Annotated in this window: 56 protein-coding genes and 1 tRNA gene (1 of these 57 running past the window's edge); 31 read left to right on the top strand and 26 right to left on the bottom strand. The window is 37.8% G+C overall.

What is annotated here, in order from left to right:
• Positions 1–748, bottom strand: the start of a protein-coding gene (gene baeS, locus RMA95_RS05700) for a sensor histidine kinase efflux regulator BaeS (RefSeq protein WP_311069852.1). The gene continues 914 nt to the left of window position 1, outside the view; the window shows 748 of its 1,662 coding nt (coding positions 1–748); it begins with the start codon at positions 746–748; its stop codon lies beyond the left edge, outside the window.
• 131 nt (positions 749–879) lie between these two features.
• Between baeS and RMA95_RS05695 the strand changes: the two genes are divergently transcribed.
• From RMA95_RS05695 to RMA95_RS05680, 4 genes are all read left to right on the top strand, one after another.
• Positions 880–1,257 (top strand): hypothetical protein, encoded by a 378-nt coding sequence (locus RMA95_RS05695; protein ID WP_263614566.1) that lies wholly within the window; start codon positions 880–882, stop codon positions 1,255–1,257.
• Positions 1,258–1,548: 291 nt separating this feature from the next.
• Complete coding sequence (locus RMA95_RS05690) at positions 1,549–3,351, top strand: acyl-CoA dehydrogenase C-terminal domain-containing protein (RefSeq protein WP_019457492.1); 1,803 nt, start codon at positions 1,549–1,551, stop codon at positions 3,349–3,351.
• A gap of 167 nt (positions 3,352–3,518) precedes the next feature.
• Positions 3,519–5,300 carry an acyl-CoA dehydrogenase C-terminal domain-containing protein gene (locus tag RMA95_RS05685; protein WP_263614567.1) on the top strand — a complete coding sequence of 594 codons (1,782 nt, stop codon included), beginning with the start codon at positions 3,519–3,521 and terminating at the stop codon, positions 5,298–5,300.
• A gap of 120 nt (positions 5,301–5,420) precedes the next feature.
• Positions 5,421–5,903: a phosphate-starvation-inducible PsiE family protein gene (locus RMA95_RS05680; RefSeq protein WP_311069851.1), complete on the top strand. Its 483-nt coding sequence runs from the start codon at positions 5,421–5,423 to the stop codon at positions 5,901–5,903.
• 45 nt (positions 5,904–5,948) lie between these two features.
• On the opposite strand, the gene RMA95_RS05675 is transcribed toward RMA95_RS05680, so the two are convergent.
• On the bottom strand, positions 5,949–6,323 hold the full coding sequence (locus tag RMA95_RS05675) for an RcnB family protein (RefSeq protein ID WP_311069850.1): 375 nt from the start codon (positions 6,321–6,323) through the stop codon (positions 5,949–5,951).
• A gap of 163 nt (positions 6,324–6,486) precedes the next feature.
• Between RMA95_RS05675 and RMA95_RS05670 the strand changes: the two genes are divergently transcribed.
• Positions 6,487–6,933, top strand: coding sequence for a hypothetical protein (locus RMA95_RS05670; protein WP_004705683.1), 447 nt, complete (start codon positions 6,487–6,489; stop codon positions 6,931–6,933).
• 253 nt (positions 6,934–7,186) lie between these two features.
• Here the strand turns inward: RMA95_RS05670 and RMA95_RS05665 are convergent, their stop codons facing one another.
• Positions 7,187–8,650: a phospholipase D family protein gene (locus RMA95_RS05665; RefSeq protein ID WP_311069849.1), complete on the bottom strand. Its 1,464-nt coding sequence runs from the start codon at positions 8,648–8,650 to the stop codon at positions 7,187–7,189.
• 74 nt (positions 8,651–8,724) lie between these two features.
• Positions 8,725–10,734, bottom strand: coding sequence for a zinc piracy TonB-dependent receptor ZnuD (znuD, locus tag RMA95_RS05660; protein WP_311069848.1), 2,010 nt, complete (start codon positions 10,732–10,734; stop codon positions 8,725–8,727).
• A 124-nt stretch (positions 10,735–10,858) separates the two neighbouring features.
• Between znuD and RMA95_RS05655 the strand changes: the two genes are divergently transcribed.
• Together RMA95_RS05655 and aspS are read left to right on the top strand one after the other, a co-directional pair.
• Positions 10,859–11,623, top strand: coding sequence for a DUF4184 family protein (locus tag RMA95_RS05655; protein WP_311069847.1), 765 nt, complete (start codon positions 10,859–10,861; stop codon positions 11,621–11,623).
• A gap of 169 nt (positions 11,624–11,792) precedes the next feature.
• On the top strand, positions 11,793–13,577 hold the full coding sequence (gene aspS, locus RMA95_RS05650) for an aspartate--tRNA ligase (protein WP_263614574.1): 1,785 nt from the start codon (positions 11,793–11,795) through the stop codon (positions 13,575–13,577).
• 58 nt (positions 13,578–13,635) lie between these two features.
• On the opposite strand, the gene RMA95_RS05645 is transcribed toward aspS, so the two are convergent.
• Complete coding sequence (locus tag RMA95_RS05645) at positions 13,636–14,664, bottom strand: stealth conserved region 3 domain-containing protein (protein ID WP_311069846.1); 1,029 nt, start codon at positions 14,662–14,664, stop codon at positions 13,636–13,638.
• Between the two features lie 202 nt (positions 14,665–14,866).
• Here RMA95_RS05645 and RMA95_RS05640 point away from each other — a divergent pair, with 202 nt between their 5' ends.
• A complete protein-coding gene (locus tag RMA95_RS05640) occupies positions 14,867–15,085 on the top strand; it encodes a hypothetical protein (RefSeq protein WP_311069845.1) in 219 nt (72 codons plus the stop codon).
• A gap of 36 nt (positions 15,086–15,121) precedes the next feature.
• Here the strand turns inward: RMA95_RS05640 and RMA95_RS05635 are convergent, their stop codons facing one another.
• The gene (locus tag RMA95_RS05635) at positions 15,122–16,051 is read right to left on the bottom strand and encodes a lipooligosaccharide outer core biosynthesis glycosyltransferase GtrOC6 (protein WP_311069844.1); all 930 of its coding nucleotides are present in this window, start codon (positions 16,049–16,051) and stop codon (positions 15,122–15,124) included.
• Positions 16,052–16,080: 29 nt separating this feature from the next.
• Complete coding sequence (locus RMA95_RS05630) at positions 16,081–16,836, bottom strand: glycosyltransferase family 25 protein (RefSeq protein ID WP_263614578.1); 756 nt, start codon at positions 16,834–16,836, stop codon at positions 16,081–16,083.
• 68 nt (positions 16,837–16,904) lie between these two features.
• Here RMA95_RS05630 and ghy point away from each other — a divergent pair, with 68 nt between their 5' ends.
• A complete protein-coding gene (gene ghy, locus RMA95_RS05625; RefSeq protein WP_311069843.1) occupies positions 16,905–17,795 on the top strand; it encodes a glycosyl hydrolase Ghy in 891 nt (296 codons plus the stop codon).
• On the opposite strand, the gene RMA95_RS05620 is transcribed toward ghy, so the two are convergent.
• From RMA95_RS05620 to RMA95_RS05605, 4 genes are read right to left on the bottom strand one after another with little or no spacing between them, the layout of a single operon-like run.
• Positions 17,792–18,826 (bottom strand): glycosyltransferase, encoded by a 1,035-nt coding sequence (locus RMA95_RS05620; RefSeq protein WP_311069842.1) that lies wholly within the window; start codon positions 18,824–18,826, stop codon positions 17,792–17,794. The genes ghy and RMA95_RS05620 overlap by 4 nt on opposite strands.
• A gap of 11 nt (positions 18,827–18,837) precedes the next feature.
• The gene (locus RMA95_RS05615; protein ID WP_311069841.1) at positions 18,838–19,602 is read right to left on the bottom strand and encodes a glycosyltransferase family 2 protein; all 765 of its coding nucleotides are present in this window, start codon (positions 19,600–19,602) and stop codon (positions 18,838–18,840) included.
• Complete coding sequence (locus tag RMA95_RS05610) at positions 19,599–20,354, bottom strand: polysaccharide deacetylase family protein (RefSeq protein WP_311069840.1); 756 nt, start codon at positions 20,352–20,354, stop codon at positions 19,599–19,601. Before RMA95_RS05610 ends, RMA95_RS05615 begins: the two co-directional genes overlap by 4 nt.
• Positions 20,351–21,379 carry a glycosyltransferase gene (locus RMA95_RS05605; RefSeq protein ID WP_311069839.1) on the bottom strand — a complete coding sequence of 343 codons (1,029 nt, stop codon included), beginning with the start codon at positions 21,377–21,379 and terminating at the stop codon, positions 20,351–20,353. The genes RMA95_RS05610 and RMA95_RS05605 overlap by 4 nt, the downstream gene beginning before the upstream one ends.
• Positions 21,380–21,504: 125 nt before the next feature.
• Between RMA95_RS05605 and RMA95_RS05600 the strand changes: the two genes are divergently transcribed.
• Complete coding sequence (locus tag RMA95_RS05600) at positions 21,505–23,079, top strand: phosphoethanolamine transferase (protein WP_311069838.1); 1,575 nt, start codon at positions 21,505–21,507, stop codon at positions 23,077–23,079.
• Here RMA95_RS05600 and RMA95_RS05595 read toward each other — a convergent pair.
• From RMA95_RS05595 to RMA95_RS05580, 4 genes are all read right to left on the bottom strand, one after another.
• A complete protein-coding gene (locus RMA95_RS05595; protein WP_311069837.1) occupies positions 23,064–23,948 on the bottom strand; it encodes an ELM1/GtrOC1 family putative glycosyltransferase in 885 nt (294 codons plus the stop codon). The two genes, RMA95_RS05600 and RMA95_RS05595, sit on opposite strands and share 16 nt — an antisense overlap.
• Positions 23,949–24,015: 67 nt before the next feature.
• On the bottom strand, positions 24,016–24,942 hold the full coding sequence (locus RMA95_RS05590) for a branched-chain amino acid transaminase (protein WP_004705670.1): 927 nt from the start codon (positions 24,940–24,942) through the stop codon (positions 24,016–24,018).
• A gap of 24 nt (positions 24,943–24,966) precedes the next feature.
• Complete coding sequence (glnE, locus tag RMA95_RS05585; protein WP_311069836.1) at positions 24,967–27,717, bottom strand: bifunctional [glutamate--ammonia ligase]-adenylyl-L-tyrosine phosphorylase/[glutamate--ammonia-ligase] adenylyltransferase; 2,751 nt, start codon at positions 27,715–27,717, stop codon at positions 24,967–24,969.
• A 68-nt stretch (positions 27,718–27,785) separates the two neighbouring features.
• The gene (locus RMA95_RS05580; RefSeq protein WP_311069835.1) at positions 27,786–29,054 is read right to left on the bottom strand and encodes a HAMP domain-containing sensor histidine kinase; all 1,269 of its coding nucleotides are present in this window, start codon (positions 29,052–29,054) and stop codon (positions 27,786–27,788) included.
• A gap of 400 nt (positions 29,055–29,454) precedes the next feature.
• Here RMA95_RS05580 and RMA95_RS05575 point away from each other — a divergent pair, with 400 nt between their 5' ends.
• Positions 29,455–29,778: a DUF2511 domain-containing protein gene (locus tag RMA95_RS05575; RefSeq protein WP_311069834.1), complete on the top strand. Its 324-nt coding sequence runs from the start codon at positions 29,455–29,457 to the stop codon at positions 29,776–29,778.
• Positions 29,779–29,809: 31 nt separating this feature from the next.
• On the opposite strand, the gene RMA95_RS05570 is transcribed toward RMA95_RS05575, so the two are convergent.
• The 3 genes from RMA95_RS05570 to RMA95_RS05560 form a co-directional block, all read right to left on the bottom strand.
• The gene (locus RMA95_RS05570; RefSeq protein ID WP_311069833.1) at positions 29,810–31,222 is read right to left on the bottom strand and encodes a hypothetical protein; all 1,413 of its coding nucleotides are present in this window, start codon (positions 31,220–31,222) and stop codon (positions 29,810–29,812) included.
• A 131-nt stretch (positions 31,223–31,353) separates the two neighbouring features.
• Complete coding sequence (locus RMA95_RS05565; RefSeq protein WP_311069832.1) at positions 31,354–32,400, bottom strand: hypothetical protein; 1,047 nt, start codon at positions 32,398–32,400, stop codon at positions 31,354–31,356.
• Positions 32,401–32,503: 103 nt separating this feature from the next.
• Positions 32,504–32,866 carry a hypothetical protein gene (locus RMA95_RS05560; RefSeq protein ID WP_311069831.1) on the bottom strand — a complete coding sequence of 121 codons (363 nt, stop codon included), beginning with the start codon at positions 32,864–32,866 and terminating at the stop codon, positions 32,504–32,506.
• 105 nt (positions 32,867–32,971) lie between these two features.
• On the opposite strand from RMA95_RS05560, the gene RMA95_RS05555 reads away from it, so the two are divergent.
• Entirely contained in the window at positions 32,972–33,349 is a 378-nt protein-coding gene (locus tag RMA95_RS05555) for a ProQ/FINO family protein (protein WP_311069830.1), read from the top strand.
• A 163-nt stretch (positions 33,350–33,512) separates the two neighbouring features.
• Here RMA95_RS05555 and RMA95_RS05550 read toward each other — a convergent pair.
• Positions 33,513–33,599, bottom strand: a tRNA-Leu gene (locus RMA95_RS05550).
• A 181-nt stretch (positions 33,600–33,780) separates the two neighbouring features.
• On the opposite strand from RMA95_RS05550, the gene queA reads away from it, so the two are divergent.
• The 8 genes from queA to secF all read left to right on the top strand — a co-directional run bounded on the left by queA (position 33,781) and on the right by secF (position 42,415).
• The gene (queA, locus tag RMA95_RS05545) at positions 33,781–34,818 is read left to right on the top strand and encodes a tRNA preQ1(34) S-adenosylmethionine ribosyltransferase-isomerase QueA (RefSeq protein ID WP_311069829.1); all 1,038 of its coding nucleotides are present in this window, start codon (positions 33,781–33,783) and stop codon (positions 34,816–34,818) included.
• Between the two features lie 84 nt (positions 34,819–34,902).
• A complete protein-coding gene (locus RMA95_RS05540; RefSeq protein WP_311069828.1) occupies positions 34,903–35,904 on the top strand; it encodes a hypothetical protein in 1,002 nt (333 codons plus the stop codon).
• Positions 35,905–36,000: 96 nt separating this feature from the next.
• Positions 36,001–37,029 carry a hypothetical protein gene (locus RMA95_RS05535; RefSeq protein ID WP_311069827.1) on the top strand — a complete coding sequence of 343 codons (1,029 nt, stop codon included), beginning with the start codon at positions 36,001–36,003 and terminating at the stop codon, positions 37,027–37,029.
• Positions 37,030–37,113: 84 nt separating this feature from the next.
• Entirely contained in the window at positions 37,114–37,683 is a 570-nt protein-coding gene (locus RMA95_RS05530; RefSeq protein WP_086497531.1) for a LemA family protein, read from the top strand.
• Positions 37,684–37,926: 243 nt separating this feature from the next.
• Entirely contained in the window at positions 37,927–39,060 is a 1,134-nt protein-coding gene (gene tgt / locus RMA95_RS05525) for a tRNA guanosine(34) transglycosylase Tgt (protein WP_002157357.1), read from the top strand.
• A 98-nt stretch (positions 39,061–39,158) separates the two neighbouring features.
• On the top strand, positions 39,159–39,488 hold the full coding sequence (yajC, locus tag RMA95_RS05520) for a preprotein translocase subunit YajC (protein ID WP_000051669.1): 330 nt from the start codon (positions 39,159–39,161) through the stop codon (positions 39,486–39,488).
• Between the two features lie 51 nt (positions 39,489–39,539).
• The gene (secD, locus tag RMA95_RS05515) at positions 39,540–41,441 is read left to right on the top strand and encodes a protein translocase subunit SecD (RefSeq protein WP_151760907.1); all 1,902 of its coding nucleotides are present in this window, start codon (positions 39,540–39,542) and stop codon (positions 41,439–41,441) included.
• An 8-nt stretch (positions 41,442–41,449) separates the two neighbouring features.
• Positions 41,450–42,415 (top strand): protein translocase subunit SecF, encoded by a 966-nt coding sequence (gene secF / locus RMA95_RS05510; protein ID WP_019457463.1) that lies wholly within the window; start codon positions 41,450–41,452, stop codon positions 42,413–42,415.
• A 64-nt stretch (positions 42,416–42,479) separates the two neighbouring features.
• Here secF and coaBC read toward each other — a convergent pair whose 3' ends face one another.
• Positions 42,480–43,733 carry a bifunctional phosphopantothenoylcysteine decarboxylase/phosphopantothenate--cysteine ligase CoaBC gene (gene coaBC, locus RMA95_RS05505; protein ID WP_311069826.1) on the bottom strand — a complete coding sequence of 418 codons (1,254 nt, stop codon included), beginning with the start codon at positions 43,731–43,733 and terminating at the stop codon, positions 42,480–42,482.
• A 100-nt stretch (positions 43,734–43,833) separates the two neighbouring features.
• On the opposite strand from coaBC, the gene radC reads away from it, so the two are divergent.
• Together radC and RMA95_RS05495 are read left to right on the top strand one after the other, a co-directional pair.
• Positions 43,834–44,553, top strand: a complete 720-nt coding sequence (gene radC / locus RMA95_RS05500) for a RadC family protein (protein ID WP_311069825.1) — start codon at positions 43,834–43,836, stop codon at positions 44,551–44,553.
• Positions 44,554–44,615: 62 nt separating this feature from the next.
• On the top strand, positions 44,616–45,527 hold the full coding sequence (locus tag RMA95_RS05495) for a bestrophin family protein (protein ID WP_004711921.1): 912 nt from the start codon (positions 44,616–44,618) through the stop codon (positions 45,525–45,527).
• Between the two features lie 7 nt (positions 45,528–45,534).
• On the opposite strand, the gene RMA95_RS05490 is transcribed toward RMA95_RS05495, so the two are convergent.
• A complete protein-coding gene (locus tag RMA95_RS05490) occupies positions 45,535–46,386 on the bottom strand; it encodes a PHP domain-containing protein (RefSeq protein WP_311069824.1) in 852 nt (283 codons plus the stop codon).
• 44 nt (positions 46,387–46,430) lie between these two features.
• On the opposite strand from RMA95_RS05490, the gene RMA95_RS05485 reads away from it, so the two are divergent.
• The 4 genes from RMA95_RS05485 to mnmC are packed head-to-tail and all read left to right on the top strand — an operon-like array spanning position 46,431 to position 49,758.
• Positions 46,431–47,045: a septation protein IspZ gene (locus RMA95_RS05485; RefSeq protein ID WP_304401442.1), complete on the top strand. Its 615-nt coding sequence runs from the start codon at positions 46,431–46,433 to the stop codon at positions 47,043–47,045.
• A gap of 31 nt (positions 47,046–47,076) precedes the next feature.
• Positions 47,077–47,379 carry a YciI family protein gene (locus tag RMA95_RS05480; RefSeq protein ID WP_002051453.1) on the top strand — a complete coding sequence of 101 codons (303 nt, stop codon included), beginning with the start codon at positions 47,077–47,079 and terminating at the stop codon, positions 47,377–47,379.
• 4 nt (positions 47,380–47,383) lie between these two features.
• Positions 47,384–47,863 carry a hypothetical protein gene (locus tag RMA95_RS05475; RefSeq protein ID WP_311069823.1) on the top strand — a complete coding sequence of 160 codons (480 nt, stop codon included), beginning with the start codon at positions 47,384–47,386 and terminating at the stop codon, positions 47,861–47,863.
• Positions 47,864–47,886: 23 nt separating this feature from the next.
• Entirely contained in the window at positions 47,887–49,758 is a 1,872-nt protein-coding gene (mnmC, locus tag RMA95_RS05470) for an FAD-dependent 5-carboxymethylaminomethyl-2-thiouridine(34) oxidoreductase MnmC (RefSeq protein ID WP_311069822.1), read from the top strand.
• Between the two features lie 51 nt (positions 49,759–49,809).
• Here mnmC and RMA95_RS05465 read toward each other — a convergent pair whose 3' ends face one another.
• Positions 49,810–50,124, bottom strand: a complete 315-nt coding sequence (locus RMA95_RS05465; protein WP_002051246.1) for a rhodanese-like domain-containing protein — start codon at positions 50,122–50,124, stop codon at positions 49,810–49,812.
• Positions 50,125–50,215: 91 nt separating this feature from the next.
• On the opposite strand from RMA95_RS05465, the gene RMA95_RS05460 reads away from it, so the two are divergent.
• The 3 genes from RMA95_RS05460 to RMA95_RS05450 all read left to right on the top strand — a co-directional run bounded on the left by RMA95_RS05460 (position 50,216) and on the right by RMA95_RS05450 (position 51,817).
• Positions 50,216–50,704 carry a YajQ family cyclic di-GMP-binding protein gene (locus RMA95_RS05460; protein WP_002051423.1) on the top strand — a complete coding sequence of 163 codons (489 nt, stop codon included), beginning with the start codon at positions 50,216–50,218 and terminating at the stop codon, positions 50,702–50,704.
• A gap of 35 nt (positions 50,705–50,739) precedes the next feature.
• On the top strand, positions 50,740–51,234 hold the full coding sequence (locus tag RMA95_RS05455) for a DUF4442 domain-containing protein (RefSeq protein WP_311069821.1): 495 nt from the start codon (positions 50,740–50,742) through the stop codon (positions 51,232–51,234).
• 76 nt (positions 51,235–51,310) lie between these two features.
• Positions 51,311–51,817 carry an ester cyclase gene (locus RMA95_RS05450; RefSeq protein ID WP_311069820.1) on the top strand — a complete coding sequence of 169 codons (507 nt, stop codon included), beginning with the start codon at positions 51,311–51,313 and terminating at the stop codon, positions 51,815–51,817.
• A 46-nt stretch (positions 51,818–51,863) separates the two neighbouring features.
• Here RMA95_RS05450 and RMA95_RS05445 read toward each other — a convergent pair whose 3' ends face one another.
• The 3 genes from RMA95_RS05445 to RMA95_RS05435 are packed head-to-tail and all read right to left on the bottom strand — an operon-like array spanning position 51,864 to position 53,616.
• The gene (locus RMA95_RS05445) at positions 51,864–52,280 is read right to left on the bottom strand and encodes an acyl-CoA thioesterase (RefSeq protein WP_002051216.1); all 417 of its coding nucleotides are present in this window, start codon (positions 52,278–52,280) and stop codon (positions 51,864–51,866) included.
• A 1-nt stretch (position 52,281) separates the two neighbouring features.
• Positions 52,282–52,719 carry a thioredoxin TrxC gene (gene trxC, locus RMA95_RS05440; RefSeq protein ID WP_002051446.1) on the bottom strand — a complete coding sequence of 146 codons (438 nt, stop codon included), beginning with the start codon at positions 52,717–52,719 and terminating at the stop codon, positions 52,282–52,284.
• Positions 52,720–53,616: an alpha/beta hydrolase gene (locus tag RMA95_RS05435; RefSeq protein WP_311069819.1), complete on the bottom strand. Its 897-nt coding sequence runs from the start codon at positions 53,614–53,616 to the stop codon at positions 52,720–52,722. It lies immediately after the preceding gene.
• A 192-nt stretch (positions 53,617–53,808) separates the two neighbouring features.
• Between RMA95_RS05435 and RMA95_RS05430 the strand changes: the two genes are divergently transcribed.
• A complete protein-coding gene (locus RMA95_RS05430; protein WP_049063451.1) occupies positions 53,809–54,144 on the top strand; it encodes a TIGR01244 family sulfur transferase in 336 nt (111 codons plus the stop codon).
• Between the two features lie 291 nt (positions 54,145–54,435).
• Here RMA95_RS05430 and RMA95_RS05425 read toward each other — a convergent pair whose 3' ends face one another.
• Positions 54,436–55,917, bottom strand: a complete 1,482-nt coding sequence (locus tag RMA95_RS05425; RefSeq protein WP_311069818.1) for an Ig-like domain-containing protein — start codon at positions 55,915–55,917, stop codon at positions 54,436–54,438.
• Positions 55,918–56,064: 147 nt separating this feature from the next.
• Here RMA95_RS05425 and RMA95_RS05420 point away from each other — a divergent pair, with 147 nt between their 5' ends.
• A complete protein-coding gene (locus RMA95_RS05420; RefSeq protein ID WP_311069817.1) occupies positions 56,065–57,438 on the top strand; it encodes a dihydrolipoyl dehydrogenase in 1,374 nt (457 codons plus the stop codon).
• Positions 57,439–57,671: the final 233 nt, after the last annotated feature.

Genomic DNA, 57,671 nt, shown 5'->3' with positions numbered 1-57,671 from the left:
TACTTAAAGCATCTTCTTTATCTAGAACTGGTTTTAGACCTAAATAACCGACCACCTGATTGTTAACGATAATGGGACGATAAGACATCTGATCTGAAGACGGTGGTTCGCCGACTACAAATTGGTGTTTGGCATCATATAAAGATAAACGAGAACTTAAGCCCAAACGGTCTGGCAAAGCAATAAAGCGCTTCTTACCATTTTGAGTCTCAATATCTTTGAGACTTCCTCTTTTTGACTTGTTTTTACTGTCATCACGTGGACGGAACTGGTTGGCACTTAATGGGAATTTCAAACCTTCAAATGGTTGATATTCAGAAGGTAAATTCTTTTCCAGTGTGCGTAGCTCTTCATCACTAAAAATAGAGTTTTTATTTGCAGTCGCACCATCTGGAGAAACATTAATGAGAGTGTGCTCATCAAACGAATGCTGCTGAATGGCAATATCATATTGGCGTCTTAACCACCACTGCGAAAGACGATCATAATCATCTGGAGCTGCCGTTCCTTCAATTTGTAAGATTTGCGCCTGAATCGCATTTCCCCAATCATGATAAACGGTATAGACATTCCCAAGATTCGTCATGAGCCGATCTAGCTTTTGCATTTCAACATCGGCCACATATTTGGCAAAGTTCTTTTGCATCGTCCAGTGCAGAACACTCAAACTTGCGGTTGCAATTAACAGCGTAGTAAGCAAGACCGTTAAAAATAGCCGCAATGCAATGGGAACACGTAGTACGTTCAAAAGCACTCTCTCATTTTTACCTTATATTTGGCATTGTAACTAACAACGAAAAGAAAAACTCTCCATTGTTTCTTCATCTTTATTATCTAATCTTTAAGCCATCTGAAAACAAACATTAAAGAGCTTTAAACATGAAAATGACGGCAAAAATCGCATTATTCAGTGCAGCAATTGTAACTATGGGCAGTTTGGCTGCGTGTCAATCAAACCCGCAAACGCCTAATTCAGAACATCACATGATGCAAGATGGTCCACGAGATGGCCACCACCGTATGAAACACCGTGAATTTACCCCTGAGCAAAAAGCAGCGTGGGAACAGCATCGTGCAGAACGTCAAGCTCGTTTTGAACAGATTCAAAAAGCATGTGAAGGCAAAGCAAATGGTCAAGCTGTAAATGTTCAAGTTGGAGATAGAACACTTGAAGGTACATGTAATCTTCGTTTTGAGCCAAAGCGCCCTCAACCTCCAATAAATGCCCCGGCTCCAGTAGCACCTCAAGCAAAATAATTCTAAAAATATTCAAATAAAAGGCACTTATAGGTGCCTTTTTTGTGTACATAACTACTTACGATTTTGACTATTTGTCTCATCTAAACTTCACCAAAAGTGTTTACACTCAAAGCACTTACATAGTTCAAGTATTTTTTTCTTGACTTTGCAGTCACAAAGTAAAGGCCCTGAGGTGCTTGTACAGTTATGCAAGTTGTTGCACGATGTAATGGTTCAAGGTGCCTCTTATGGCACATTATCGTAGATTAGGATTATAACTCTGGTTTCACCAGTATTGAGGAACCCGATATGCCACAATACAAAGCGCCCTTACGTGATATGCAATTCGTTTTGCATGAATTATTAAATGCTGAAGAACACTATGCAAAATTACCTGATTTCCAAGGTAACGTAAGCCGTGAATTGGTTGATCAATATTTAGAAGCTGCGGCAGACTTCTGTGAAAATGAACTTTCTCCTTTAAACCAAGTTGGTGACCGCGAAGGTTGTACTTGGAATGATGGTGTTGTCACTACACCAACAGGCTTTAAAGAAGCTTATCAAAAATATATTGAACTTGGCTTCCCGTCTTTATCAGCAGAAGAACAATACGGCGGTCAAGGCTTACCTAACTCTTTAGGTATCGCAATTTCAGAAATGGTGGGTAGCTCTAACTGGGCATGGGGTATGTACCCTGGCTTGTCTCACGGAGCAGTACGTACATTAGAACATCATGGTTCTGATGAGCAAAAAAATACGTACTTACCAAACCTTGTTTCAGGTGTTTGGACAGGTACGATGTGCTTAACTGAATCTCATGCAGGTTCAGACTTAGGTATTATCCGTACTAAAGCAGAACCAAATGCAGATGGTAGCTATGCAATCTCTGGCGAGAAAATCTTTATCTCTGCTGGTGAACATGACATGGCTGAAAACATCATCCATATCGTTCTTGCTCGCCTTCCGGGTGCACCTAAAGGTACTAAAGGTATTTCGTTATTCATCGTTCCTAAATTCCATGTAAATGCAGATGGAACTGTGGGCGAGCGTAATGCGGTACGTTGTGGTTCTATCGAACACAAAATGGGTATCCATGGTAACGCGACTTGTGTCATCAACTTTGACCAAGCTAAAGGTTATTTAATTGGACCTGAAAACCGTGGTTTGAACTGTATGTTCACCTTCATGAACACAGCACGTATTGGTACTGCTGTTCAAGGTTTAGCAGCATCTGAGTCATCTTTCCAAGGTGCCTTAACTTACGCGAAAGAGCGTTTAGCAATGCGTTCACTTTCTGGCCCTAAAGCTCCAGAAAAAGAAGCAGATCCAATTATTGTTCACCCTGCTGTTCGTAACATGCTTTTAACTCAAAAAGCGTTTGCTGAAGGTGGTCGTGCACTTGTTTACTTACTTGCTCAATATGCAGATATCGTTGAAAAAGGCGAATCTGAAGAAGAGCGCAAGTTTGCTGACAACATCTTGTCTTTATTGACGCCTATTGCAAAAGCATTCTTAACTGAAACAGGTTCTGAGTCTGCTAAGCATGGTGTTCAAGTGTTCGGTGGTCATGGCTTTATTTCTGAGCATGGCATGGAGCAAATCGTACGTGATACACGTATTGCATGCTTGTATGAAGGTACAACTGAAATTCAAGCACTAGACTTGTTAGGCCGTAAAGTTTTACAAACTCAAGGTGCAATGCTTCGTGATTTCACTAAGATTGTTCATAAGTTTGTAGAAGCAAACAAAGACAATGCTGCCATGAAAGAATTTGTTGAGCCACTTGCTGCGCTAAACAAAGAATGGGGCGACCTCACTATGCAAATCGGTATGCGTGCAATGCAAAATCCGGATGAAGTGGGTGCAGCAGCTGTAGATTACCTCTACTTCGCGGGTTACGTGACTTTAGCTTATCTATGGGCTCGTATGGCACTTGTAGCACAAGAGAAATTGGCAGAAGGTACAACTGACGTTGATTTCTATAACGCGAAAGTTACAACTGCTCGCTTCTACTTCAAGAAAATCTTGCCACGCGTACGTTCTCATGTAGACGTGATTGCTGGTGGTCTAGACCCATTGATGTCATTAGATGCTGAACATTTCGCTTTCTAACCATAGTTAGTTGCGATATGCAATGTTAAAAACCAAAAAAGGACTGCTCAGTTTTGACGGTCCTTTTTTTATAAAATCAGTGATAAATTTAGACTTTAAATTCAATATCCATTTCGTTTTACAGGATATCTAGCACAGGTCGATGTGCATAAAAAAGGTGAACGATTATGCCAATTTACAATGCTCCTTTAGCTGATATGAAATTCATCTTAAATGATGTATTTAAAGCAGAACAATTTTGGCAGTCTAATGAGAAACTCGCTCATGTAGATGCTGCAACTGCTGAAGCAATTTTAGAAGAAATGGCTAAATTTGCTCAGAACGTGACTCATCCATTAAACCGTACTGGTGATGAAGAAGGCGCTCGTTACGAAAATGGCGAAGTCTTTACTCCTGCTGGCTTTAAAGATGCATTTCGTCAATATGCAGAAGGTGGTTGGATTGGCTTAGGCGCAGATGAAGAATGGGGCGGTCAAGGCATGCCAAAAATGCTTACCGTTCTTGCCGATGAAATGTTATTTGCGACAAACCCATCTTTCATGCTCTACCCGCTTCTTTCAGTAGGTGCAGGTATGGCTTTAAGCAGTTATGCTTCTCAAGAGCAAAAAGAAACTTATTTACCTAAGATTTATTCAGGTGAATGGTCAGGTACCATGTGCTTGACTGAACCACACGCAGGTACTGATTTAGGTATTATCAAAACTAAAGCAGAGCGTAATGAAGACGGTACATATAACATTACTGGTACTAAAATTTTCATTACTGGTGGTGATAACGATTTAGCAGAAAACATCATTCATTTGGTACTTGCTAAAACTCCTGATGCTCCTGCTGGTTCACGTGGAATCTCGCTATTTATCGTACCGAAATACCTAGTAAATGAAGATGGCTCGTTAGGCGACCGTAACCATGTTGGTCCAGGTTCTATTGAACATAAAATGGGTATCAAAGCATCTGCTACTTGTGTGATGAACTTTGACGGAGCAAAAGGTTACCTCGTTGGTAAAGAAAACGAAGGCCTTGCTGCAATGTTCGTTATGATGAACTACGAACGTTTATCAATGGGTATTCAAGGCTTAGGTGCTTCTGAGTTTGCGTATCAAAATGCTGCTCAATACGCGACAGACCGTTTACAAGGTCGTAGTGCTGCGGGCGTTCAATCACCAAGCAAACCTGCTGACAGTATTTTAGTTCATGGTGATGTACGTCGTATGTTACTTAACGTACGTGCAAACAATGAAGCATCACGTGCATTTGCAGTTTATGTAGGTCAGCAGCTCGATATCACTAAGTTCTCAACTGATGCAGAAGCTGTGAAAAAAGCTAATAATCGCGTTGCGCTTTTAACACCAATCGCAAAAGCTTACCTTACAGATACAGCATTCCAAGCAACTTTAGATGCTCAAATGGTATTTGGTGGTCATGGTTATATTCGTGAATGGGGTATGGAACAATGTATTCGTGATCTTCGTATTGCTCAAATCTACGAAGGAACCAACGGCGTTCAATCTCAAGATTTAATTGGTCGTAAAACTATTAAATGTGGCGGTGCATTCATTGCTGAATACATCACTGAGATTCGTGACTTTGCAAATGACTTAGACACAGATTTGAACTTCATTAAAGATGCAACTTTAGATGCTGCAACTGAAATCGAAGCGATTACTCAGTTTATTATTGAGCAAGCTGCTGAAAATGTAGACTTCCCAAATGCTGCTGCTGTTGATTACTTACATGCAGTAGGCTTACTCAGCTTCTCTTATATGTTTGCGAAAATTGCTGCCGCAGCTAAAGACAAATCTGGTGACTTCTACCAAAACAAACTTGCTTTAGCTCAATACTTTGTTGAACGTATTTTGCCAGATATTGATGCACGTATTGCTAAAATTAAAGCGGGTGCTGACTTAATTATGGGCTTTAGTGAAGACTACTTTACGAACCAAGCATAATTAAGTTTTTCATAAAAACGCCTGAGTAATCAGGCGTTTTTTTATTTTGTATTTACTATTTCTATTGGCATAAAATTTGTTTATTTTCTAGGCATACTCATATCAAAAAAAGATCTTACTATGCCTGATCCTAAAAAGTTTGAAAGAACGCTCGACCGGTTTGGACACTATGCCGTTGAAGCTTTTCATTATTTAGCTTTATTCATTATCGGCTGTATGGTGGCTTGGTCAGCTGCACATACCGTTTTTGAAATTTTAACTATCAAAAAGTATGCTTCAATTGATGATATTTTATTATTATTTATCTACTTAGAACTTGGAGCGATGGTCGGTATTTATTTTAAAACCAATCATATGCCGGTTCGATTTCTTATTTATGTGGCAATTACAGCCTTAACGCGTTTGCTGATTTCAGATATCCAACATGACCATAAAGCGGATATCGATCAAGTCATTATTACTGGTTCAATTTTAATTTTAGCGATTTCTATTTTAGTGGTTCGTTTTGCTTCATGGAATTATCCATCGGTCATGAAAGAAAAGCACTCAAAGACTCCAGCATCTTTAAAAACTCCTCAGCCACAAGATGATGAATTAGCATAAAAAAGGCCTCAAATATTGAGGCCTTTTCAATTCTATATTTTTCTTTTAACGAACACGATAAACTTGGTGGTGTAAATCAACTAATAAATATTGATTCGGTGTTTTCACCCAGTGATATCCACGTGGTGGCTCATATAAACGGTGTGCACGCCAGTCTGAAACGAAGTAGCGGTTATCACGATATTCTACAGGTATACGCTCCCCTCGCTTGATTACGACATATTCATGGCCACGGTTCGCATTTGACCAAACCGGTGGTCTATGGTCATCGCGTCGATCATAACGATGGTCATAGTGGTGTTCATAATGTCGATTATCTCTACCGTGATAATCATCCCAGCGATTATTTGAATCCGCCATCGCAGTAGCAGATATACCCAACATTAAAGTTGAAAGTACAAGAACGATTGGCTTTTTCATGGTGCATCCCTTTTGTCTTGATATAGAGCTAGATTAAAAGAGAGTCAAGGAGAAACCATGAATAAAACAGGCTTGATTGATATTGTTTGTAATGACTATAAAGAAAATATGAAGAATCTGTATCTGTGCTACCATTAGCATTTTCCAAGCTAGGTCAATTGCTGTGTCTGAAATCAGTTTTGAACGTCTTCATCAATTTTTCTGCAAAGTTCCAAGTGTACAAGAAGCCCGTATCATGGCGCATGGAGCAGATGGCGAACACGCTTGGTGGTTTAAGTTCAGTATTGATGTAGAACACCCACTTGCATGGCAAACCGTACAAGAACTCGGTCACGTTTTAAATTATCTCTCGACGAATGAGCGTCTACCAACACTATTTTTTCCGGTGTCACCACCACCTTATATGAATGGTGAAGCAAAAGACTTTCTATCATGGATCATTCAGTGTAATCACCCTGAGTTTAATCCAGATGTCGTTTGTGATTGGCTTGAGGCACGTTTACCCAATCCGGTAGATGATGAATCGCAGTGGAAGATTAAGACTGATTTGAGTGAAATAGAAAAGTTAGATGATAAGGCTTTGGATCAATTGATTCCGCCAGCACCTTAAAATATTCCAAGTTTTATTCTCTATTTTTAATTAGCACGACGGGGTCTTACCGCTTTAAGTTTTACTTGTAGTAGCTAATTCGTTACTTTGGTTTCGCCCAAAGTAACCAAAAGCATTTGTCATCCACAAAACCTGTTCACTGTTTTCGTTTATCTAATTTTATTGCAAAAACAATTTAATCGCAGATTTTGGGCAGGTTGTGGATGACTCTAGGCACAAGCCATTTTTTTTTGGAAAACTCCAAAGGTAGTGATTAAAAAGTCGATAACCCTGACCATTCCATAAAGCGATAAATCCAATACTTCACTCTAGACTCGTCGGCATATTTCGCATAATCGACGCTCATCTGTCTACCTTGTAGATTTGACCAAGAAGTATTGAAGTAATCCTGAGCATCTTTAAAGACTTGATCTTGAACTTTGCCTATAACCAACATATCCGTTTCAAGGTTGTAATTTTTTAAATTACGAGCAGTGAAATTGGCAGAACCTACAATCAACTCAGCTTGCTGGTAGTTATATTTCAAAATCATTTTGCTATGGTTCTGCTCACCGTGCGTATCACACCAACGGATTGGAATACCTACAGCATGTAGTTCTGAAGCAACCTGACGGTTTGGAATACCATTCTTTTGTCTTCCAAATGCATCTTTATTTGGATCAAGTAAAACACGAACAATCACACCTCGTGCTTGAGCATTTTTTAAAGCTTCAATAATCTTGCGTTCAGATAAATAGAACATACTCAAATCGAGGTGTTCTTTAGGTTTAGCCGAGTTAATTAGTTTCAGTACAGATTCATAGATCGCACCTTCAGTTAACACTTGAACTTGAGGCTTGGTTATATCTTTTTCAAAGTCACCTAAAATGAGTGATGGAGAGCTACTTCCAGACATTTGTGCAACAGCAGCTTCTGTTTGGAGAATATCAGTAGCTGTGGCTCCTGTTACAACTAACGCAACATTAGAGTGTCTCGAACTACCATCGTGTGGATTTGCTGAAGTGACCAATGATTTCCAGCCAGCATCGGTATCAACGACCAATGTCTTACGGTGATTCGCTTTAAAATTAAATAAGTTCAGATAACTGCGTAATGTAATTTTTTCATTACCAAATGGGTTCGGTAGCCAGCCCTTGTCTGGATTATTTCCGACATTCTGACAACAGATATACCAAAAACCTGACCAAAGTGGATTCGACGCTCGTAAAGGAGCCAGATTTGTTTCGATAACATCGACACCAGCTTGACGTAATTGACGATAATGTTCAGGCCTTAAACCACCATAAACTGAGTTGATCGGGTCAGTAATCAATACAATCTGAATTTGATGGTTTTGTCTTTTTTTATTGATTAATGCATCAGTCAGCTCTTGCATCAATGGTCTTTGCTTTATTTTTGAATCACCGACTTCTGAATTAAACAAGAACATATCGACCACTATCGTAGTCTTTGCCTCATCAATCATTTTTAAGATTTCATCAAAAATATGCTGATCAAGCTTCTGCTGACCATTGGCATCCAGATAGGTTTTATCTGCTAAAAATTTGACATCGGCATGTCTAAGCTTGCCACTAAAGTTAATGCCCTGTGGTAATGGTTTTACTGTGTGGTAAATTGCCGATGCAACATATGCAATAGCAACAACGCAAAGTAATACCGCCATATAACGACGCCCTGACCAATTTATTTTTTGATGAATTCGCTGAAAAATACGCATAAAAAAGACCTAACTTGATCATTTCAAATTAGGTCTTTTAGATTGATTTTTCAAGTTTAGTTTCGTGTTAGGCCTTAGAAACTAAAGTTTACACCTACAGTAAAATTACGTCCGACTTGTGGAACATTTGCGAGGAAAGATTCATGCTGATAAATTTTGCTATCTAACAAGTTATTGGCATTCAAGAACACTCGGTAGTCACTAATGTTGCTATATTTCCCGTTATAACCAACGCCTAAATTCAGCATGTTATAGCTCTGACCTTTGGTTTCATAATTAGCAATATCGTCTTGTTTAAACACATGATAATACTCGGCAGAACCATCCCAACCATCACCAAAATCTGCTTTGACTTTAGTACCTAAACGTCCACCAGGAATACGTGGTGCATTTTCATTATCAATTTTACCGCGAACATAATCGCCAAATAACCCTAAATTATATACAGGTGAAATTTGGTAGCTTAGGTCAGCATCGACGCCATAGAACTTCGCTGCATCTTGACTATATTGGATAAGACGGAAGCCTTGGAACTCATCCAAAGTATTGGCATAAATGAAATTATCAAAACGGTTATGGAACACGCTTACGTTATATTTCAAGAGGTCATTATTAAAGTGCAAACCTAACTCAACATTATTTGAGCGCTCTTTCTTAAGGTCATCATTACCCAACTCATAGGTATTGGTCGCCATATGAATACCGTCCGAATACAACTCTTGAGCAAATGGCAAACGCTCTTGGTGTGAAGTTGTGAGGGACAATTTGTATTGCGGAATAAATTCCCAGCTTGCTGTACCAGCAACTGAATATCCAGTACCCGTGTAATTCTTTTGATCTGACTCAATGTCGATAGTTTGATGGTCAACACGAGAAGAAACAGCAAGATTGACGTTATTGATTTGTTTTTGTTGCAAACCAAATACGCTATAACGTTGGGTCTTGCTTGGGTCCATAATGGACTCATCACCAACAATATTTAGTTTTTGTTGGGTATATTGCGCACCAATTTGTCCTGTCCAACCAGCCCAAGCATTATTTTCTAATGTAACTCGGCTATCAATCCCTTTGCTTTTAAAGGTTGTTCCGACATCAGTATTATGCATTTCTTCATGTTGATAATCGGTATAGCTTGCTTGCGCTGCAACTTTAGCAAAACCCGCAAATGGGTCTTTTAACTCACCTTTTAAGTCATAACGCTTTTCTTTGAGATTAATCCATGAAGCATCATGTTCGTGATCATGCTCATGCTCGGTTGAATCACCTGCTCCACACACCAGATGCAAGCCATCACGTTCACATGAACCAAAAAGCTCATTATCAGCAGGAATACCATATTGATCATGGCGTTGGCTAAATGATGCACCGATAAATCCACGGTCACCAATCCAAGACAGTCCAGCATTATAGTTTTTAGATTCAGCAAAAGTGCTGTCTTGGCGACGCTCATCTGTTTGTAAATCTTTAGGCAAGATATAGTCATTGGCATCGCGCTTTAAACCACCAACACGTAGCGCAACATGATCACCTAAACCGACTGTCGCTTGCCCTGAATAAAGTAGCTCATCACTACCTGAGTTGTAGCGAACACCGGCTTTTCCTTGATAGCCCTTATCTGGCATGCTGGTTGGAATTTTTTCATCAACAACATTCACCAGTCCGCCGACTGAACCTGCACCATATAGTAATGCTTCAGCACCATTTAATATCTGAATATCTTGGGCAGAGTTTGGATCAACCGTAACGGCATGGTCTGGCGATACGGATGAAACATCCATCACATCGCCACCATTTTGTACAATCTTGACACGTGTGCCATCTTGACCACGAATCACAGGACGACTCGCCCCTCCCGTATATTGAGCTGAATAAACCCCTGCCTGTCCATTTAAGGCATTACCAATACTGGTTGCCCCTTCTGCTAAAGACGTATTGTTAGGTGGTGCTGTAGGTTCTGCTTTAACCGTAATTGTTGCCAATTCGGCAGGTTTCTCTTCCTTAGTATTTGTCTCATCTGCTGCCATCACTTGCTGAATAGAAAATGATAATAATGAGAGAACAAAAAGCTGTGTTTTGAGCTGCATAGTCAATGACCCATATTTTTTTGTTATATTATAACATTCCAAACGTTTTGCAATAAAAAACATTAGTCGTAGGTATGTTTCGTTAGACTCATTGTTTTGATGATGTGAGAAGCTTCCTTTTCCAATGCCTTTTACAATCTCTCATGCTGTTATCGCCCCACCGATTGCTAAACTAAGTCGAAACACACTGCCTATTGCTGCACTCGCTATTGGCAGTATGACACCTGACCTTTACCGCTTATTTACAGTTCAGTCCAGTATGCTGACTCATCAATGGAAAGGTTTACTCTACCCAAACCTTGCATTAGGTTTATTGTTCTGTGCTATTTGGTATTTACTTTATCGGCCTGTGGTTTACCGTTTTTTTGGTATTCAGCATGATTTGAAATTAGGCTCTTTTAAACGTTTTATCCAGTTTTTTATTGGAATTATATTTGCGCTTATTATCGGGATAGCCACTCATCTCATTTGGGATGGTCTTACCCATTCTGACTTTAGAACATTCATCTTCCAAGATCTTTTATCCCAAACGGTTCATTTCTTTGGTCGCCCATATCCTTTGCACCGTCTACTTCAACTAGGTTCTTCTGCTCTAGCATTACCTTTTTTAGGTTGGATGAGTATTCATTACTATCAAAAACATAAACAGCACTGGAAAATAAGCCGTAAAATTAAAATTTTTGCTTGGTTCCTGTTTACTTTATCTACACTTTTAGGCTTATTTTCTCTTTGGGATTATGCCCGTTACATTCCACACGAAGTTTGGCACACAGACACCTATTATTTCACGGGTCGATCTATTAATGAGTTCATGCAAGGCTGGTTAAGCACTTTCAGTTTAGGATGCTTATTATTCCTGTTTTTAGATCGACAACAAAGAATGGGCTAATGGGTAAACTTGCTGCCAAATTGCTCATTTTTAGCAAAATTATAGCTGTTTTTTGATCTAGTTCTTGTCGCATGCCATTCAACAGGGCATAATCGAAAACTTACTTTTTTGACGGTGCGCGGTTTACGCATCCGTCTTTTCAGCCAATATAGTTTGGATAATCTTCATCATGATGCGAACTCATTACTGCGGCTCTTTAACTGAAGCCCAAATCGACCAAACCGTTACATTATGCGGTTGGGTACATCGTCGCCGTGACCATGGCGGTGTTATTTTCCTTGATATGCGTGACCGTGATGGTCTCGTTCAAGTGGTTATTGACCCAGATACTCCAGAAGCATTTGCAACTGCAGATAAAGCACGTTCTGAATATGTATTAAAAATTACAGGTCGTGTTCGTCGCCGTTATGAAGGTACTGAAAACCCAAATATGGTGAGTGGTCAAATCGAAGTATTAGGCAAAGAAATCGAAGTTCTTGCTGCTTCTGAAACTCCGCCATTCCCGTTAAATGATGACACGATTAACGTGTCAGAAGAACACCGTTTAAAATATCGTTTCTTAGACATCCGTCGTCCAGAAATGTTAGATCGGTTACGTTTCCGTTCTAAAGTAACTAACTTGATTCGTAACTATTTAGACGATCACGGTTTCTTAGACGTTGAAACTCCGATTTTAACTCGTGCAACTCCTGAAGGTGCACGTGACTATTTAGTACCAAGCCGTGTACAAAATGGTAGCTTCTACGCACTTCCACAATCACCGCAATTGTTTAAACAATTATTGATGGTGGGTGGTATCGATCGTTACTACCAAATCGCGAAATGTTTCCGTGATGAAGACTTACGTGCTGACCGTCAGCCAGAATTCACTCAAATCGACATTGAAACATCGTTCTTAAATGACGATGAAATCATGGATTTGATGGAAGGCATGACTGTTAAATTATTTAATGACTTGCTTGGCGTAAAATTTGAAAAATTCCGCCGTATGCCATATAGCGAAGCTATGCGTGACTATGCATCTGACAAACCAGATTTGCGTATTCCGTTAAAACTCGTTGACGTTGCAGACTTAATGCAAGAAGTTGAGTTCAAAGTATTTGCTGGCCCTGCAAAAGATCCTAAAGGCCGTATTGTTGCCTTACGTGTTCCAGGTGCAGCATCATTGCCACGTAGTGCAATTGATGAATACACTAAATTCGTTGGCATCTATGGTGCAAAAGGTTTGGCTTACATCAAAGTTAATGAACTCGCTAAAGGAATTGAAGGTCTTCAATCTCCAATCGTGAAATTCATTGAACCGATCGTACTTGAGCTGTTGGAACGTGTTGGCGCGCAAGATGGCGATATCGTATTCTTCGGTGCTGATAAAGCTAAAGTTGTAAATGATGCAATGGGTGCGCTTCGTGTCAAGATTGGTCATGACTTGAACCTTTCAACTTGTGAGTGGGCTCCACTTTGGGTTGTTGACTTCCCAATGTTTGAAGAAACTGACGATGGCAAATGGACTTCTGTTCACCATCCATTCACATTGCCTAAATCTAGCGTAGAAGACGTGAAGAGCAATCCAGGCGAAGCACTTTCTGTTGCTTACGACATGGTATTGAATGGTACTGAAGTTGGCGGTGGTTCACTTCGTATTTACACATTAGAAATGCAAAAAGCGATTTTTGAAGCGCTTGGTATTTCTGATGAAGAAGCAGAAGAGAAATTCAGCTTCTTACTTAACGCACTTCGTTATGGCGCTCCTCCTCACGGTGGTTTGGCATTTGGTCTTGACCGTTTAGTAATGCTTATGACTGGCGCGACTTCAATTCGTGACGTTATTGCATTCCCTAAAACGAAAACTGCTGAATGTCCACTTACTCAAGCACCTGCTCCTGTTGAAGCGAACCAGCTTCGTGACTTGGGCATCCGCTTACGTGAAAAGCCAAAAGCTGAAGAATCTAAATAATTTTTAGATTTTCAAATTAAAAAACCCTGCTTATGCAGGGTTTTTTAATGAGCGAATTTTAATGAGACATTTCTTTTTCAAAGCTTGAAACCGTATCAAATTTCTGTTCAAAAATCTGAATAATTTCTTTTTTTAATTTTTCAAAATCAACCACTTGCTCATCGTCATTTAAACAAATCTGTGGAAGCTGCTCATTTTTAATAACATGATCAATTTCAGGAAGATTTTGTATTCTTAAGTTAAAGTTTTGGCCGCGCTCAAATATATTTACAGGGTAAAAGCGGTCTGAACAAAGCTGCCATAACCTAAACAAATATTGGTTAACATCTAAAGGCTGCCTAAATCGATGACTTGATACCTCCTTCAAATAAGCTTCTTCATTTTTCCACACTTCTTCAAATACCGATTTCAAAAATGGTTGAGGCAAATGAGTACTATAGAAGCTTGAGTATTTTCGATTATTTAAACTTAAGAAATTACCCCAATTATTACTTATCGAATATCGAGGATTAAAAAGTGCATAAGGATTTTTTCGAAATAATTTTCTCTTATCAAAATATTTATTAATAATCGCAACATCAGTCAAAGCAACTGCGCCTAAAAAATTTTCCTCACCAACAACCATCAAAGGCTGTAGCCGAATACCATCACAAGGTAAGCCATTTTTAAAGAAAAACTCTGGTTCTAAAGATCTATTAATAAAAGTATCATCATTGAAATATACAAAATGCTCTGCAAGCCCTTTTATTTTATGAATATTAATTTCAATAGCATGAGAGTTAAATGTAGGTAAACAGTTTGATTCTATAATTTGATCATGAGTAACTAGATTCAATTTAGGATGATTTTCAACTAAAAACTCAGGGAAATGACCACAAGTTACAAGGTGAATTTTTCGTACCCAAGGGCAGAATTTCTCAACAGATCTGAACCAATATTGAAGATTATCCCAATCTCGATAGCGGCATTCATCAACGAGTTCCGTCACCTGTATATTTGTTTCTTTAGATTTATAATATATATAATCTTGCTGCCATTCAGTATCAGTTGAGTCGACCCAAATCATTACAAAATCAATAGGCTGCATTATTCTCCCCTGGCTAAATTCAACAAGATAATAAAAGTTTTAGCAAATAAGAGGGATATTACTATTTATTAATGTTAATAAAAGTTCACAATTCATTCATATTTTTATTTTTTCTAAACAATTTCGTTAATTCATAGTCTATTGAGGTGACAGTGGGCAAATGGCATAATAGCTGCTCTTTTCTCCCGCATGGTAATTGATTATGGCAATGCGTCCTGACGTTCGTCGACATGCTTTAGTCGTGATTGTATTCTCTTTAGCACAATGGTTTTTCATGCGCTATATCCTTGCTCATGAGTTATTCAATTTAACAACGAACCAACGTATTCTTTATTTTTGCGTAAGTAGCCTTGTAGGTGCATTACTTATTTTTGTTGCACTCATTTATATGGTACTTAAAGGAAATGCGGATAAAAATTAATATCCGCCCCTTCATAAGATTTAGATAATTCTCAACCTACTTGCCAATATAGTTGTCACATAACTGAAGCAGTTCCGGATGTCTATCATGCTGGTGGACAATCGGAATAATTTCTTGATTGTGATTAATAATAAAGCCTTGATCATTAACTGCAATTTGATCTATTGGATATAGTCCAAGCGTTACAATAATAGATTCAAATGGCTGACAACGAATTGTATTGGCCAATTCATTAGTAATTAATAATTTATTATGCATAGCCTGATCATAAATTCTTTCAGACATTTTTTGATATGGCTGTTTGCAAAATTCTTCAATCATCTTATTGATGTAGACTTTAATTGATTCCCGATCACCAATAGTTACGCCAGAACAAGAAACTTGCTCATCTTTTGCAATGTTATAAAAACTCTCTCCATATGCATCCAAGATCCATTTTTGGTTATATTGCTCAGTACCTATGGTGAAATCCGGATTCTCCATCCCAACAAATAGACCCTTACTAAGATTTTTAAAAGGATTACTTTGGAAAAATACATCTCGAACGTCGCTAAGCAATACATGTGAAGCATCAGCATGGCTTTCTACAATTTCCTTATATTCAAAGAAACGGCTCACATGCGGATAACCTGTGATTTTAAGCGCTTTTATCTTTGATGCAGAGTTTTCCTCATTTACTGTTAAGCTAATAATTCTCTTTAGAATATTTTTTAAAAATTTAAATTTATAAATACCAGAATATTTTGACTTGGATTTAAATTTCCCAATCGTTGAAATTTTAAAGTCAATTTTAAATTTCTTAATGTGAGAAAATGCCGTAACAAACTCTGCAAGTTGCTCTTGATATATAATTAAAACCAAGACCCCATCAAAATCTGACTTTTCCAAAGAACATACAAAGGAAGAGATAAGGCCAGCCTGATATCCCGTTGCTGACCCAATGATAATATTTTTTTGCTTAATCATAAAATTAGTAAGAAAACCTAAAAAAACGACTAAATTATATATTTATTAAGTATATATTTCTTTAATTTAACTCTTAAGTAACGTAAAAAATCACTGTCATCTTTAGAAAGTGGAGTGATTAAGCTTCGTTCTCTTTCCAAATAACTTAAAGCATCATTATTTTCAATAATAGGATGATCGAATAAAAAACTGACATAGAAGCTAAAATCCCCTCGTCCCACAAGGTCTTGCCAATGGTCGTAAATTTTTATCGGTTGATGATAATCAACTAACATTTGAGCCATTTTACGGTCTACAACATAGGCATAAGCATAAGCAAGTTTTTCAAGATAGTCGTAATCAACTTTTAAAACTTTTTGGTTATATAATTCTTCTGGTAAAAATTTTCCACGAACGCGATTGCATATTTTCATTTGAATACCGCCCAAGCTTAGAAAAAAGCACGGACCTAGGTTCAAAGAACTAATATGTTTTTCTAAGTCTTGGAAATCAATTTCAAAACGCTCGATCACATCATCTTCAAAAATAATGGCGTATTCTTCATCGGAGCTTAAAAAATCTTTTAAAGCAGCAATATGAGACATGGCACAACCAAGCTCACCAGGCGTCATCGGTTTTTTCTTGCCAGCTACACCTTGTTGAAAATACTCACTAACACTTAAATTTTTCCCTATAACCCCAAATTGCTTAAATTCATCGCGATATTTGTAAAATGTTGGCTGAGAGTACAGCTTTTTTAAACGTTCACTATTCGTAGATTCAATACTGATTAAATATTTTTTCATTTCATTCAAATGTTAAAATGAGTCAGGGATAGTCTATCTAATTATAGTTATATCGAGTGTAAAATTTAATGCTAAATCGCCTAATCCAAAAAAAATGGTACAAGTACCAACAAGCAAAAAAAGCAAAAACTTTTGACTCTCATTGGTATATGCGTTTTGGCTGGTTAGAACAACCTTTTACAACACTTGAGCAATTAAATTCTCTTTTTGAGATCCATTCCCCTAGAAAGTTTACCTTTGCAGATAGCTTTTATGCTTATGAAAATGGCCGTCATTTCATTTTTTTTGAAGAAGTTGATGACGAACATCCAGTAGGTTTTCTTTCTGTTTTAGAAGTCTTTAAAGATGGCACCTACACACCACCAGAGACAATCTTAAAGCTCGACTATCACCTTTCTTATCCTTGTGTATTTAAGTTAGAAGACACTTGGTACATGATGCCAGAAACTTCTACCAACAAGACAATTGAACTTTGGAAATGTACCGAATTTCCATTGAAATGGGAAAAGCATTCTAATCTGATAGAGAATATCGAAGCAGTCGACAGCACCCCTTTCTATCATGAAGGCTTATGGTATCTTTTTACTTCAACACGGCGTGATTGTAAGAAATTTGGTGATCGTTTAGATTTATTTTTTACCGAAGATATTTTAAAACCAAACTGGCAAGAGCACCCAATGAACCCAGTGTGCCGAGGCAGTCAGCAGTTCCGTATGGCAGGTAAACCTTTTATTTATAAAGGGCAACTGGTTCGACCAAGCCAAGATTCGTTAAAACGTTATGGCGGCAATATCGAATTAAAGGCAATTACTCAGCTTAGCCCGACAGCTTATGAAGAAAAATTACTAGAAGTAGTTTTACCAGACTGGAATCAAGCAGATGACGGCTGCCATACGATTAATGTCGAAGATAACTTCGTGGTACTTGATGCCATTCGCCTTACACCAAAAAATAATTAAGTTTTCAGCAGGCCTTTATAAATATTAAGCGTCTGCTCAACCATAGCTGGTACAGTCAGTTCAGCCTTGGCTTTTGCATATAAAGGGCCAAAGTCGTTTTGAGCCTCAGGTTGAAGCGCACATTTAATCGCTTTTGCTAAATCTTGTGCATCTCCAATTTCTGCCAGATATTGATCTGGCAGCCACTCAATTACACCGTTTACTTTAGTTGCAGCCATTGCTTTATCAGCCTGTAAAGCTTCGACCATAACAAGTGGAAAACCTTCACGGTCTGATGATAAAACTACAATATCTGCCAATTGCACCAGATCTCGAGCATCAGTTCTAAACCCAAGAAAAGCGACCCGATCTTGCATGTTTAATTCACTAACTTGTTTTTCTAAACTTGCTCGAAGTGAACCATCACCAATAATCCATAAATTGGCATCAATCTCTTGCATTGACTCAATCAGTAAACTGATATTTTTTACTGGCTCTAGACGTCCAATACACATAACAACTTTTTTGCTTGTGCCTAGCTCAGCAAAATCTTTTTGAATCGATTGAAGTAACTTTTCTTTATTTTCAACTGTAAGTACAGGTTGAGGATATATCCCGTTATAAACCACGTGTGCTTTAGACTCTGGAATGCCTTGCGTGAGCGCTTGACTCACTGCAATAACCGCATCACCTGCTAAATAGGCAGATTTATTCTTTTTAGTACCATGTACCGTCGTTACAAATTTTGGGCCAGATAAAAATGGCTTAATTCGGGCAATCAGCTCAGCCGCCTTTCCTGCTTGTGCATGAACAATAGCGGGTTGAATTTGCTGAATGAGATTTTTAAGTTGCCAGAGTAAAAAAATATTCCAACGGCTTCGCGCAAAATCAACCGCATGAAAATGTACTTGTTGGTTAAACTTGTCTAGATAGCAAGGATGTGCAATCACATGTACTTCATGGTTTAAAGCAAGCTCATTAACAAGATTAAAAGTGTGCTGCTCTAAACCACCAACTCCACCACTAGTTGCCAATACCTGAACAATTTTCATAGCTTGCCTACTTATTTTTTATCTTTATTCATGGTCTGTTCAAAGAGTTTGGCTTCTTTTAGAAATGCATAAAAGGCATTAATCATACTATTTACGAAACCACGCCAACCATTTAAGAAACTACGGCGAATAAAATAAGACTTCATAAAAGTCATAGGCATCACCAAAACCAATTTTGCAATGCTTGGAGACTTTCCTTTTTGGTATTTCTCTAATGCTTTTAAGTTGGAATATTGGTTATTTTTTTCGACCTTAACGAAAATGCTCGACTCACCATAATGATAAATATCATGTTGAGCACGCTGAGATTCACCCTCTACAATCACATTTTCATGGACCTTATTGGCAAGATCATAATGTCCTTTAGACTTGCGAAAAAAACGCACTTTCGCATGTTTTTTAGTATGTTTGCTGTTGGGAACACCTAAAAACACGTCATTAATCGGTGTGATTAAAGCATCAAGCTTGTTTTGCTGAATGGTATCAACAATTTCTTGCTTTAACTCGTTAGATAAGACTTCATCGCCATCTAAGTTAAGCACCCAATCATTTCGGCACTTTGCTAAAGCCAAACTTTTTTGTCCAGCATAACCTTGCCAGTCTTGATGAGAGATTTGCGTATTTTCGAAGCGCTGAGCAATTTCATAAGTATTATCAGTACTGCCAGAGTCTAAAATAATAACTTCATCAAACTCACTGACACTTTGTAAAGTTCGCTCTAACCAAGCACCACAATTTAAAGTAACAATGTAGACACTACATGGAATTTTATTCATAACTTATAACGTCCTTTAGCAAGGGCGATACGCATCTGTAAAGCATTCATGGCACCATGCGTGCTGACACGTGGAATATTAAATTGATTAACTGCTTCGTAAGCTTCGATTTTTTTACGAGTCGATACTGCGTTTTTAAAGCCAATCTCTTCAGCCATTTTCTGATGCTTTTCGTTAAATCGACCAAACGGATAGGCAAAGCTTGGACACTTCCCAACTAATGCTTCAACGTCACGTTTAGACTGAAGCATCTCATCATAAGCAGTTTGATCATCAAGCTTAAGTAAGTTCACATGATGCTGGGTATGCGCACCGAACTCAATTAAGCCAGAGTTCGCCATTTCATGGATTTGCTCATGAGTTAGCTTTTCGATTCCTTCAATTTGCGTCGCCAAATAAATGGTTGCCTTTGCATTATATTTTTTAAGTAATGGATAGGCATAAAGATAATTATCCATAAAGCCATCATCGAAACTTAAAGCAACGACATTTTTTTGATTCCGGTATTGTTCAAGCTCAGAGACAAAACAAAAAGTAGCTCCTTTACGCGTCAACAACTGTAAGAGTTGTTCAAACTTTTCAGGAGGCATGTTCATACCAGAGGCTGCATCTTTAGGTGTAACCTGATGCAACATCACAATGCGTGGTAGTTTATTCGAACGAAACGGAAGCCAGAAAGTATAATTACCCAGCACATATAACAGTGCAGCAAGTACTAATAGGCCTACCGCAACGTACAAAAACCACATCATGCATAAACCTCATGTGACCATTCATAATCTTCTGAAAGGGGCTGCTTAAATGTCACTTCAACCATAAACTGGGTGATGCGTTTAGCATTGAAAGACCTACGTGTTTTCTCCCAGCCCTCTTTCGCTATTTTTTCAGCCTGATCTGGGTTTTGATCAAAGAATTGGATTTTCTTGGCCAAGTCAAACTGATCATCAAAGTAAACCACTTCCTGCTCGGTGTAGAGCTTCTCAAAGCCCGGAATTCTTGGGCTAAAAGTCAATAAACCATTACCAGTCAGCTGTACAATACGGTCAGAACTATACAAGGTTACATCATTACGGCGTGAGTAATTAAGTCCCATTTTTGTTTCAGATAGAACTTTATAATAAGCTTTACCATAAACACCTGGTTGTTCAAAACAGCCATAATATTGATAGTTTACATGACCTTGTTGCAGAGCATCTGCCAAATCTTTTAAGAACTTTTCACGCTCAGGTTCTTTATAGACCACACCGCAGAAAATAAATGTCTTGTCAGTCTTAGAGTTGGAAAACTGTTGTAGAGTTTCTACATTACGATGACCCACATTAGGCAGATAGGCTACGCTTAAATGAGGCTGCTTTAATTTCTGTAGATACTCACCACCAGTTGTACAGAAAATAGCATCTAAATACGGAGAGAATGCCTTTACAAAGCCAAGTTTGCTCTCTAAATAAAGCGGGTCAACATACCAAAATGCAATTTTAGTATTTGGATAAGCTTCTTTAATTTGTCTGAGGACATCTGGACTCATCAAGTCACTATGACCAATAAGCACCAAATCAGGCTCAATGTTATTGACGACTTTTAATACTTCTTTGTTGGCCCAATTAGCACCCAATTTTTTTGTTTTAAAAATGGTGCCCATTCGAGCCATATCACGAAAACTAAAATCATAAACGAAATGGCCATTTTCAATTAATCCGGCAGAAATTTTACGGTCTGTGCAGTAAAAATGTGCGCCTTGTTTATTAAAGCCAAAATTTGCGATATGCAATATTTTCATTCTTAACTCTATAATTCCATCAATTCTGGAGATGAACTAAAATATTATATCATGCCTGAAATTATGTAGACCCTGTTATCAAAATATAGGATGATATCGCGCTTTTACACTTGGAACAGCTTGGCGTGATTTTTCGACTCAAAACAGGAAAGTTATGGTTCTTTATTTATTGCTTTATGCTGCTTGTTCCATCATGCATTATTTCCAGTGATGGTTTTTTCAAAGCCCTATATCCGCTTATTTTTTTCGTTTTTTTAATTTATCATTACCGCCGTTTTTTTTGGCTTAGCTTACCTATTTATCTTTTAAGTCCTTTTGCACTGTACTACGAAATTACCTATAACGCCCCAACTGAAATTTCAGTATGGCTCACAATTTTGGGTAGCTCTACAACTGAAGGTAAAGTTTATTTATCAACATTAGATCTTCCTTTAGCAATTGGATTGATTATCGCGTATATCATTCCTCTAGTTTTCTTTTATTATTTTATTCCAAATCAACGGCTAAACACTCCTATATGGCTACGTATTTTAGCCTTATGTCTTATTTTTTCACCCATTCAACGCTACTTTAAAGCACCTGATCATCAGCAAGGATTTCTAAATGTATATCGTCATTTTAAACAGTCTTATCCTTTAAATTTACTTCTTGGTTTACCTGCAGCGAGTCTTGAGGTAAATCGAGTAAAAGACTTTATAGCGACACAAAATGAAATTGAATGCACACAAGTTAAGGAAACTCGCCCTACCATTACGGTATTAGTTATTGGGGAAAGTGCTCGACGCGACCGTTTAAGTTTATTTGGCTATACCAAAAATAATACAACACCATATCTAGAAAAATATAAGAAAGATTTATGGTTATTTAATAACACAATTTCAGGCTCTTATATGACCAGTAAGTCTGTACCTACCTTATTAACAGGAAAGCTAAACGGTACTGATAATTTAAGCCCTTCTATTGTGAATGCTTTCAACGCAGCAGGCTACAAAACTTACTGGTTTAGCGCACAATCTCAATATGGAGAATATGATTCCCTTGTTTCAGCCTATGCATCTTCTGCTCAAGAAACCCAATTTTTGACGCAACATTCATATTCAGCATCACTAGAAACGCATTATGATGAGGAACTACTCAAATCATTTGATCGAGCATTGGCAGAAAAAACACACCATAAATTCATTGTGTTACACCTTTATGGTTCACATGCAGATTTTGCAAAACGCTATCCACCACAATTTAATAAATTTAAAGATACCTATGACAATACGGTACTTTATACAGACTATCTACTCAATGAAGTTATTCAGAAACTAAAAGCAACTAATGTGGACGCCAACTTAATTTACACATCTGACCATGGACTGAACCTTGGAGAATGTAAAGAAAATAGCTCACTGCATTTAGATATGAAAAATAATTTCGATGTTCCGTTAATTATGTGGAGCTCAAACTCATGGAAGCAACATCATCCAGAGATGGCGGGTACTCTTTCTAAAGAACAAAGTAGTGCTATTAGTTCAATTAATATATTACCTACACTCTTAGATATGAGAGGTATTCACTGTAAAAACATTTCTCAAGAGAGATCGTTATTTAATTCGAAATACAAAACATATCCAAGAGAAATTTTAGCAACATCAGAAACGGTCAACTATGATAAAGGTCACGATGACAGCCAATGTCATTTAGTGATTTGATGCACAACCCGATCCGCTTCCTGTAGGACCTGTCCTTCAGGAAGCAAATTTATATCAAATACATTTGCTATTAACTTTTCCTCTAGCAGCCTATCAACCGAATTAGTAATACGATCTTGTTTGAGTCTGTCCATTGCAACCACACCGACTCGGCAACCCGCAGTAAGTGCCTCATAAATCATAGAAACACTATCTTCTGTTACCCACACCGCTTCTGCTTTTTGCATTTCCTCAAAAATCCAACCTTGAGGTGTTTGCTCAACCGGACATATCTGTAATTTTTTGGCGGAACTTTGTTGTTTTAAAATGTCTATAAAACCGGCTGGAGTCCGTCGTGAGGTCGTCAGAATAATTTCAGAATCTGGATTATGCTCAACAATTTGTTGAAGAGACAATAATACTTTTTCTTGGTTCCATTGATGTCGTTTAGATGAACCACCCAATGCAATTAAAATTCTGGCTGTTTGATGTCGATTTTCATTACGAATAGGATTTAATGCACCACGTGTGACAATCACATGGCTATCGGCGTGAATACCATCATGCTCTGGAATAACAGCATAGTCGAACCAAGCAATAGGTAAATTTGGCTTCATTAAGATAACAGTCTTCGCCTTTTTAAAAATTTTACCCAGTAACCAGACCCGAAAGTGTGTATGGCTCCCAACTCCAAATATAAAATTGGGTGCTTGTTCAAATAGAGTATTTTTTGAAAAGAAAAGTGCTTTGATTAGAGAAATAATAGGCAAGTCATTAATAAAAACTTCTTCAAAAGTTGCATTTGCCTGCTGTCTTTGCATCGCCTGAAATAAACCTAAAGCCTGTGAACGATGCCCTGCTTTACCATCAGAGACATAGACAATATGCATAAAAACTCCCTAACCAAAAAATAAAAAGGCGAAACCAATGTTCGCCTTTTCATGTTAGCGGATTAACTTATTTTACGTAAGTTAACCAGTGTTCATATTTCGGATTTCTACCTTGAACTGCATCAAAGTAAGTTTTTTGGATTTCAGTGGTAATTGGGCCACGGGTACCTGAACCGATTGGACGGTCATCGTATTCACGAATTGGTGTTACTTCAGCAGCAGTACCTGTGAAGAATGCTTCGTCTGCAATATAGAATTCGTCACGTGTAATACGGCGCTCAACAACTTGGTAACCAAGATCTCTAGCAATCGTCATCACAGTTTGACGTGTAATACCGTCAAGTGCACCGCCAGCGATATCTGGAGTATGTAAAACACCATCTTTAATCAAGAATACGTTTTCGCCAGAACCTTGGCATACATAACCTTGTGGGTCCATGAGCATTGCTTCATCGTAACCAGAGTGAGCAACTTCTTGGTGAGCAAGAATTGACAACGTGTAGTTACCAGATGCTTTTGCTTTACACATGGTCACGTTTGGATGATGGTGAGTAAATGATGAAGTTTTAACGCGAATACCTTTCGCCATTGCTTCATCACCAAGGTATGCACCCCATGCCCATGCAGCAACAGCGGCATGAATGGTGTTATTTGTTGCAGCAATACCTAGTTTTTCTGAACCGATCCAAATAAGCGGACGTAAATAGCAAGAAGCTAATTTATTTTCACGTACAACATCGATTTGTGCTTGTTCAAGCGTTGCTTGATCATACGGCACTTTCATTTGATAAATTTTTGCTGAATTTAACAAACGTTTTGTGTGGTCTTGGAGACGGAAAATTGCAGTACCTTTAGGAGTTTCATAAGCACGAACCCCCTCAAATACGCCCATACTGTAGTGTAATGTATGAGTTAAAACGTGAATCTTTGCATCACGCCAATCAATTAATTTTCCATCTTGCCAAATAAAACCATCACGATCAGCCAAATTCATGGAACACTCCAAATTGTTATAAAATCATTCACTATCCAACTCAACCGAGGCGGTTGGGTCTATTAATCTTTGCCATAAATTGCAAACGACCGCACGGGTACTACGCCAGTCCGCTGCGCTGACTTGCATGGATTGATTCGCAAGGGCTAAGCGGTGGCTTTCGGCACGTTCACTAAGATAGGCTCGAATTAATGCTGTGGCATCTTCACTGGATAAGCAGTCTGCTTTAGCAGCATCTTCTAATATTCTTACATTATCAGAATAATGGGCGAGATCTGGTTTCGTCCCGCTCCATGCAAGTACAGCATACTGTGCCATAAATTCGATATCTACGATACCACCTGCGTCCTGTTTTAAATGAAAAATACCATGTTTTTTTTGTTCAGAAGACGAACCTAAGTGGTCTTTCATTTTCTGACGCATTTTCAACACTTCCTCACGAACATAAGCTTCCTCTCTAGATTGAGTCAATATCTCGCGGCGAAATATTTCAAATTTTTGGCAAAGCGTTTCATCACCTGCTATAGAGCGTGCTCGAACGAGTGCCTGATGCTCCCAAAGCCATGCACTTTTCAACTGATAGTGTTCATAGGCTTTCAGACTGGTCACTAATAAACCAGCCTCACCTGAGGGTCTTAAGCGTGTATCAATTTCATAGACGCGGCCATCAAGCGTTTGAGTGGTCATGAGTGACATAAACTTTTGAGCAACACGCATAGCAAACTCAAAGCCAGTAATCGCTTTAGTTCCATCTGTATCGGCTTGTTCATCAAGATAGTGAATAAAGACCAGATCCAAGTCAGAACCATAGCCCAGTTCAATACCACCCACCTTGCCATACCCAATAACAGCAAAGGCTTTATAGTCAAGAGAGCAACGTTTTCCCTCAACATCCTTTGGATAACCATGACGTTTTGCTACGGTCTGATAAGCTAAATGGAGAGTTGCATTAACACTCACTTCAGCAATATCTGTTAATGCATCGGACACCTTCATGAGAGGACTTTCAGCTAATACATCACTTGCAGCGACTGTGAGCACATTACTCTTTTTAAACAAGCGAAGTACCCGCATTTGGTCTTCAACTTGATCAATTTCGATGCGAAGCAATTGCTGGCGTAATGAGTCTTCCAAGTCCTTACGTTTTGGCAACTCAAAATCCATCGATAAAAACTCATCCAGCAGCACTGGATATTGCGTTAGCTCTTCACAAATCCACGGACTCACCGTCGCCATTTTCACTAAGCGTTGCAGTGCCCCTTTACTTTCAATCAACATCACCAAATACACGGTTCGACGCATGACCGATTCAATCAGCGGCATTAAACGTAATAATGCAGTTTGTGGTTGTTCTGACTGTAAGATAGCTTCAATTAAATGAGGCCAAAATGTTTTCAAGCGTTGCACAGCATTTGAAGGAAGTTTTTTAAGTGCATGGCCATGCCAAAACTCATGAATCAGATTTTTCGCATTGTCATCTAGCACTTCATCTAGCTGTTGTTCTAACTGTCCAAAGTTCTCGGTTGCTGCATTAGAGCTAGTATCTTCAATCAGTTGTTTAAACTGAACTTTTACTTTTTGACGTTTCTCATTAAGAACATCAATAAACTCATTCCAGCTTGCGAAACCTAAGGTATCTATAATGCGTTGTCTTAAGTCCAATTCTTCTGGCAATAACTGGGTTTGCTGATCATTGAGCGCTTGAATCGCATGTTCAACACGACGTAAAAATAGGTAAGCATCTTCAAGCTCTAAAACAGCTTGTTTTTCTAACAAACCCGCCTCACCAATATGCTCAAGGCTGACTAAACATTGACGGTCTTGTAACTCACGTTTAGATCCGCCGTAAATAAGCTGGAAGACCTGAACAATAAACTCAATTTCGCGTATACCACCTGCCCCTAGCTTAATGTCATCTTCAATATGGCGGCGCAATACTTCGCGCTCAATCATCGCTTTCATGTCACGCATGGCAGCAAAAGCGGTGTAATCGACATAACGGCGGAATACAAAAGGACGTGTCATTTCTAATAAGTCTTGTCCTTCTTTACCGCCAGTCACAACACGCGCTTTAATCCATGCGTAACGCTCCCATTCACGACCATGCTGACTTAAATATTTTTCTAAAGCTGCATGACTAATCGCCAATGCTGAGCCATCTCCCCAAGGCCGTAAGCGCATGTCTACTCGAAACACAAAACCATCTGCGGTGATATGTTCGAGTAAATAAATAAGTTTTTGTCCCCATAAAATACAGAACTGCTGTACATCAATACATTTGCGACCATTGGTTTCACCTTGCTCATCAAAGGCAAAAATTAGGTCGATATCACTCGATAAGTTAAGCTCTTGAGCACCAAGCTTACCCATGGCAACAACAATCAAATCTTGAACTTTGCCTGAATAACTTAACGGTTCACCGTGTTTAGCAACCAATGCAACACGCGCAAAATCCTTTGCTGCACAAATACTGGCATCGGCAAAATCAGAAAGTTCACGAGTGAGTGTGACAACATCGGTCAGCTGATTGGCATCCTGCCAAATCCAACGAAACATTAAACGACTGCGTAAAATACGAAGTGCACGCATCCAAGTTGTTTCATCGGCAATGCCATCGAGTGTGGTTTCTACAAATTGATAAATCTGTTCTGTTGAGAGCGGTGCAGTGAATTGATCTATTTGATAATCTTGTTCTAAAACAGCCTGATGTAACCCCAAAACTTGTTCCGCGTACTGACTAGCACGCAATGTTTTTTGTAACTGCTCCGCATTCATATAAAAAAGCTCTTTTCCTCAGACTCTCTTTTTAGTTATAGCAGTTCACGTAGTAATAGGAAAAGGGATTAAACTAATTTTGCTTCAGATGTGTTTTGCTCTTCTACATGAAGCTCAGGAACTTCTTGGGCAGAAGGTAATAAAACTTTAAATGTCGTTCCAATACCCTTTTGGGAATTCACGCTAATCTTACCCTGATTAATCTCGACAAACCGCTTACATAAACTTAAACCTAATCCCGCGCCCTTTTCACCTGCTGTTCCCTTAAAGCTCGCTGTGATACGCGGATGGAATAAATTTGCCATTTGTTGTTCGCTCATGCCAAGACCAGTATCACGTACAGTGATTTCGACATTTGTGCCTACCTGCTTCGCTTCAATGAACACTTTCCCAGAGCCATCAACATCGGTAAATTTCAATGCATTTGACACCAAGTTTTGAATCACGGAAGTCATCATATTAATATCGGCATAGATTTTTAAATCTTCGGAAACCGCATTTACCAATTCAATATTTTTCTTTAAAGCCAACGTATGCAGCACATCGCAAACAATATTGCTGACTTGTCTAAGCTTGAAATTAATTGGGTGATAAACAAAACGTCCCCCCTCTGCCATCGCCCATGTTAATAAGCTTTCAAGTAAGTTATAGGTCGATTGAGAAGTATCGTATAAATAGTCAGCAATATTTTGAATACTCGATTCATCCAGTGTTTCACGTTCTTTAGCTAACACTTCGGAGAAACCTAACAAGCCATGAAATGGCGCCCGCAAGTCATGCGAAATAATAGAAAAGAACTTTGTTTTACTGGAGTTAAGCGCGACTTGCTGCTCATAGAGTTCATTTAATTCTTCATAATTAAATTTCAACTCGACTTGTTGCATAAAACTAGAACAATAATCGAGCAACAACTGAATTTGATCATTTTCAAAAGTGGTTTCATCATCATCAAAGAAAACGGCAAACCCCATAGAAGTCTGGTCGGGTTGCACCAAATGGACAGCTAAGGCACGACCACATTCAATATTTAGCTCTTTTAAATAGTTGATTAAATTTTGATAAGAAGGATGATCGTGATGAATCACCTGTTGTTTAGCAAAACATTGTTTTAAGTGTCTTGAAGGTTTAAATGAAATAGCAGTCATGCCTTCAGGACAATGATGCCAAAAGTAAGGTTCCTGATTAAAGGTAAGCAAAGCTTTTTGACACTTCAACAGGCGAACACTAAACCGGAAAAATTGCTCAATGTAGTTCTGCTCGGCATTTAATCCAAGTAATAGTGATATTCTACAAGCACTTAATTGCTCGACCTGATGTAGTTCTAATCGCTGTGTCATGCCCGCCTCACAGATTTTGTCGTTGTTAGTCGGAACCGCTCTTTGAGAAATGTACTTATAATCATTATGATCTAATACAAACTTTAACACAGTACATTAAAAGAGCAACTTTCTTTTCGAAATAGAAATGTGAAGTTTCAATTAAAGGTTTTCAGATACATAAAGTGGGTATGCTTTAGAAAAATACAACAATTATTTGAAGGTGATGAATTGTAAGATGTTAGAAATACGAGTTTATAAATAGTAGAAAGGTGATTAAAAAACACTCTCCGGGTAAGAGCTTAGGGTCTAGCTTGATTCAACTTTATAATGTAGCTCGTTTTGAATTTGGCTCAATACACCTTTTAAAAGTAAAACTACGGTATAGTTAGTGCTTACACCACAAAGCTAATTACAAATCATGAAAAAAATCATCTCTTTATTAACATTAATTATTCTAACAGCATGCTCAAGTGAACCTGAATTAAAGAAGCAAGAAGTCTCAGCAGATCAATACAAGGATAGATGGCCACTTCTTGTTAATAAAGGAACGCTAACGTGTGAATCTCCTTCACGAATTGTATTTACAGATCCTGAAGGGAACAAATATGCTGTGAATGGCAGTGCTCAAAATGACTATAGGACTATTTTTGATATAACAAAAGAAGCTGAGAACTTAGGTGTTAAATTTAAAATGAATGTAACACCGTTAATAGAAGAAGGTTCAAAATTATGTAATAACTAAAGGCCCCTTTGGACTTTTTATTTATTACCTCTTAGCCCTGATTATTATCTCTTTGATTTTTCCCTTCATTGCTACTGCTGTTAGAGCTATTTCCCCCTCCCGAAATTTGTTCAATTGCTTTCATAGCTATTGCACTTACGTTAGCTGGTAAATCTTTGAACTTCTCATTTGCTGTATCAACTAAGCCAGCATCCTTACCAAAGTAGTCTGGAACAAGATCTTTATGAATCTGATTACGCTCATCATCGTTAAGTTGATTAATGAAAGGACGTAATGTGGCAAGCTTCAACATCATATTTTCACTATGACGCATATGAACATAGGCTCGGTAAGCAACACGACTTGTATAAATAATGGATGAGAAAAGCAAGACTGAAAATATTAAACGTAATACTAGATAAGTTAATGCATTATTTTGTGTAACTGAATAAATCTTTTCAATTTTTTCAATAGGTTGATCTTTGTAATTTTCAATTAAAGTGGTAACTGGTACATCAGTTTTTTCTTTATATTCATTTAACCCATTTAATGCTAAACAGATAGATAAAATAATAATTATAAATGTAGCTATAGTCATAGACCAATAAGTAATACGCTCCCAAAAAGCTCTTTTTTTATAATGATCTGTAATTAACATTTCACCTTTAATATTAACTAAGCCCTTAAGTTGGTTGTAATCATTAAAGGTACTTTTAAAATCTTGATCTGTCTGATTAATTAAAGTTTCTAAGTTCTCTACTTTCCCTTTTACTTCGCTTTCATATTTATTATGAACACTTCCTAACGAAGATCTTAAGCTATCTATTAAAGAATTTAACTGGTCATTAAAATAGTCTTGTTGTGTTAAAACAAAACCATCTACTGTTTCTTTAATCTGGGCTGAACTAATATTCAACTCTTTGTATAATCTCTTTATCTCATCTTCCAGCAACACAACTCTATCATAAAGTTTATTGTTATTAACATTATTCTTTGCCAAATCCAACCCATATGATTTATTTAAATCATCTACTATATTTAAAATCAACTCCACTTCATCATGTGCTTCCGCATTATCAAAGATACCAACATATGATTTATTATAAAAAAATTCTGTAATAAATAAATAAAAATCCCAAATATAACTTCTTAGATAAATTTTTACATTTTTGTCATCAATTTCCTGTTTAATAATCCCACTAAAAGAGATAAAATTATCAAAATAATTTCTTATAAGCTGTACAGTATTATTATTTAAATTAGTACCAATAAACTTTTTCAGAAAATTTTCGATTCTAAAAATAATAGTTTTTAATGAATCAAAAATTGATTCATAATTCCCCTTAATAATTTCACCATTTTTAACATTAAATTGACTAATTATAGTGGGATAATAATTTTCTAATTGCTCAGCTAATTTTTTACAGAAAAATAAGTGCTTACTTTCTTCATTACTAAATAACATCTTCTTATCTCTAAATCACGGAATTCAAACAAAATAACCTTCTGAAAGTTCTCCTAAAGGCTCAGCAATACGAACTAAAAATTCTACGCAACAACGCTCCCAACTTTTCATGAAGTATCCCCTTTTTTAAACTATTTACCTTCTAAATCAGCTTTTCCACTATCAGGCATTTTTAGATCTTTTAAAGCTTTAATAAAATCAGTATTCGCTCTAATACTCTCATGCATTAAGTTTTCACCACCTGTGTAACTCTCATGGTAAATACTATTTCCAAAGTACTTATAAGCTAAATCAAATCTAATTTTCTCTTGTAATTCAATTGACAATGGCTCAATAAATCTTGGCAAACCAGCTAATTCTTTTGATGTTCTAAACGACTCATCTGCTAATCTTCTATTCATAAATGATTTTTTAAGTAAAAAAGCTGCCAATGTTGTAGAGAGTACTAACATTGATACTTTTTGAATATAAAAAGGGATATTATCTGTATTTTTTCTTTCAGGAAAAATTAATGAAAAATAACCAAAGTCTATGTCTTTAACACTTAAATTAAAACCTAAAAAATATAGAAACATTATAACTATAAGAATATAAAAACCAACTTCATAACTTCTAGATATTTTACTAAATTTCCTATAATCTTCATCATATAGTTCTTTAATAGTTTTACTTCTTAAGTCATCTAACAAAATATTAGATTCTGAAAGATTTTCTTTTAATTTTCTAAAATTCGCAAATGATTCGTCAGAGATTTCTACAGCTCGTTCTAAATCATTTAACGCACCCATATAATCTATAATTTGAGCTAAATTGCTTTCTAAATCTTTCATTTCCTTCTTAAAACTAGAATCTAAAATATTAGGTAATTTTACAATTTTCCGACCTGAATTATTTAATTCAGTATTAAGCCAAAAACTACTAATACTTTTTAAAACTTTATCATTTTCAGTTAGAGTTTCAATAATAACTTCTAAACACAAGAGTGGTTCTTCAAAGCCATATTCATAATAATTAATATCATTAATTTCAACTTGCAAAATAATTCTACGTTTATGGAGTAATCTCAATAAATTTTGTGCCAAAACTAAATTTTTATGATGTGGATTACTTTTCAATTTTTTTTCATTCTCTAAAGTCGTATTTTCTTTTATTTCTTCATTAGAAATTATCTCTCCCATTCCTAACCCCATATTATTTAAAATCTCAATACTAACATCATATTTAATTAACTACAAAAACACTAAAAAAAAATTTGTAATCTGGCTTGCTTAAATTTTTAAATTATGAGAAATCATAATATTGTCCTGTTTCATAGTCATAAAAGCTAATACCATTCCCTTTAATAGTAATTTCGTAATAACTACCACTTCCATAATGATAACCTTCGTATTTACCATTCCCTTTCTTCTTCAATGATATATGTTCACCATGTGCATAATCATAAAGGCTAAACTCACTCCCATTAAACTTTCCTTCAAAATGTGCACCTCTATCATAATCATAGAGTTTTATTTCACTTGTATTTACATTACCAGAAATATTTGGATAATTAGACTGACTATAATCAAATACGCGAGTTACCGAATTATTTGATTCAAGTTTTAGTACAGCTAAAGCAAGGGCAGCTCGTTGGTATTGTTTCATTATTTATCTTCCAATTAATTATAAAGCCTTGACGCTCATATAATATCTAAGCTACTTTCTTTTTTCTACAACAAAAATCAATATGAAACTTTAAAAAGCACGAAAATGACATCGAACAAATCACTGGCTCATAGCAAAGCAGTTTTAAACATATTAATGGAAAAATACCCTCACCTTTTCGACTTTAGAAGAGATTATATATTTCCACTCTGGACTGGTATTACAGGTGAAATTATAAAAGACTTACAAATTCACCCAGACCATCATTCATCACTTAAACGAGCGATTTGTTATTACCAGTCTTGGAACTATTACCTTCAAAACCTTGCCTTTTCTAGAACCAAATACAGTTTATGGAAAGAAGAAAAACAGAAAACAACTGCCCACGAACGTAAGCAAGCTAGGGAAAAATTGATTCAAAGAAATATATGGACACCACGAATGGAAGAAGTATTTATTGGTAAGGCTTTACAGCTTGATTGAAAGAGAACCTGCGGAAACAAACTAACTCCAGTTAGGATTTTTAGTAGAAAGTATCAGGTACTTTACTTCATCATATATTATTAAAATTTCGTGAAAATTACCTAACAAAAAACCCCTAAACCGTTAGTTTAGGGGTTTTCGTAGAATCTTACGATTCTGAATATGGTCCCGAGGGTCGGACTCGAACCGACACGTCATCTCTGACAGCGGATTTTGAGTCCGCCGCGTCTACCAATTTCACCACCTCGGGAGAGGAAGTATGTTTGTGTTGCGTATATTAGCGCGTTTGTAAAACTTGTCAAACCCTAAGTGAATATTATCGTTCACTTTTAGATCATTTAAACATTTTTTATGATTTAGGTCAGAAGCACAGCCATAAAAAAGCGAAAAAGTTTATACTAGCCCCAATTTTTGCGGTGTTTTTCCTAAATATGCAACTGTCCGACTTTTCCTTTGAATTACCCGATGAACTTATTGCCCGTTACCCTCTCGAATCACGTAGTGCTTCACGTTTATTGCATTTAGATGCAAAGGGTCAATATCACGATCACATGTTCACAGACATTATCGATCTGTTTGAAGAAGGTGATTTGTTGGTACTCAACGATACCAAAGTAATGAAAGCTCGTCTTAAAGGAAAACGTGCTACAGGTGGTGCTATTGAAATTTTGGTTGAGCGTATGCTGAACCACACCACAGCGTATTGCCATATTAAAGCGAGTAACTCTCCTAAAGCAGGGGCTGAGCTTTTTGTCGGTGCAAGTAATATTCCTGTGATTGTGCGTGGCCGTCACGAAAACTTATTTGTAGTTGAGTTTTCACAGCCAATTTTACCTGTACTTGAGCAATATGGTCAGTTACCTATTCCGCCTTACTTTAACCGTGAAGCAGAAGAAATTGACACTGAACGCTATCAAACGGTTTTCCATAACCCAGAAAAAATTGCCAGTGTAGCTGCACCAACTGCAAGTTTGCACTTTGACGAAGAGTTGTTAGCAAAATTAGATCAAAAAGGTGTTAAGAAAACGTTTGTGACTCTTCACGTTGGTGCAGGTACTTTTATGCCTGTACGTACTGACGACATTACTAACCATGTCATGCACAGTGAATGGTGTGATGTTCCTCAAGAAACCATTGACTTAATTTTGGCGACTAAAGCACGTGGTAATAAAGTAATTGCTGTTGGTACAACTGCGACACGTGCCTTAGAAAGTGCAGCCCAAGCACACGGCGGAAAAATCGCAGCGTGGAATGGTGATACGCAAATCTTTATTTATCCGGGTTATGAGTTCTGTATCGTAGATCGTTTAATTACTAACTTCCATTTACCTGAGTCTACCCTGCTCATGTTAGTTTCAGCATTGTCGAATCGAGATAATATTTTGGCTGCTTACGAACATGCAGTTAAAGACCGCTATCGCTTCTTTAGTTATGGCGATGCAATGCTAATTGATAAATTAGAACTTTAAAAATTAAAGCTGGGTTAAACCTATAAGTTGATTCGAGGTTTAACCCAGCTGATCTAGATACTATTTTAATTAATAAAAAAATTTATGAATCCTATCTTCCAGAAAGTTCGAAATACTTTTGATAATCAAAATACGCACAACAAAATTACTTTAAAAAATATTGAAGCGTTAAGAAATTTACTTAATCAGGAATTACCACCTGAGTTGCTTATTCATTCATTAAAGAATTGGACAGGTACACAACAGCTTGATATACAAAATTATATTTTTTGGAATGCTACAATCTTTGCCTTAGTTTGTATGGCTTTAGGCTTTTTTATTTCGATCTATTTCTTCCCTTTTGCGATTCTTGCGATCTTTTATGGCTTTCATCATAGAGCATCGACTGCCGAACTTAATTGTCTGCTTCAAGATATCCAAACTTATTATTATGAACATAAATATAATTTTAAATTTGCAACCGAAGATAATTTGCCGGAAGAAGGCACACCTGCTTCAGCTTTTCCCTTATTTAAGTTAGGTAATCAACAAAATTCCGTCCTAATAGCAATACACGGCAAGTGGCAAGTAAGAGAAACAACTCATCCCTATAAAATTTTTAGATATCATTATATCAATCGAGAGATGGCCTATAATTCAAAAGGCAGTTGGGAACTTAAAGATGTTAGCTATGATTTATACGGCGTTATTTTAGAGAGTTTTCCAGTTCGCGGAGTCAGCATTTCAAGTCAACAGCAAAAGGCTTGCCGCTTAGGAGTAGCTTGGGAATCAAGTGATATTCGTTTTAATCAAAAATACCAACAAAGTGGAATTAATGAGTTGGACTTAGTAAAATTTCTAAGCCCTGACCGTTTGTTATTATTAGAAAAAATGTTGGAAAATTTTCCGGGGGACTTCTATGTACACCCTGAAACATCCGCATTATGTTGGCTCTGTAATGTAAATCTTTTACGTCAGCAAAGTTTATATGGCACTAGTGTACGTGAGCTTGCTGAATGTCTAGAAACACTTTCAATGCCAGAGTTTGAGCAGTTTGCAAATATATTGCAGCATTTCATTGATGAAACTCAAATTCCGAAGTCATAAAAGTAATTATTTATTTAAAACTTATTTCTATTTATCTCTTTCAATTTAAAAGATAATCTAGGCTTAGCACTTTATGATAATCAACTCATTACCTTCATGCCAATTGATACCGTACAACAAGCACTTCATATAAGACGTAAAAAAAATACACAGGTCTTTCGTAATATTGCTCGACTTTGGGACGCGGGACAAAAGTCACAAACAGATCAAGAGCTCTTAAATGCGTTACATCCATGGCGTGAAGATCATAACCTTCGTTTTGTTAATGTATTGCCGTTTTTGTTAGGTATTTGCAGTATTACGACTTTATTATTTGGATACTTTTTTCATCCTCATATTCAATATATTTGGAGTCTTTTATGGGCATTTTTAACTGGTTTTCTGGCCTATTTGCTCTATGAACCGCAAAAACCTCTAAGCGAAGTCATTCAATATTTAGAGCAGCGTATGACTGCTTTACGTTATGGCTTACAGTTTCAACACTTACCAGCTTATCTCCCAATTCAAGCCCAACCCATTTTAGTCTTGAGCAGACTAAAACAATATTTCCCATTGTTTAATCGAGGCAATGAAGCTAATGAAATTACTGAGTTTGCTTCAGTGACATGGAATGATGGTATTACAGATCATCAAGTCCTGCTATTTAAATATCACTATGTAAATAATTTACCTATTCTTCAAGATCAAAACAGCGATAAAAAAATAGTAAAAGAGATTCATAAAGATTTATGGGGCGCTTTTATTTTTCAAATGCCAGCCTTAGGTATTGCTGTAAGTAATCAGCGTTCTCGCTTTTTTGCACCGTACTTAAGCGAATGGCAAAGTACTGACATTCTGATTAACCAAGAGCTCAATATCTTCGGTACTGACCAACACCAGTTAGCTAAAGAAATTAGCCCAAGTCTAACTTTAAAACTTCATGATTTTTTTCAACATTTTAACGGTGATTTAATTTATCATCATGAAGAGCAAATATTATGTTATCTCGGTGAGCAAGATCTTTTTCAAACCACCAGCAAACGTAGTGAAATTCATGATATTCCAGCATTACGTGGACATTTACGTACCATGACCATGCCGCAATATGAGAAATTTCAGCAATTCATGCTTAATTTAATTAAATAAATCTCTCGTAGTGCCGAACTAGCAACTTATAAACAATAAGAAGTTAAAAGGCTCAACAAGGGAATAAAAATAAGAGGAGTGAAAATGAAAGGCTTATTCATTTTCTTGGGGATTTTCGTCGTACTGATTGCGTGGGGCATCCACATTCGTAACAACATTGTACGTTATTTTAACGCGACCAAACGTGCTTGGGCAGAGGTTGCAAATTTCGAACGCCAAAAAGTAAAAACACTTGAAGCATTAGAAACTACTCTCAATCAATATACTCAGTTTGAAAAATCGACTTTAGAAAAGGTGACTGCTTTACGTCAGCAAATTCTCAGTTTAAATGTCGATCATACTGATATTGCTCAATTACAGCAGATTGAAAAAATGAGCAAAGAGCTGATCCGTAGCCTAAATGTCGTAGTTGAAAACTATCCTGAACTAAAAGCAGATACGCTTTATAGCAAAATGATGGACGATATTCAGGAACAAAACGAAAATGTTGGCGCGGCAATCAGCATTTTTAACCGCAATGTCGAAGTATTTAACAACCAGATTGAAGTGTTCCCAAACAACCTGATCAATACAATGACGTTATCTAAAAAAGCAATTCGTCCTTTTCGCGATAATTTGGCTACAGACAATTTTGACTATAAACCTAACTTTTAGTCTAAATAAAAAAGTGCTCATTCAATCGGAAAATTGACCTATTTTATAGCCAGCTACATTTAGTAGTAGAACTACTTGGCAGAATCAAGGAAAATAGCCCTCTTATTTTTAGGGCTATTTCTGTTTTTAAATTGGTCTTCCCGTTTTAAAGCTCATAATGTTACAGCCCCTATTTAGCAGCGAACTGTTTTTTCGCCCTTGCACTGCCCTACGGTATTGCTTGCTATTGTTCAGGATTTTTAGATGAAGTTTGAAAAATTAGGTCAGTCGGGTCGTGCCCGTCGTGGTCGTTTAACTTTAGAACATGGTGTTGTTGAAACACCTGTTTTTATGCCAGTGGGGACTTACGGTACAGTCAAAGGCATGTTGCCGCGTGATATCGAAGATATTCAGGCACAAATTATTTTAGGTAATACCTTCCATTTATATTTACGTCCGGGCCTTGAAGTAATCAAGCAACACGGCGGATTGCACGACTTTATTAAATGGAATAAGCCAATTTTGACCGACTCTGGCGGCTTCCAAGTATTTAGTCTTGGCGCTATGCGTAAAATTAAGGAAGAAGGTGTTACTTTCCGCTCTCCGATTGATGGTTCAAAAGTGTTTTTATCGCCTGAAATTTCAATGGAAATTCAGCATGTATTGAACTCTGACATCGTCATGATTTTTGATGAATGTACGCCTTATCCTGCAACACACGAAGAAGCACAAAAATCATTACAGCTTTCTTTGCGCTGGGCAAAACGTTGTAAAACGCATCACCACGATGAGCTTAAAAATAAAAATGCCTTATTCGGCATTATTCAAGGTGGCATGTATGAAGACTTACGTGATGAGTCTTTAAATGGCTTACTTGAAGTTGGTTTCGATGGTTATGCAATTGGTGGTTTATCTGTAGGTGAACCAAAAGAAGAGATGATCAAAGTTTTAGATTATCTTCCAAACAAAATGCCACAAGACAAACCACGTTACTTAATGGGCGTAGGTAAACCTGAAGATATCGTTGAAGCGGTACGCCGTGGTGTCGATATGTTTGACTGCGTAATGCCGACTCGTAATGCACGTAATGGTCATTATTTTGTCACTGATGGTCTGGTACGTATTCGTAATAGTAAATATCGCCATGACCAAGGGCCTCTTGACCCACACTGCGATTGCTACACATGTAAGAACTTTACCCGTGCTTATCTGTTCCATCTTGAAAAATGTGGAGAGATGTTAGCATCTATGCTTGGTACCATTCATAACTTACGTTATTACCAACGTTTAACTGAAGGTATGCGTGATGCATTAGATAATGGCACTTTTGATGAATTTGTTCAGGACTTTTATGCCCGCCGCGGATTAGAAGTTCCACCTTGCCCTGTCGATGAATAAGCGAGATTTGCGCTCAACCGCAAGACAAGGTAAATTGCAAAACGAATTAGGATTATGTCAGGTATCTGACTCATATTTTTTAACTTTAGGAAATTAAAATGAGCTTGTTCATTTCTACTGCACATGCAGCTCCAGCAGCAGCCCAAAGCCCGGGTCTTTTGCCAAACATTTTGATGATTGTTGTATTCGTTGCAATCTTCTATTTCTTAATCTGGCGCCCTCAAGCAAAACGCGCAAAAGAACACCGTTCTTTAATCGAAAGCTTAGGTGTAGGTAGCGAAGTTGTTTTTGCTGGTGGTTTAATGGGCAAAGTAACCAAACTTGAAGGTGACTATGCGGTTGTTGAACTTAACCGTGGTGTAGAAGTAAAAATTCAGCGTGCCAGCGTAATTTCTGTATTACCTGAAGGCACTCTAAATAACCTTTAATCATAAAACAGTCGTGCTTTAGCACGGCTTTTTCATTTAAGAAGAAAGCGAATGCGTTACCCTGCATGGAAATATTTACTGATTCTGGTTGTTCTGGTAGTCAGTACATTATACGCACTGCCTAGTCTATATCCGGATGAGCCCGCAGTTCAAATTTCCGGTGCCAAAGCTGGTACCCAAATTGATCAAAGTGTGGTGCAAAAAGCAGAGCAAATTTTAAAAACAGCAAATATTGCGAGCCACGATAATACTTTTACAAATAATGCTGCACTCTTGCGTGTCAGCTCTTCTGAAGCGCAGTTAAAAGCAAAAGAAGTATTACGCCGTGACTTAGGTGATCAATATGTTGTTGCCCTAAACCTTGCACCAACTACACCAGAATGGTTGCAAAAAATTGGGGCTAAACCAATGAAACTTGGTTTGGACTTACGTGGTGGTGTCCACTTCTTGCTAGAAGTAGATATGGACAAAGCCATTTCCCAACGTATGGAAACCTCTGCCACTGATTTGCGTCGTCAGTTCCGTGAAAACAAAATTAAATTTAACAACCTTGCGTTAAATAATAATGTGATCACTGTTCAATTTGCTGACAACGCTGATCGTGATGCAGCAATGGATTTTTTACGCCGTAATGGTAATGAATATACCCAACAGGCATTAGCGAGCACGACAGGTTCTACCTTAAAACTCTCTTATACCGATGTACGTCGTCAAGAAATTCAAGCATATGCAGTCAATCAGAACTTAACAACACTACGTAACCGTATTAACGAACTTGGTGTTGCAGAAGCATTAGTACAAAGTCAGGGTAGCAACCGTATTGTCGTTGAATTACCAGGTGTTCAAGATACAGCAGAAGCTAAACGTGTTTTAGGCCGTACTGCTAACCTCGAATTCCGTTTGGTATCTGACTTAAATGATCAATATATTGACCCATATACAGGTAAATATAATGGTCAACCTTTACCTCCGGGTACAGAAGTTTTTGCTTATCAATCTTTAGATAGCGGTCGTCAACTTTTGTTGCAACGTAACCGTATCTTGACTGGTGAACGTGTTCAAAATGCAAGTTCTGGCTTTAGCCAAGACTCTGGCGGTGCCGAAGTAAATATTACGCTCGACAGTGCTGGTGGTAAGCTCATGTCAGATGCAACTCGCAATGCTGTTGGTAAACGCATGGCGGTATTGTTCATCGAAAACAAGCAAAAGATTAGCTACGTTACAGATCCAAAAACTGGTGCTCAAACAGAAGTTCGTACGCCATATACAGAGTCTGTCGTAATTAACGCTGCAACAGTTCAAGCTGTTTTAGGTTCAACTTTCCGTATTACTGGTTTAAGTTCTCCTCAAGAAGCATCTGAACTTGCATTAATGCTGCGTGCTGGTGCTTTAGCTGCGCCAATGTACTTCGTTGAAGAACGTGTTGTTGGTCCAAGCCTTGGTCAAGAAAACATTGATAAAGGTGTACTCTCAACTCAAATCGGTTTCTTACTTGTTGCAATCTGGATGGTCGTGTTCTTCCGCGTATTCGGTTTAATTGCGAACTTTGCACTTGTATTTAACTTGGCAATGATTTTAACCGTGATGTCTTGGATAGGAGCTTCCCTCACCTTACCGGGTATTGCGGGTATCGTTATTACCATTGGTATGGCGGTCGATGCCAACGTACTGATATGTGAGCGTATTCGAGAGGAAATGCTCTGGGGTGCTTCACCTAAACAGGCCATTGTGGCGGGTTATGATCGAGCCTATAACACCATCTTTGACTCGAACTTAACCACGTTCCTTGTTGCATTCATTCTATTTGCAATTGGTACAGGCCCGATTAAAGGTTTCGCCGTAACATTAATGATTGGTATTGTATGTTCGATGTTTACTGCAATTACAGTAACACGTGCTATCGTACAGCTCATTTATGGTAAACGCCGTAATTTGAAAAAGTTGAGCATTTAAGGAGATCTATGATGACTAAAGTGACTCAACAGCCTTCAAAACAATATGGTCGTCCGGATGATGCAAAAATCATCCCGTTCATGAAGATTGCTAAACCAGCAGCAATCTTCTCGATCCTTATTACTTTAGCGAGTATTTTCTTTATCGCGACTAAAGGTCTTAATTTAGGTTTGGACTTTACAGGTGGTGTTTCTGCCGAGCTTAACTATGCACAACCAGCAAATCAGTCTGACGTTATTCAGGCACTCGACAAAGCTGGTTTTAAAGATGCAGTAGTACAAACGCTAGGTAGTAATAAAGACTTACTCGTGCGTATGCCGGTACAAGAAGTTAAGGTTGAAGATCTTAATAACGCGATTACTAAAGCTGTGCAATTACCAAATAACGCTGCCGAAGTTCATAAAGTGGACTCTGTAGGCGGTCAGGTTGGTAATGAGCTTTATGTTCGTTCGGCTGGAGCGGTTGCTCTTGCGCTGATCTTAATGTTGATCTACGTGACCATTCGCTTTGAGTTTAAACTCGCGATGGGTGCCGTAATGTCTTTATTCCATGACATCATCATTATTATTGGTGCATTTGCATTATTCCAATGGCCATTTGACCTTACAGTTTTAGCTGCTGTACTCGCGGTGATTGGCTTCTCGCTTAACGATAACATCGTGGTTTCAGACCGTATCCGTGAAAACTTCCGTAAGATTCGCGGCGCGACTCCACGTGAAATCGTGGATATTGCTTTAACTGAGACTTTACGCCGTACCATCCATACCTCAATGACCTTATTGCTTGTTGTACTTGCAATGATGTTCTTGGGCGGTGATGGCTTACACTGGTTCTCTGTAGCAATGTTTGTAGGTGTCTTTGTTGGTACTTACTCTTCGATTTATATCGGTACAGCATTTGCGTTGTGGCGTGGTCTTAACCGTCAAGATTTCATTGTTCAGGTTAAACCTGAATTTGAAGATGAAATTCCTTGATTGTTAAACCAAGGCATATAAAAAAACCGCGATTTATTCGCGGTTTTTTTATTAAGCTCAAAATTTATTTACGGCGTAAAGCATCCGAAATAGCTTCAACCAGTTGTTGAGAAATTTCTTGTTTAGATGCTTTTTCTAACTCACGCTTTTTCATATGGTAGCTTTCAGCAAAGAAAACAGTCATCGCATTTTCATCCGAAGCAAAACCAATATCAGCACGAGAAACATCGTTACACGCAATCATGTCTAGTTTTTTAGCAACCAGTTTACCTGCTGCATATTCTTCAACATTCTGCGTTTCGGCAGCAAAGCCCACCATAAATGGACGTTTTTCCTGAGCTGCAATGGTTGCCACAATATCCAGATTTTTCACAAGGGAAACATTCAGCTCATCCCCTGCTTTCTTAATCTTGTGCTCAGCCACTTCTGCAACGCGATAATCAGCTACTGCCGCTGTCGCAATGAAAATGTCGCAACCAGTCTCAAGTGAGTTCATGCTAACATCCAACATTTGTCGTGCAGATGCAACATTGACACGTTGAACACCGTTTGGTGTGTCTAAACTTACAGGTCCGGCAATTAAAGTGACTTTTGCGCCCGCCGCATAACATGCAGCCGCTAAAGCAAAGCCCATTTTTCCAGTACTATGGTTTGAGATATAACGAACTGGGTCAATCGCTTCACGTGTTGGTCCAGCAGTAATCACAACTCGCTTACCTGCCAATAAACCAAATTTTTCAGCAATGGCGCGTTGGGCTTGATGGAAATAACCAGCCACTTGACGGGCTATTTCTTCAGGTTCTGGCATACGGCCTAAACCGACATCACCACAAGCCTGTTCACCTGAATCCGGCATAATCACATGCACGCCATCTTCAACTAGCGTTTGCAAATTACGTTGTGTTGCTTTTGCAGCCCACATTTGCTGGTTCATCGCTGGAGCAACCCACACAGGTGCTTTAGTCGCTAAAAATAGAGTACTGAGTAAGTCATCTGCTAAACCATTAGCAAACTTAGCCAAGGTGTCACAGCTTGCAGGCGCAACCAGTAACAAATCAGCCCAACGAGCCAATTCAATATGACCCATTCCAGCTTCAGCCTCTGGGTCTAAAAGCTCGGTATGTACAGGGTTTCCAGAAAGAGCCTGAAACGTTAGAGGGGTAATAAATGCTTGAGCTCCGTGTGTCATCACAACCCGAACGTCAAAGCCATAATCTTTAAGACGACGGACCAGAATGGCACTCTTATAGGCAGCAATCCCACCTGTAACAGCTAAAACAATGTTTTTATGAGGAATAACACTTAAATCAAAGCTCACGAACAGGATACCTTTCTGTTGCAGTGGCGCTCACAATAGCATTAAATACGCGCAGACCCAAGATTGATTGGGCAAACAAAATAAAATTTTAAGCAGAATATTGCTGGGGAATATGAATACTTCTATTAAAAATTGGCCAGAACAAGAACGGCCAAGAGAACGATTATTACAACAAGGCCCTCAAAGCCTCTCTGACTCTGAATTACTTGCGATCTTTCTTCGCTCAGGTTCACGCCAACATTCAGCAGTTGAACTCGCACGCTTACTGATTCAACAATTTGGAAGCCTCAATGCTGTTTTTGATGCATCTTTCAATGAATTGGCTCAATTTAATGGTATTGGAGCCACCAAGTATTCCCAATTATTGGCCGTAAAAGAACTTGGACGGCGTTATCTCGACTATCATTTTAGTCAAACTGAGCTAAGCCTCCATTCTTCTCATTTGGTTCTAGATTATCTGCGTTATGAATTAAAGGGTGAGAAACAAGAAGTCTTCGCAGTACTTTGCTTAGATGCCGAATTACGGAAACTGCATTTTAAAAAGTTATTTTTTGGATCAGTTCAGCACTGCACCGTTTCAGTGAATCAAACCTTACGTTATGCCTTACAACAACATGCTTGCCAATTAGTGATAGCACATAATCACCCCTTTGGTTCTGCACAACCATCTCCTGAAGATATTAAACTCACAGAGCAACTTCAGCAGGCTTGTCAGCTTGTTGAAATACGTTTACTGGACCATTTTATTATCTCGCCAGAAGGTAGCTTTTCATTTGCTGAACAACAACTGCTCAACCCTACCACAATAGCCGTTCAATGATATTGACAAAGCTTCACTAAGCTTAGAATATCAAAAACAAAAATAGCGACGTTTAAAATAAAATGATTGTTCGTGAACAGCCCAGTATTTTTAAAGTTTTATTCTCTTGGCGAGGGACGATATTACCTAAAATTTTGCCCTCTTTAGGGGTGGTAATGCTGATTTCGGCAATCATTGGTGGGGTTGAATATATTAATCTCTACCGTTTTCCAGAAATTCCTTTAGTTGGCTTCACCTTAATTGGCGTTGTACTTTCTATTTTTTTAGGCTTTAAAAATACGGCATGTTATGACCGTTGGTGGGAAGCTCGGAAACTATGGGGTGTACTCATTGCGACTTCACGACACTTTGACCGCGACTGTCGTATTTTAACTCAGGCTCGCCGTGAACGAGTCATTCATCACGTCATCGTTTTTGCAAATGTGTTACGTGACCGTTTACGCCGCCAAACAGCCAACCCAACCGAGTTAATACAAACCAGTGGCATGAGCCAACAGGCATTGACCCAGCTATACCAACAAAATAACGCGCCGCAATATACGCTTAGTCTTATTCAATGGGAATTATTACAAGCGCTTAAAGAAGGTGAAATCTCAGATATTATTTATGCTCAAATGAATAAAAATGTTGCAGATTTAAGTGTTGTACAGACTGGCTGTGACCGTATTGCAAATACTCCTATTCCTTTTGCTTATTCAGTCTTGCTCAACCGCACTGTTTACTTTTTCTGCTTTATGTTGCCATTTAGTTTGGGTTCTTTACTTGGATTAGCAACACCTCTACTGGTCGGAATTTTGGCATACACATTCTTAGGTCTAGATGCTCTAAGCTCTGAAATCGAAGAGCCTTTCGGTACTCAAAGTAATGACTTACCCTTAGATGCCATGGTGCGTAGTATCGAAATTGAACTTTTAGGAACGTTGGGTAAACCGACGCCTCCTCCAATTCAAGCTCAAGATAACAACTTGCTTTAGAGCACTATTAGAGAAAACGCTCCCAAATACCCTGCTGGTCAGTCTTTGGCTTAGGGGTGTTACCCAATTTAATCCATGGCATATTTTCTCCATGGAAATCACTACCAATTGAAACAGCCAAATGATGCTGATCAATCATACGATCAATCATTTGGCGAGTAGATAAAGGATCTACAGGTGGCGGTAACTCCACGGCGTCACCACCACAACTCGCAAATAACTCAATCAAATAACGCGTATTGGTTGCCGATAGGTCATAACGAGTTGGATGAGCTAAAACTGCCAAGCCTTTACTGTTATGAATGACCTCTATTGTTTCTTGTAAACCCAAGCCTTCAAACTTTACAAAGGCGCGTTTACCTTCCTTTAAAAAACGGTCAAAAGCTTGTTGAGGACGGCTCACCACATTCTTTTCAACCAAGGTTTTGGCAATGTGGGTTCTAGTAATACGATCTGGCTGATTTTCAACTTTATCGAGTACATCTTGATAAATATCAAAGCCAATACACTTTTTTAACAGTTCACAAATGACTTCTGCTCTTTGTGCTCTAATTCTTTTTTGTTGTTCTAATGCTTCCAAAATTGGTGTTTCATCTTGCATGTTTAAAGCCACAATATGCACACCATAGCTTTTTTTTGTACTTGGCCTAGACCATTGGCTCGAGATCTCTACACCAGAAATGATTTTTAAATCATGGGCTTGTGCAGCATTTCTTGCACGCTGCAAACCATCCATTGTGTCATGATCAGTGAGTGCCAAAGTATGCAGCTTCACATCCACAGCAGCTTGCACCAGCAATTCCGGAGACAAAGTTCCATCAGAAATATTGCTATGTGTATGTAAATCTATGCCTTGCATCTTTTATACTATGCCATTCACCAAACCTGATCAGATACTCTAACATGAAAGCACTTCTGGACTTTGTTCCATTAATTATTTTCTTCTATTTATATAAAACTGTTGATCCTGCGAATGCTCATCACCCGTTGCTAAAATTGATCGGTTCCGCTGGCGGTGTAAATAACAATAATATTCTGGTCGCTACAACAGGCTTAATTATTTCAATGCTTGTCGTATATGGTGCTTTGTTTGTCATTCAAAAATTCCGCCTAGATAAACAGCAGTGGATTGTACTGTTTATGACAGTTATTTTTGGTGGCATTACACTCATGTTAAGCGATGATTTTTATATTCGTTTAAAAGCTGCGATTTTGAACTTAGTATTTGCTGGTGCTTTCTTAGTTTCACCTTGGTTTGGTAAGGAACGTAAGCCTCTCATTAAACGTTTATTTGATCCAATTTTAGAGCTAAGCGAAAAAGGTTGGAAAAATTTAAATTTCGCTTGGGCAGCCATGTTTGTCGTCATGTCTGGTTTACATGTTTTCTTCGCGTTTTTATTTCACGGCGGAAAATATTGGGGCGAATTTACTGCATTTGGTGACATGATCGTCATGTTTTCATTTATCATTATTCAGTTCATTATTTTACGTAAACATTTTAAGTCACCAGAAGCTTAATGTGATTTCGGTTTGATTATAGAGATACGACATGCCTTTTTTTGTTCTAAGCTGTACCGATAACGAAGGAACTCTAGAGAAACGTTTAGCAGTACGCCCTCAACATATCGAACGTTTACAAAAACTTGATGATGAAGGTCGTCTTGTTGCCGCTGGAGCTATGCCAAAAGACCCGAATGATCCTCAAGCTGGTTTTTATGGTAGTACCATGATTGTAGAGTTTGATAGCCGTGAAGCTTTAGATGAATGGTTAAAAGAAGAACCATTTTTGAAAGAAGGCATTTATAGCCATATTGATGTCAAACCGTTTAATAAAGCATTTCCAAAAGGGTAAACGCATGCAGCTTGCAACCAAAAGCTTTCTTGGCTTGTGTTTGATCTGTTCAACTGCCGGAGCAGTTGAACCTGCTGCGACACCAGCAACACCACCCACTGTGCCTTCAACTCAGGCAGCTAAACCAGCGCCTACTTCTGCAACTGTAGCTAAACCAACCGCTACAACAGCGGCAGCTACAACACAGCCGCTTACAGCAGAACAAATCGCAAAAAATAAGCAACAGCAAGATGCAAAAATCAAAGCTTTAGTTCAAGATCAAGCATCTCGTCTAAAACAGCTAGAACATGCAAACCTTGAAGCACTTGCACAAAACCAAGAGTTACAGCTAAAGAATGATAACTTGTCTGTTCAGGTACAAGTTTTACAAAGTGAACGTAGTGCTCAAATGTTCTTATATGGCGCAGTAACTCTTGCAGGTGGCGTACTGCTTGGCTTCTTTATTGCGAGTTATGTTTACACCAAACGTCGTCGTCAGTGGTAATTCTGAGCGACTTATTAAACCGAATGAACAAATCAAACCGTATACAAACTGCTGAGCTGGATTGGGAATCTATTGATGGTATTGAAGTTCCCATTTCCAAACAATTTGGTGATGTCTATTTTTCTAAAGATAATGGTCTGCTTGAAACAAGACATGTATTTTTAAATGGCAATGACCTATCAGAACGATTAGCCAATTTACAAGACTTTGAATATTTTAGTGTAGGAGAAACCGGATTTGGTACTGGTTTAAATATTCTTGCACTCTGGCAGCTTTGGCAGCAGGTCCGTCCCCATAACCACAGCCATTTACATGCAATTAGCGTAGAAAAATTTCCTTTAAGCAAAGCAGATCTCATCCGTGCACTCAATGTATGGGATGAACTTAAGCCATTTGCGAAACAACTTATTGAACAATATCCCTTGCCTATTGCAGGATGCCATCGTTTAAGTTTTCCAGAAGAACGTTTTAGCATCGATCTATGGCTAGGAGATGCACAAGATATTTTTCCAAGTATGGTAAAAACGAAAGCAGTGAATGCTTGGTTCCTAGATGGATTTGCACCTTCGTGTAATCCAGATATGTGGGAACAAAACGTTTTAAACAATATTGTACGTCTTTCTGACTATGGCACTACCTTTGCCTCGTTTAGTGTAGCTGGTATTCTCAAACGTGGACTAAAAGCTCATGGCATTGATATTTCACGTCCTCGTGGCTTCGGGCATAAACGTGAAATGCTTAAAGCAGTTTGGAGAGCACCTTTAAGTGAAGACACCGCACTAGAACCAGATAACCATACTTTCAATTTTACACAGCAGCATATTGCCGTTATTGGCGCAGGGATTGCTGGTTTAAGCACAGCATGGGCTTTTGCTGAACGTGGGCACCAAGTTACTCTATTCGAGCGTACAGCGCCTTTATCAGGAGCTTCTGGCAACCCTTTAGCATTGCTCAATCCAAAACTATGCCCAATTGAACAAAGTCATGAGCACCTGATGACTTTAAGCTGGCAACATGCGCTGAATTTCTATAAAAACTTTCAAGCATTTCGCCCAATTCAAATACAGCAAATGGCATTAAAAAATGCCCAAGATCTTCTCGATCTTGCTGATCAATATCCTGCTGATATTGTTACGCATCAAACAAGCTCACTTGAATCGGACTATCCACACATTGTATTAAGCGAGGCCGGAGCAGTTTCTCCACACCAGTTACGTGATGAAATTTTGCAGCATTCAGGTATTGAATTAAAAATTGCCAATATCACAGCACTTGTTTCTTTTGAAAATAAAGTTCAATTGAAAACAAATGAAGAAATCATTGCAGAGGCAGATCATGTTGTGGTGTGCTGTGCCCGAGAAAGTGCTGCTTTATTTGAGAACTATCCCCCTTTAAAGCCAATACGTGGACAAGTGAGCTGGGTTAATAATTCTTTTGCACCTTTACCTTTACACGAAGCGTATAGCTATGGTGGCTACTGCATGCAGCTTAACTCTTCTCAACTCATTTTAGGGGCATCTTTCTACCCGAACAGAGAAGATCAAAACGTACTCATTGACGACCATGTGCATAACTTTGAATTAATCCACAGTATCTTCCCTACATATGCAAAACAATTACCACCTGTAGAACAATGGCAAGGTCGAGCAGCGGTTCGTGCTCAAAGTCCAGATTATTTCCCAGTAGTTGGAAAAATGCAGAGTGAAAGTCGTATTTCTACCTTTGCAGGTTTAGGTTCAAAGGGCTTTTTATTTGCGCCACTTTGCAGTGAAGTACTTGTTGCCCAAATGTTGGGTGAGACTTGTCCTGTTCCGGAAAGTCTATTAAAGAAATTAAGTGCTGAGCGCTTTCAAAAGAAAGTTAAACCCAAGAAACCGTATTTTAAATCTCAATAGTGCACTTGAGAAAATTTAGTTCCAATAAAAAAGCACCCGAAGGTGCTTTTTTTATGCGCCCTGCTCTAGAGGTAAACCTGCGTCACGAGCTGCACGCGTCCCCCCCATCAGCACGACATATTCACGCGAGGCATCTAAGTCTTCTAGTTTCTCAGCTGCACGAGGAGCTTTGCTACCACCACCACATAAAATATAAATCGGCTGATCCGCAGCGACCTGGTTCAAAATATCAGCATTTAAATCATTAATCGGGCGACTTACCGCACCTTTAACATGCCCTTCTGCATAAGCACTTGAATCACGGACATCCCAGATAACAGCATTTTCTGGGAACTCAAATGTTGTAATTTCTTGTTTACGGATCATTGTGCACTCCTTTGATGTAAACAACACTTGGCAAATGAAGAAAACCCTCTTAGCATCTCAAATATTCTTTCACTTTGTAAAGGTCTAAACTATGCCTTCTTTCGATATTGTTTCTGAATTAGAGTTATTTGAAGTTAATCATGCGGTTCAAAACACACAAAAAGAGATTGCAACACGCTTTGACTTCCGTGGTCACGATGTTTCTATCGAACTAAACGAAAAAAATAAAGAGATCAAAATCAGCACAGAAAGTGATTTCCAGTGTGAACAAGTTTATAACATGTTAGAAAACCATTTTTATAAACGTAAAATTGATGTGCAAGCACTTGATCCACAAAAGGCGGCTGCTTCAGGTAAAAATTTTGTACAAGTGATTAAGCTTAAAGATGGTCTTGACTCTGATACAGCAAAAAAAATTAATAAAGCCATTAAAGAAAGCGGCGTTAAAGTGCAATCTTCTATTCAAGGCGACAAAATCCGTGTGACCGATAAAAAACGTGACACTTTGCAACAAGTCATGACTTTTTTACGTGAACAACAATTCGGTGTGCCATTACAGTTTAATAACTTTAAAGATTAATATCTTTTAGCGACATTCAAAGTTAAGGTAATCCCATGTCTCAATCCAATCGACTATTAAAACTGGTAAAAGCGACTTCAAAATTTCCTAAAGGTGTTCGGAGTACGCTTTGGAGCAAGGCATTTGGCCGTATTGTGCCAATGGTGGGTACAGCCAATATTCGCTATCTGGAAGTAGATGTAAACCATGTGACTGTTCGCTTAGAAAACCAGAAAAACATGCAGAACCATATTAAAGGTGTGCATGCTGCTGCAATGGCACTTTTGGCAGAGACTGCGACAGGTTTTTTAACGGGTTTACATATTCCTGATAACCGCATTTTATTAATCAAATCATTGCACGTTGATTATTTGAAAGTAGTTGAAGGCGGTTTAACAGCAACAGCTACCCTCTCTACAGAACAGCAAAAATATATTGCTGATCATGAGAAAGGTGAACTTGTTATTCCAGTGACAGTTATTGATGATGCAGGTAATGAACCAATCCAATGCCAAATGCTTTGGGCATGGTTACCTAAACGTAAGAAATGATAACTAATCTAAAATATTTTTAGATTGTTATTTACCTCAAGATATAAAAACTACAATTTTATATCTTGAGGTCACAATGAAAAAAATATTGATTCTATCCTCGTTATTTACTAGTTTCATATTTACATCAATTACGACTTACGCTGCCGACCCCACAAATAAAACCAATAAAATTGTTCAATCAAAAACTGAAACAATCGATAAAATAAGTGCTCAAAATAAAAAAATAGTAGTCGACTTTTATGAAGGTGTCTTTTTAAAACATCAAGTTAAAGAATATGCCGACCGTTATATTGGTCATCAATATATCCAGCACAATCCCAACGTTCCTGATGGGAAGGCTCCTTTTGTTAATTTCTTCACTGAGAAATTCCAAAAAAATCCACAAGCTAAAAATGAGATTAAACGTGCGATTGCTGAAGGTAATCTTGTCATTTTACATGTCCATTCGACTGAAAACAAAAAAGACCGAGGCCGAGCAATTATTGATATTTTCCGTGTAGAAAATGGAAAAATTGTAGAGCATTGGGATGTGATACAAAACATTCCAGAGCAAAGTAAAAACTCTAATACAATGTTTTAGTGATAGAAATTAAAGCCTGAATACTTATATTCAGGCTTTAAATATTTTATTGAGTTTCTAAAAACTTTTGTTTCGCTTCTTCTGGAATCTGACGCTTATTACCTTTTACATCAACAGCGACAAAGGTAAAAACACCTTCGGTAATACGAATTGGAGCACGAGAATCATCATGACTATCCCAAACTTCAATTTGCATTTGAATAGACGTATTACCTACTTTTAAGATTTTGGTATAGCAGCTAATGACAAAGCCTACTTTTACTGGAACCAAAAAGGTCATCTGATTAATGGAAATCGTGGCACAGCGTCCACGACTAAAACGCTCTGCGTGAATTGCTCCAGCCAAGTCCATTTGTGACACGATCCACCCACCAAACACATCACCACTCCAGTTTGTATCTGCTGGCATGGCAATCGTTTGTAAGGATAAAATTCCTTCTGGTTTGGTATAAGCTTCTGACACCTTAGCTCCCGAAATTCGTTTGAAGTTGTTGATCTAGCCACTGCTGCAATTCAGGAGCGCGTAATGCACCGCTCATTCGAGCAACTTCTGTGGTTTTATTCATTAATACAAGCGTAGGAATACTTCTCACATTAAATGCTTGGCTTAAGCGAGGAGACTCTTCGGTATTAATCTTGGCAAAAATGACACGTGGATTCTGTTTTGCAACTTGTGCAAAATGTGGCGCCATCATTTTACAAGGTCCACACCATTCTGCCCATAAATCTATCAAAATAGGCAGATCACTATTTGTGATGTAGTTACTAAAGTTTTGTTCATTTAACTCAATCGGTGCAAGCGGAAGTAATGGCTGATGGCATTGGCCACAACTCGGTTGCGCACTAAGTTTTTCCTCTGGAACTCTATTTTTTGCACCACACGATGCACATACAATAATCATTTACATCACTCCTATATGCTGATGTAAAAATTCTAATTGGGTCGTCACTGCTTTTTCAAACCATGAACCATGATAGATATCAAAATGTTTCATATCCCACTCATGATAACTCACAAAAGGAGCAATATTGGTTGCAGCTTCACGACTTGCCTCAATTGGAATTAAAGAATCATGCTGAGCAGCAATAAATAAAACTGGAATATTAATCTGACGTACGAGTTGAATTGGACGGTAACGCATCAAATTAAAAAAGACGCGTGCAGGAACTTCTCCACTCCAATAATAATCTGGATTTACAATCGACAAATACCCATAGTAGCTATCTGCTGTTGGCATGAAACATAATTTAAATTGGTCAACAACAGGTAATCTCTTAGGATTAAGGCCCATTTTAGAACCCATATAATCTTGGCTCGACAACTTTAAAGCTTGGGGATAACGCTGTAATGGATATAGTTTTGCTGTTTCAGCACCGTCTACATATGGAATTTGTACCATAATGGCCTGAATATTTTTCAGTTCAGAAGCTAGACTTAAAGCATATCCCCCACTTAAAGATGTGCCCCACAAAACAATTCTTCGATTATCTATAAGTTTACAAGTGGAGGCGTATTGAATAATGGTCTTCCAATCTTCCAATTGAGAATTGATAGAAATCATCTCTCGGGGCTTACCTGTACTCCCACCCCAATATCGATAATCAAATAAAATCACAGCATAGCCTGCCTGAGCGAAACGCTGCGCATATTGGATAAGCTTGAATTGACGTAAGCCGGCAAAACCATGTGCCATGATAATTACCGCGGATTTATTATTTGTTTTTGGAATATAAAAGTCAGCTGCGATCATTTCCTGATCACATGGAACATATAAAGGCTCAACCGTATAAGCGTGCATATGTGCTCCGTGGCATTATGGTCGAAGTAATGAATTTACAAAAAACATCCTGATCGCCTTTTAAAAATCTATAGCTGTTCTTTTACATAAATTTTATCTATGTAGGAACAACGTTTTAGTGTCTTGTATCTCAGGTTAAGCTTAATGCTATGATACAGCATAAGAGGTTTTATTAAATTTTGGAGTGACGAAATGTCAGATAATGTTGGTTTCGCAGGTCAAATTGGTCCAGAACATGTGGGACAAGTTGTAGAAAAAGGATTTAAATCTATTATTAATAACCGTCCTGACATGGAAGGTGGTCCAGAACAACCAACAAGTGCTCAAATTGAAGAAGCAGCACGTCAAGCAGGTCTAGATTACGTTTACCAACCTGTAGTTGCAGGTCAAATTACTGAGCTTGATGTTCGTACTTTTGCAAATCACTATAATGAACTTCCAAAACCTGTTCTCATGTTTTGCCGTACAGGAAACCGTTCAAACAATCTTTATCAATTAGCCAAGCAAATGGATTTGTTAGACGATTAAATTAGTGAACGAACTAACTCAAAGCTCTATTTTTACTTAAAAATGGAGCTTTCATTAATAAAAAGAATATATACGACTGCATCAATTCAACAGATATATAAATAGTCTTTAGCTAAAGTATTCAAATCGCTTTAAATTTCTCAGTTCTCTTATGAATAAACTTATATTTTTATTAGCCAGTTGTCTTATTCTTAGTGCATGTTCATCTATGCAGGTTCGACCTACAGTCGGTGTAAGTATGGGTACACACCTTTAAAAAAAGAAGCAGCTTAAATGCTGCTTCTTTTTATATTAATTACCATTTGAACAGTTTAGATCTATTCCATATGGGCTTAATATATTCGGAGCAATAAGATCACTTACAGTAACATCTTTATTTAAATAACTTAAAGTCAAAGATGTAGATCCTTTAAGCAAACTTCCCGAAACTGTAGATTTAGCAGTTAACTGAACAGTTAACCAAGATGCATAAATTTTAGGATATTGAATCTTAAGATCAAAACGACCATTTCCATCTGTTGTGTATTTATTATTGGTTGCAGCAGTACCTACACTATTAATATAGGATACAACTTGGACGGTAGAGTTTTCTTTAAGCGGCTTTAATTGATTAATAACCTCACCGTTAACATTTACAGCTTGAACTGGTGAAGTACAAGCAACTCTAGAAACTGGTAAATATTCATCTGGCTTACCATCTGCAGGAGTAGACGTGTCAACAAAAGCAAATTGCCCCTTATAATAAGCAAGTGCATTAACGCCCATTGTTACGTCTTGATTTGGTATTGGCTTACCGTCAACATCAGTTACTTGTACTGAGATATTTTTATAGTAGTAAACTCCATCACTCGAGTCTTCCATTGTAGTCGGATTATATGCTACTGAAATAGCTCCTACTGCTACTGGTACATCAGAATTAACAACATCGAGTTTATACGTATAAATTTTTGTTGATTGACCAAAATTAGCTTCTAAAACAAGATCATCTGTCACAAATTGAGCAGCGCTATATGATGAGGCTCTTTGATTTTCACTAAACGATAAGGTATAGCTGATCTGACCATTTGCATCAGTTTGAGTCGCATTTGGTGTAAATCTAACACCATTTAAGACCGAATCTTTAACTTTAAGTGTGATCGCTTGGTTTGCTAAAGTTGCACCATTTGCATCTACAGCTGTTAATGTAACAGTTGTCTGATCACCTCTAACATTTAAAGAGGTCTTTGTAGCATCAAACAATACGATACTCGTGGTATCAGCTTCAGCAGTACTATTACTCCCTGTGACTGTCACAGTCTGTTCTTGAGTAAGCGTACCATTATTTGTAGAAGCAATTAATTTAAAACCATTTTTCACCAAATCATTTATAGAACTCGATGTTTTTGGTGTTTTTATAATATATACAGCATTACCTGCCGCATCTGTAGTTTGAGTTGATACTCCTTCTATAGATACATTATTTGTTGGATCAACTAATGCCAAACTAACTTTAGTACCAGCAACACCACCTTTATTTATATCTAGAGCTCTAACAGTAACAGTTAAAGTATCATTCGTTGCAGCAACTGATAATTTATCTAGTTCTATCTTTAAAGCTGTAGCAGTCGCTTGCTGAGATCCACTATTATTACTTCCAGATGAGGAATTACTACTATTTGATGAACCATTCTGGTAATAACCATCACCACCGCCCCCGCCACAACTTGCTAACATAATTGACACAGCAATAGCCGACAACTTCAAGGTAAGTTGTTTTTTATACATACTTTTCATTTCCCCAATCTTTCCTAAAGGTATAAGATTTTTTAATTATTTATATTATTAGTGTAATCATATTCACTACACTCTGTAAACATAAATTACATTGTGTTTTATTATGTAACTTATTAAATGAAAAACTTATAGATATTAGGATTTATAATGTTCGATATAATTATCATTGGCGCAGGTACTGCTGGTATTAGCGCATATAAAGAAGCCGTTAAACATACCAATAATATTTTAATTATAAATGATGGGCCATGGGATACCACTTGCGCACGTGTAGGGTGTATGCCAAGTAAAGTCCTCATCTCTACAGCAAATCGTATGCATGACATCCAAAATGCTCAAGAAGTTGGATTGAATGCTTCCGTAGATATTAATACTGATCAGGTTATGGAGCATGTAAGAACCTTACGTGACCGCTTTACGAAGGCGACCCTTAAAGATGTAGAGCAATGGCCAACTGAACATAAAATTTCAGGTAAAGCACATTTTATTGATTCGGAAACTATTGAAGTGAATGGTAAACAATACCAATCAAAAAGCTTTATTCTGGCGGTTGGTTCCACTCCTAATTATGATCAAACATGGAAACAAGAATTAGGTGATCGTCTTATTACCACGGACCAAATATTTGAATTAGATACTCTACCTAAATCTATTGCCGTTATTGGAAGTGGAGTAATTGCTCTTGAGATCGCACAAGCTATGCATCGGTTAGGAGTGGAAACAACTATATTTGCTCGTAGTAAAAGAATTGGAATATTTACTAGCTCTAAATTACAGCAACTTGCTCAAGAAGAATTAAGTAAAGAATTAAACTTTTTATTTGAGACATTACCCAGCGAAGTAAAATCTACTTCTGATGGTGTTCTATTGAATTATAAAGTTGATGAAAAAGAAAAGTCTATTCAAGCTGAATATGTATTATCTGCAACAGGCCGTTCAAGCTTACTAGATACACTAAAATTAGAGAATATTGATAAATCTTTTGAGGATATTAAGTTATTACCTATAAATACTAAAACAAAACAACTAGATAACTACCCAATTTTTATTGCTGGGGATGCTTATACCTCAACGCCACTACAACATGAAGCTGCCCATGAAGGCAAAAAAGTTGTTCTGAATTGTCTGAATTATCCACAAGTTAAATCAGTTAAGACTCTCACTCCATTAGGAATAGTGTTCAGTCATCCAGAAATGGGAATTGTAGGGCAAAGTTATAAACAGCTAAAAGATAATGGAGTAGAGTTTGTCACAGGTGAGGCATCTTATGAAAGACAAGGAAGAGCTATTGTTCTCGGAAAGAATAAAGGGGCTATTGAAGTTTATATAGAACGAGAAAGCCAAAAGCTACTTGGTGCCGAGTTATTTACCGAGGCGACAGAGCATATGGCTCACCTATTAAGCTGGATCATTGGTGAAGAATTAACTTTAAATGAAATTCTAGAAAAACCTTTTTATCATCCCACTCTTGAAGAGGGCTTACGCACTGCTTTAAAACATGCACGTAGGCAATTGAAATAATTATTCTCGGAAGAGTTTACTTAATTAAAGTTAGGCTCTTCTTCTATACTTCTTTAAATAGTTTTCTGATCCATTTTCTTTTAGTTTATATTTTTATAGATATCTAATGTCTAAAGATTTGTGGATTAAACTTGACTTTATCCCACACATAAAAGAACACCCCAATCTCTTTTGAGACTGGGGTGTTAGAATAATGAGCTGGCGATGACTTACTCTCACATGGGTAACCCCAC

It is taken from the genome of Acinetobacter sp. V110_1, assembly GCF_031798975.1.
In the GTDB taxonomy this organism is placed as follows: domain Bacteria; phylum Pseudomonadota; class Gammaproteobacteria; order Pseudomonadales; family Moraxellaceae; genus Acinetobacter; species Acinetobacter nosocomialis_A.
Note: the sequence above shows the minus strand (reverse complement) of the source record. Positions and strands in the feature narration are given on the sequence as shown.

Excerpts from the sequence above, each read along its gene's own strand:
- trxC (WP_002051446.1), bottom strand. The coding sequence starts at position 52,719 with ATGATTATTGTATGTGCATCGTGTGGTGCAAAAAATAGAGTTCCAGAG.
- RMA95_RS05485 (WP_304401442.1), top strand. The coding sequence starts at position 46,431 with ATGAAAGCACTTCTGGACTTTGTTCCATTAATTATTTTCTTCTATTTA.
- aspS (WP_263614574.1), top strand. The coding sequence starts at position 11,793 with ATGATGCGAACTCATTACTGCGGCTCTTTAACTGAAGCCCAAATCGAC.
- RMA95_RS05535 (WP_311069827.1), top strand. The coding sequence starts at position 36,001 with ATGCCAATTGATACCGTACAACAAGCACTTCATATAAGACGTAAAAAA.
- RMA95_RS05560 (WP_311069831.1), bottom strand. The coding sequence starts at position 32,866 with ATGAAACAATACCAACGAGCTGCCCTTGCTTTAGCTGTACTAAAACTT.
- RMA95_RS05570 (WP_311069833.1), bottom strand. The coding sequence starts at position 31,222 with ATGTTATTTAGTAATGAAGAAAGTAAGCACTTATTTTTCTGTAAAAAA.
- RMA95_RS05665 (WP_311069849.1), bottom strand. The coding sequence starts at position 8,650 with ATGCGTATTTTTCAGCGAATTCATCAAAAAATAAATTGGTCAGGGCGT.
- RMA95_RS05590 (WP_004705670.1), bottom strand. The coding sequence starts at position 24,942 with ATGAATTTGGCTGATCGTGATGGTTTTATTTGGCAAGATGGAAAATTA.
- RMA95_RS05575 (WP_311069834.1), top strand. The coding sequence starts at position 29,455 with ATGAAAAAAATCATCTCTTTATTAACATTAATTATTCTAACAGCATGC.
- RMA95_RS05565 (WP_311069832.1), bottom strand. The coding sequence starts at position 32,400 with ATGGGAGAGATAATTTCTAATGAAGAAATAAAAGAAAATACGACTTTA.
- RMA95_RS05480 (WP_002051453.1), top strand. The coding sequence starts at position 47,077 with ATGCCTTTTTTTGTTCTAAGCTGTACCGATAACGAAGGAACTCTAGAG.
- yajC (WP_000051669.1), top strand. The coding sequence starts at position 39,159 with ATGAGCTTGTTCATTTCTACTGCACATGCAGCTCCAGCAGCAGCCCAA.
- RMA95_RS05595 (WP_311069837.1), bottom strand. The coding sequence starts at position 23,948 with ATGCATATTGTCTATGTCTCTGATGGTAAAGCAGGGCATCGTTCACAG.
- secF (WP_019457463.1), top strand. The coding sequence starts at position 41,450 with ATGATGACTAAAGTGACTCAACAGCCTTCAAAACAATATGGTCGTCCG.
- RMA95_RS05580 (WP_311069835.1), bottom strand. The coding sequence starts at position 29,054 with ATGACACAGCGATTAGAACTACATCAGGTCGAGCAATTAAGTGCTTGT.
- RMA95_RS05680 (WP_311069851.1), top strand. The coding sequence starts at position 5,421 with ATGCCTGATCCTAAAAAGTTTGAAAGAACGCTCGACCGGTTTGGACAC.
- RMA95_RS05540 (WP_311069828.1), top strand. The coding sequence starts at position 34,903 with ATGAATCCTATCTTCCAGAAAGTTCGAAATACTTTTGATAATCAAAAT.
- RMA95_RS05495 (WP_004711921.1), top strand. The coding sequence starts at position 44,616 with ATGATTGTTCGTGAACAGCCCAGTATTTTTAAAGTTTTATTCTCTTGG.
- RMA95_RS05605 (WP_311069839.1), bottom strand. The coding sequence starts at position 21,379 with ATGAAAATATTGCATATCGCAAATTTTGGCTTTAATAAACAAGGCGCA.
- RMA95_RS05630 (WP_263614578.1), bottom strand. The coding sequence starts at position 16,836 with ATGAAAAAATATTTAATCAGTATTGAATCTACGAATAGTGAACGTTTA.
- RMA95_RS05620 (WP_311069842.1), bottom strand. The coding sequence starts at position 18,826 with ATGAAAATTGTTCAGGTATTGGCAACTAGTGGTGGAGTTGGTGGTTTA.
- RMA95_RS05695 (WP_263614566.1), top strand. The coding sequence starts at position 880 with ATGAAAATGACGGCAAAAATCGCATTATTCAGTGCAGCAATTGTAACT.
- RMA95_RS05555 (WP_311069830.1), top strand. The coding sequence starts at position 32,972 with ATGACATCGAACAAATCACTGGCTCATAGCAAAGCAGTTTTAAACATA.
- RMA95_RS05655 (WP_311069847.1), top strand. The coding sequence starts at position 10,859 with ATGCCTTTTACAATCTCTCATGCTGTTATCGCCCCACCGATTGCTAAA.
- RMA95_RS05460 (WP_002051423.1), top strand. The coding sequence starts at position 50,216 with ATGCCTTCTTTCGATATTGTTTCTGAATTAGAGTTATTTGAAGTTAAT.
- RMA95_RS05645 (WP_311069846.1), bottom strand. The coding sequence starts at position 14,664 with ATGCAGCCTATTGATTTTGTAATGATTTGGGTCGACTCAACTGATACT.
- RMA95_RS05610 (WP_311069840.1), bottom strand. The coding sequence starts at position 20,354 with ATGATGTGGTTTTTGTACGTTGCGGTAGGCCTATTAGTACTTGCTGCA.
- RMA95_RS05685 (WP_263614567.1), top strand. The coding sequence starts at position 3,519 with ATGCCAATTTACAATGCTCCTTTAGCTGATATGAAATTCATCTTAAAT.
- RMA95_RS05450 (WP_311069820.1), top strand. The coding sequence starts at position 51,311 with ATGAAAAAAATATTGATTCTATCCTCGTTATTTACTAGTTTCATATTT.
- RMA95_RS05615 (WP_311069841.1), bottom strand. The coding sequence starts at position 19,602 with ATGAATAAAATTCCATGTAGTGTCTACATTGTTACTTTAAATTGTGGT.
- RMA95_RS05690 (WP_019457492.1), top strand. The coding sequence starts at position 1,549 with ATGCCACAATACAAAGCGCCCTTACGTGATATGCAATTCGTTTTGCAT.
- glnE (WP_311069836.1), bottom strand. The coding sequence starts at position 27,717 with ATGAATGCGGAGCAGTTACAAAAAACATTGCGTGCTAGTCAGTACGCG.
- RMA95_RS05530 (WP_086497531.1), top strand. The coding sequence starts at position 37,114 with ATGAAAGGCTTATTCATTTTCTTGGGGATTTTCGTCGTACTGATTGCG.
- RMA95_RS05425 (WP_311069818.1), bottom strand. The coding sequence starts at position 55,917 with ATGAAAAGTATGTATAAAAAACAACTTACCTTGAAGTTGTCGGCTATT.
- RMA95_RS05640 (WP_311069845.1), top strand. The coding sequence starts at position 14,867 with ATGGCAATGCGTCCTGACGTTCGTCGACATGCTTTAGTCGTGATTGTA.
- RMA95_RS05465 (WP_002051246.1), bottom strand. The coding sequence starts at position 50,124 with ATGATCCGTAAACAAGAAATTACAACATTTGAGTTCCCAGAAAATGCT.
- znuD (WP_311069848.1), bottom strand. The coding sequence starts at position 10,734 with ATGCAGCTCAAAACACAGCTTTTTGTTCTCTCATTATTATCATTTTCT.
- RMA95_RS05635 (WP_311069844.1), bottom strand. The coding sequence starts at position 16,051 with ATGATTAAGCAAAAAAATATTATCATTGGGTCAGCAACGGGATATCAG.
- ghy (WP_311069843.1), top strand. The coding sequence starts at position 16,905 with ATGCTAAATCGCCTAATCCAAAAAAAATGGTACAAGTACCAACAAGCA.
- secD (WP_151760907.1), top strand. The coding sequence starts at position 39,540 with ATGCGTTACCCTGCATGGAAATATTTACTGATTCTGGTTGTTCTGGTA.
- queA (WP_311069829.1), top strand. The coding sequence starts at position 33,781 with ATGCAACTGTCCGACTTTTCCTTTGAATTACCCGATGAACTTATTGCC.
- RMA95_RS05430 (WP_049063451.1), top strand. The coding sequence starts at position 53,809 with ATGTCAGATAATGTTGGTTTCGCAGGTCAAATTGGTCCAGAACATGTG.
- mnmC (WP_311069822.1), top strand. The coding sequence starts at position 47,887 with ATGAACAAATCAAACCGTATACAAACTGCTGAGCTGGATTGGGAATCT.
- RMA95_RS05420 (WP_311069817.1), top strand. The coding sequence starts at position 56,065 with ATGTTCGATATAATTATCATTGGCGCAGGTACTGCTGGTATTAGCGCA.
- RMA95_RS05475 (WP_311069823.1), top strand. The coding sequence starts at position 47,384 with ATGCAGCTTGCAACCAAAAGCTTTCTTGGCTTGTGTTTGATCTGTTCA.
- tgt (WP_002157357.1), top strand. The coding sequence starts at position 37,927 with ATGAAGTTTGAAAAATTAGGTCAGTCGGGTCGTGCCCGTCGTGGTCGT.
- RMA95_RS05455 (WP_311069821.1), top strand. The coding sequence starts at position 50,740 with ATGTCTCAATCCAATCGACTATTAAAACTGGTAAAAGCGACTTCAAAA.
- RMA95_RS05435 (WP_311069819.1), bottom strand. The coding sequence starts at position 53,616 with ATGCACGCTTATACGGTTGAGCCTTTATATGTTCCATGTGATCAGGAA.
- RMA95_RS05490 (WP_311069824.1), bottom strand. The coding sequence starts at position 46,386 with ATGCAAGGCATAGATTTACATACACATAGCAATATTTCTGATGGAACT.
- RMA95_RS05675 (WP_311069850.1), bottom strand. The coding sequence starts at position 6,323 with ATGAAAAAGCCAATCGTTCTTGTACTTTCAACTTTAATGTTGGGTATA.